At 62.6% G+C, this 57,269-nt stretch carries 57 protein-coding genes (2 of these 57 running past the window's edge); 35 read left to right on the forward strand and 22 right to left on the reverse strand.

Annotation, left to right across the window (positions count from 1 at the left end):
* The 5 genes from M1E05_RS11820 to M1E05_RS11840 form a co-directional block, all read right to left on the reverse strand.
* A protein-coding gene (locus tag M1E05_RS11820; protein ID WP_461163037.1) for an ABC transporter ATP-binding protein crosses the window boundary here: on the reverse strand, positions 1-664 show its 5' portion. The gene continues 815 nt to the left of window position 1, outside the view; only the first 664 of its 1,479 coding nucleotides appear in the window; it begins with the start codon at positions 662-664; its stop codon lies beyond the left edge, outside the window.
* Entirely contained in the window at positions 661-1,518 is an 858-nt protein-coding gene (locus M1E05_RS11825; RefSeq protein WP_461163038.1) for an ABC transporter permease, read from the reverse strand. The genes M1E05_RS11820 and M1E05_RS11825 overlap by 4 nt, the downstream gene beginning before the upstream one ends.
* Positions 1,515-2,540 carry an ABC transporter permease gene (locus M1E05_RS11830; protein ID WP_458114150.1) on the reverse strand — a complete coding sequence of 342 codons (1,026 nt, stop codon included), beginning with the start codon at positions 2,538-2,540 and terminating at the stop codon, positions 1,515-1,517. The genes M1E05_RS11825 and M1E05_RS11830 overlap by 4 nt, the downstream gene beginning before the upstream one ends.
* Positions 2,541-2,551: 11 nt before the next feature.
* Complete coding sequence (locus tag M1E05_RS11835) at positions 2,552-4,102, reverse strand: ABC transporter substrate-binding protein (protein ID WP_461163039.1); 1,551 nt, start codon at positions 4,100-4,102, stop codon at positions 2,552-2,554.
* 245 nt (positions 4,103-4,347) lie between these two features.
* Positions 4,348-5,856, reverse strand: a complete 1,509-nt coding sequence (locus M1E05_RS11840) for a CoA-acylating methylmalonate-semialdehyde dehydrogenase (protein ID WP_461163040.1) — start codon at positions 5,854-5,856, stop codon at positions 4,348-4,350.
* Between the two features lie 311 nt (positions 5,857-6,167).
* Here M1E05_RS11840 and M1E05_RS11845 point away from each other — a divergent pair, with 311 nt between their 5' ends.
* The gene (locus tag M1E05_RS11845; RefSeq protein WP_247045473.1) at positions 6,168-6,740 is read left to right on the forward strand and encodes a helix-turn-helix domain-containing protein; all 573 of its coding nucleotides are present in this window, start codon (positions 6,168-6,170) and stop codon (positions 6,738-6,740) included.
* A 102-nt stretch (positions 6,741-6,842) separates the two neighbouring features.
* Here the strand turns inward: M1E05_RS11845 and M1E05_RS11850 are convergent, their stop codons facing one another.
* Positions 6,843-7,007 carry a zinc transporter permease gene (locus M1E05_RS11850; RefSeq protein ID WP_247045475.1) on the reverse strand — a complete coding sequence of 55 codons (165 nt, stop codon included), beginning with the start codon at positions 7,005-7,007 and terminating at the stop codon, positions 6,843-6,845.
* Positions 7,008-7,208: 201 nt separating this feature from the next.
* On the opposite strand from M1E05_RS11850, the gene ligD reads away from it, so the two are divergent.
* Positions 7,209-8,453, forward strand: coding sequence for a non-homologous end-joining DNA ligase (ligD, locus tag M1E05_RS11855; RefSeq protein ID WP_461163041.1), 1,245 nt, complete (start codon positions 7,209-7,211; stop codon positions 8,451-8,453).
* A 43-nt stretch (positions 8,454-8,496) separates the two neighbouring features.
* A complete protein-coding gene (locus tag M1E05_RS11860) occupies positions 8,497-8,736 on the forward strand; it encodes an aldo/keto reductase (protein WP_461163042.1) in 240 nt (79 codons plus the stop codon).
* Positions 8,737-8,774: 38 nt separating this feature from the next.
* Here M1E05_RS11860 and M1E05_RS11865 read toward each other — a convergent pair whose 3' ends face one another.
* The 8 genes from M1E05_RS11865 to M1E05_RS11900 all read right to left on the reverse strand — a co-directional run bounded on the left by M1E05_RS11865 (position 8,775) and on the right by M1E05_RS11900 (position 17,797).
* Positions 8,775-8,999: a hypothetical protein gene (locus M1E05_RS11865; protein ID WP_461163043.1), complete on the reverse strand. Its 225-nt coding sequence runs from the start codon at positions 8,997-8,999 to the stop codon at positions 8,775-8,777.
* A gap of 39 nt (positions 9,000-9,038) precedes the next feature.
* Entirely contained in the window at positions 9,039-10,412 is a 1,374-nt protein-coding gene (locus tag M1E05_RS11870) for an L-serine ammonia-lyase (protein ID WP_461163044.1), read from the reverse strand.
* Positions 10,412-11,050 (reverse strand): sarcosine oxidase subunit gamma, encoded by a 639-nt coding sequence (locus M1E05_RS11875; protein ID WP_458114156.1) that lies wholly within the window; start codon positions 11,048-11,050, stop codon positions 10,412-10,414. Before M1E05_RS11875 ends, M1E05_RS11870 begins: the two co-directional genes overlap by 1 nt.
* On the reverse strand, positions 11,043-14,000 hold the full coding sequence (locus M1E05_RS11880) for a sarcosine oxidase subunit alpha family protein (protein ID WP_461163045.1): 2,958 nt from the start codon (positions 13,998-14,000) through the stop codon (positions 11,043-11,045). The genes M1E05_RS11875 and M1E05_RS11880 overlap by 8 nt, the downstream gene beginning before the upstream one ends.
* A complete protein-coding gene (locus M1E05_RS11885) occupies positions 13,997-14,416 on the reverse strand; it encodes a sarcosine oxidase subunit delta (protein ID WP_461163046.1) in 420 nt (139 codons plus the stop codon). The genes M1E05_RS11880 and M1E05_RS11885 overlap by 4 nt, the downstream gene beginning before the upstream one ends.
* A 15-nt stretch (positions 14,417-14,431) precedes the next feature.
* A complete protein-coding gene (locus M1E05_RS11890) occupies positions 14,432-15,652 on the reverse strand; it encodes a sarcosine oxidase subunit beta family protein (protein WP_375164768.1) in 1,221 nt (406 codons plus the stop codon).
* The gene (glyA, locus tag M1E05_RS11895; RefSeq protein ID WP_461165237.1) at positions 15,649-16,947 is read right to left on the reverse strand and encodes a serine hydroxymethyltransferase; all 1,299 of its coding nucleotides are present in this window, start codon (positions 16,945-16,947) and stop codon (positions 15,649-15,651) included. Before glyA ends, M1E05_RS11890 begins: the two co-directional genes overlap by 4 nt.
* A 172-nt stretch (positions 16,948-17,119) precedes the next feature.
* A complete protein-coding gene (locus tag M1E05_RS11900) occupies positions 17,120-17,797 on the reverse strand; it encodes a GntR family transcriptional regulator (protein ID WP_461163047.1) in 678 nt (225 codons plus the stop codon).
* Positions 17,798-17,916: 119 nt separating this feature from the next.
* Between M1E05_RS11900 and purU the strand changes: the two genes are divergently transcribed.
* The 11 genes from purU to M1E05_RS11955 all read left to right on the forward strand — a co-directional run bounded on the left by purU (position 17,917) and on the right by M1E05_RS11955 (position 31,538).
* Positions 17,917-18,831 carry a formyltetrahydrofolate deformylase gene (gene purU / locus M1E05_RS11905; RefSeq protein WP_461163048.1) on the forward strand — a complete coding sequence of 305 codons (915 nt, stop codon included), beginning with the start codon at positions 17,917-17,919 and terminating at the stop codon, positions 18,829-18,831.
* 53 nt (positions 18,832-18,884) lie between these two features.
* Positions 18,885-21,377 carry a GcvT family protein gene (locus tag M1E05_RS11910; RefSeq protein WP_461163049.1) on the forward strand — a complete coding sequence of 831 codons (2,493 nt, stop codon included), beginning with the start codon at positions 18,885-18,887 and terminating at the stop codon, positions 21,375-21,377.
* A gap of 16 nt (positions 21,378-21,393) precedes the next feature.
* Positions 21,394-22,020, forward strand: a complete 627-nt coding sequence (locus M1E05_RS11915) for a cyclodeaminase/cyclohydrolase family protein (RefSeq protein WP_461163050.1) — start codon at positions 21,394-21,396, stop codon at positions 22,018-22,020.
* Positions 22,017-22,892, forward strand: a complete 876-nt coding sequence (locus M1E05_RS11920; RefSeq protein ID WP_461163051.1) for a bifunctional 5,10-methylenetetrahydrofolate dehydrogenase/5,10-methenyltetrahydrofolate cyclohydrolase — start codon at positions 22,017-22,019, stop codon at positions 22,890-22,892. The genes M1E05_RS11915 and M1E05_RS11920 overlap by 4 nt, the downstream gene beginning before the upstream one ends.
* A 60-nt stretch (positions 22,893-22,952) precedes the next feature.
* Positions 22,953-23,828: a methylenetetrahydrofolate reductase gene (locus M1E05_RS11925; protein ID WP_461163052.1), complete on the forward strand. Its 876-nt coding sequence runs from the start codon at positions 22,953-22,955 to the stop codon at positions 23,826-23,828.
* A gap of 12 nt (positions 23,829-23,840) precedes the next feature.
* Positions 23,841-26,168 (forward strand): FdhF/YdeP family oxidoreductase, encoded by a 2,328-nt coding sequence (locus tag M1E05_RS11930; protein WP_461163053.1) that lies wholly within the window; start codon positions 23,841-23,843, stop codon positions 26,166-26,168.
* The gene (folE, locus tag M1E05_RS11935; RefSeq protein ID WP_461163054.1) at positions 26,165-26,767 is read left to right on the forward strand and encodes a GTP cyclohydrolase I FolE; all 603 of its coding nucleotides are present in this window, start codon (positions 26,165-26,167) and stop codon (positions 26,765-26,767) included. The genes M1E05_RS11930 and folE overlap by 4 nt, the downstream gene beginning before the upstream one ends.
* Before the next feature lie 311 nt (positions 26,768-27,078).
* Complete coding sequence (fdhA, locus tag M1E05_RS11940; protein ID WP_309107560.1) at positions 27,079-28,296, forward strand: formaldehyde dehydrogenase, glutathione-independent; 1,218 nt, start codon at positions 27,079-27,081, stop codon at positions 28,294-28,296.
* Positions 28,297-28,423: 127 nt separating this feature from the next.
* Positions 28,424-29,719, forward strand: coding sequence for a molybdopterin molybdotransferase MoeA (locus M1E05_RS11945; protein ID WP_461163055.1), 1,296 nt, complete (start codon positions 28,424-28,426; stop codon positions 29,717-29,719).
* Entirely contained in the window at positions 29,707-30,588 is an 882-nt protein-coding gene (gene fdhD / locus M1E05_RS11950; protein ID WP_461163056.1) for a formate dehydrogenase accessory sulfurtransferase FdhD, read from the forward strand. The genes M1E05_RS11945 and fdhD overlap by 13 nt, the downstream gene beginning before the upstream one ends.
* A 146-nt stretch (positions 30,589-30,734) precedes the next feature.
* Positions 30,735-31,538, forward strand: coding sequence for an IclR family transcriptional regulator (locus M1E05_RS11955; protein WP_461163057.1), 804 nt, complete (start codon positions 30,735-30,737; stop codon positions 31,536-31,538).
* Here the strand turns inward: M1E05_RS11955 and M1E05_RS11960 are convergent.
* On the reverse strand, positions 31,523-31,666 hold the full coding sequence (locus tag M1E05_RS11960) for a hypothetical protein (protein ID WP_461163058.1): 144 nt from the start codon (positions 31,664-31,666) through the stop codon (positions 31,523-31,525). The genes M1E05_RS11955 and M1E05_RS11960 overlap by 16 nt on opposite strands.
* Before the next feature lie 517 nt (positions 31,667-32,183).
* Between M1E05_RS11960 and M1E05_RS11965 the strand changes: the two genes are divergently transcribed.
* Together M1E05_RS11965 and M1E05_RS11970 are read left to right on the forward strand one after the other, a co-directional pair.
* Positions 32,184-34,124 (forward strand): BCCT family transporter, encoded by a 1,941-nt coding sequence (locus tag M1E05_RS11965; RefSeq protein WP_458114171.1) that lies wholly within the window; start codon positions 32,184-32,186, stop codon positions 34,122-34,124.
* 84 nt (positions 34,125-34,208) lie between these two features.
* Positions 34,209-34,409 (forward strand): hypothetical protein, encoded by a 201-nt coding sequence (locus M1E05_RS11970; RefSeq protein WP_461163059.1) that lies wholly within the window; start codon positions 34,209-34,211, stop codon positions 34,407-34,409.
* Positions 34,410-34,475: 66 nt separating this feature from the next.
* On the opposite strand, the gene aztA is transcribed toward M1E05_RS11970, so the two are convergent.
* Positions 34,476-35,132, reverse strand: coding sequence for a zinc ABC transporter ATP-binding protein AztA (aztA, locus tag M1E05_RS11975; protein ID WP_461163060.1), 657 nt, complete (start codon positions 35,130-35,132; stop codon positions 34,476-34,478).
* 56 nt (positions 35,133-35,188) lie between these two features.
* Between aztA and aztB the strand changes: the two genes are divergently transcribed.
* From aztB to M1E05_RS12000, 5 genes are all read left to right on the forward strand, one after another.
* A complete protein-coding gene (gene aztB, locus M1E05_RS11980) occupies positions 35,189-36,127 on the forward strand; it encodes a zinc ABC transporter permease AztB (protein ID WP_458114174.1) in 939 nt (312 codons plus the stop codon).
* Positions 36,108-37,328 (forward strand): hypothetical protein, encoded by a 1,221-nt coding sequence (locus M1E05_RS11985; protein WP_461163061.1) that lies wholly within the window; start codon positions 36,108-36,110, stop codon positions 37,326-37,328. Before aztB ends, M1E05_RS11985 begins: the two co-directional genes overlap by 20 nt.
* A complete protein-coding gene (gene aztC / locus M1E05_RS11990; protein WP_458114176.1) occupies positions 37,325-38,242 on the forward strand; it encodes a zinc ABC transporter substrate-binding protein AztC in 918 nt (305 codons plus the stop codon). The genes M1E05_RS11985 and aztC overlap by 4 nt, the downstream gene beginning before the upstream one ends.
* A gap of 40 nt (positions 38,243-38,282) precedes the next feature.
* Positions 38,283-39,503 (forward strand): zinc metallochaperone AztD, encoded by a 1,221-nt coding sequence (aztD, locus tag M1E05_RS11995; protein WP_461163062.1) that lies wholly within the window; start codon positions 38,283-38,285, stop codon positions 39,501-39,503.
* A gap of 146 nt (positions 39,504-39,649) precedes the next feature.
* Complete coding sequence (locus tag M1E05_RS12000; RefSeq protein ID WP_461163063.1) at positions 39,650-40,720, forward strand: DNA polymerase IV; 1,071 nt, start codon at positions 39,650-39,652, stop codon at positions 40,718-40,720.
* A gap of 201 nt (positions 40,721-40,921) precedes the next feature.
* On the opposite strand, the gene M1E05_RS12005 is transcribed toward M1E05_RS12000, so the two are convergent.
* The 3 genes from M1E05_RS12005 to M1E05_RS12015 form a co-directional block, all read right to left on the reverse strand.
* Complete coding sequence (locus M1E05_RS12005; RefSeq protein ID WP_458114179.1) at positions 40,922-41,269, reverse strand: cupin domain-containing protein; 348 nt, start codon at positions 41,267-41,269, stop codon at positions 40,922-40,924.
* Positions 41,270-41,487: 218 nt separating this feature from the next.
* Positions 41,488-41,754, reverse strand: a complete 267-nt coding sequence (locus M1E05_RS12010) for a hypothetical protein (RefSeq protein ID WP_461163064.1) — start codon at positions 41,752-41,754, stop codon at positions 41,488-41,490.
* Between the two features lie 208 nt (positions 41,755-41,962).
* A complete protein-coding gene (locus M1E05_RS12015) occupies positions 41,963-42,121 on the reverse strand; it encodes a type 2 periplasmic-binding domain-containing protein (protein ID WP_458114180.1) in 159 nt (52 codons plus the stop codon).
* 163 nt (positions 42,122-42,284) lie between these two features.
* On the opposite strand from M1E05_RS12015, the gene M1E05_RS12020 reads away from it, so the two are divergent.
* The 10 genes from M1E05_RS12020 to M1E05_RS12065 all read left to right on the forward strand — a co-directional run bounded on the left by M1E05_RS12020 (position 42,285) and on the right by M1E05_RS12065 (position 51,998).
* Positions 42,285-42,980, forward strand: a complete 696-nt coding sequence (locus M1E05_RS12020) for a haloacid dehalogenase type II (protein WP_461163065.1) — start codon at positions 42,285-42,287, stop codon at positions 42,978-42,980.
* Positions 42,981-42,995: 15 nt separating this feature from the next.
* A complete protein-coding gene (locus M1E05_RS12025; protein ID WP_461163066.1) occupies positions 42,996-43,481 on the forward strand; it encodes a RidA family protein in 486 nt (161 codons plus the stop codon).
* A gap of 136 nt (positions 43,482-43,617) precedes the next feature.
* A complete protein-coding gene (locus M1E05_RS12030) occupies positions 43,618-44,724 on the forward strand; it encodes an alanine racemase (protein WP_461163067.1) in 1,107 nt (368 codons plus the stop codon).
* A 36-nt stretch (positions 44,725-44,760) separates the two neighbouring features.
* Positions 44,761-45,495, forward strand: a complete 735-nt coding sequence (locus M1E05_RS12035) for an SDR family NAD(P)-dependent oxidoreductase (RefSeq protein ID WP_461163068.1) — start codon at positions 44,761-44,763, stop codon at positions 45,493-45,495.
* A 36-nt stretch (positions 45,496-45,531) separates the two neighbouring features.
* Entirely contained in the window at positions 45,532-46,938 is a 1,407-nt protein-coding gene (locus M1E05_RS12040; protein ID WP_461163069.1) for an NAD(P)/FAD-dependent oxidoreductase, read from the forward strand.
* Between the two features lie 40 nt (positions 46,939-46,978).
* The gene (locus M1E05_RS12045) at positions 46,979-47,689 is read left to right on the forward strand and encodes a transporter substrate-binding domain-containing protein (protein WP_461163070.1); all 711 of its coding nucleotides are present in this window, start codon (positions 46,979-46,981) and stop codon (positions 47,687-47,689) included.
* Positions 47,690-47,754: 65 nt separating this feature from the next.
* Entirely contained in the window at positions 47,755-48,888 is a 1,134-nt protein-coding gene (locus tag M1E05_RS12050) for an FAD-dependent oxidoreductase (RefSeq protein ID WP_461163071.1), read from the forward strand.
* A gap of 45 nt (positions 48,889-48,933) precedes the next feature.
* Complete coding sequence (locus M1E05_RS12055) at positions 48,934-49,647, forward strand: GntR family transcriptional regulator (protein ID WP_461163072.1); 714 nt, start codon at positions 48,934-48,936, stop codon at positions 49,645-49,647.
* Between the two features lie 36 nt (positions 49,648-49,683).
* Complete coding sequence (locus M1E05_RS12060) at positions 49,684-50,349, forward strand: GntR family transcriptional regulator (RefSeq protein ID WP_461163073.1); 666 nt, start codon at positions 49,684-49,686, stop codon at positions 50,347-50,349.
* A gap of 197 nt (positions 50,350-50,546) precedes the next feature.
* Positions 50,547-51,998 carry an MFS transporter gene (locus M1E05_RS12065; protein WP_461163074.1) on the forward strand — a complete coding sequence of 484 codons (1,452 nt, stop codon included), beginning with the start codon at positions 50,547-50,549 and terminating at the stop codon, positions 51,996-51,998.
* Here M1E05_RS12065 and M1E05_RS12070 read toward each other — a convergent pair.
* The gene (locus M1E05_RS12070; RefSeq protein WP_458114481.1) at positions 51,896-52,249 is read right to left on the reverse strand and encodes a TraR/DksA family transcriptional regulator; all 354 of its coding nucleotides are present in this window, start codon (positions 52,247-52,249) and stop codon (positions 51,896-51,898) included. The two genes, M1E05_RS12065 and M1E05_RS12070, sit on opposite strands and share 103 nt — an antisense overlap.
* A gap of 131 nt (positions 52,250-52,380) precedes the next feature.
* On the opposite strand from M1E05_RS12070, the gene M1E05_RS12075 reads away from it, so the two are divergent.
* From M1E05_RS12075 to M1E05_RS12085, 3 genes are read left to right on the forward strand one after another with little or no spacing between them, the layout of a single operon-like run.
* Positions 52,381-52,983: a helix-turn-helix domain-containing protein gene (locus tag M1E05_RS12075; protein WP_458114191.1), complete on the forward strand. Its 603-nt coding sequence runs from the start codon at positions 52,381-52,383 to the stop codon at positions 52,981-52,983.
* On the forward strand, positions 52,976-53,698 hold the full coding sequence (locus tag M1E05_RS12080) for a B3/B4 domain-containing protein (protein ID WP_458114192.1): 723 nt from the start codon (positions 52,976-52,978) through the stop codon (positions 53,696-53,698). Before M1E05_RS12075 ends, M1E05_RS12080 begins: the two co-directional genes overlap by 8 nt.
* Before the next feature lie 31 nt (positions 53,699-53,729).
* On the forward strand, positions 53,730-54,947 hold the full coding sequence (locus tag M1E05_RS12085) for a trans-sulfuration enzyme family protein (protein ID WP_461163075.1): 1,218 nt from the start codon (positions 53,730-53,732) through the stop codon (positions 54,945-54,947).
* A gap of 10 nt (positions 54,948-54,957) precedes the next feature.
* Here M1E05_RS12085 and M1E05_RS12090 read toward each other — a convergent pair whose 3' ends face one another.
* A complete protein-coding gene (locus M1E05_RS12090; protein ID WP_461163076.1) occupies positions 54,958-56,184 on the reverse strand; it encodes an MFS transporter in 1,227 nt (408 codons plus the stop codon).
* A gap of 29 nt (positions 56,185-56,213) precedes the next feature.
* A complete protein-coding gene (locus tag M1E05_RS12095; RefSeq protein ID WP_461163077.1) occupies positions 56,214-57,101 on the reverse strand; it encodes a dihydrodipicolinate synthase family protein in 888 nt (295 codons plus the stop codon).
* Between the two features lie 126 nt (positions 57,102-57,227).
* Between M1E05_RS12095 and pdxR the strand changes: the two genes are divergently transcribed.
* Positions 57,228-57,269 carry the beginning of a MocR-like pyridoxine biosynthesis transcription factor PdxR gene (pdxR, locus tag M1E05_RS12100; RefSeq protein WP_461163078.1) on the forward strand. It continues 1,368 nt past the right edge of the window, so 42 of the gene's 1,410 nt are visible here — the first part of the coding sequence; its start codon is at positions 57,228-57,230; the stop codon falls past the right edge of the window.

Below are 57,269 nucleotides of genomic sequence, written 5' to 3' on the forward strand. Positions count from 1 at the left end.
CAATATGGGCATCCTTCATGACCAGGACCTCCCCGCCGAGCTCGCGGGCCAGATCAAGGTCATGGGTGATGGTGAGCAGGATGCCGCCACTGTTGATATGGCTTCTTAACAGCTCCGCCAGTTCAGCTCGGGCGCGCTGATCCAGGCCCTTGGATGGCTCGTCGGCGATGAGAACGGGAGCTCCGCCGATGGTTGCGGCGGCGAAGGCGACTCTCTGAGCCATTCCGCCGGAGAGGGTATGCGGGAACGCTGTCGAAGCGTGTTTCAGTCCCAGGGAGGTCAGCAGGGCGTCGGCTGCGCGCCGGGAACCTTGTTTGTTCGTCCTGAAGGTGGGAGCGCCCTCAGCCACCTGGTCCCTGGCCCGCATTGTGGGGTCGAGGGCAAGCACAGGCTCCTGGGGAAGAAGGGACATGGTGCGTCCCCAGAGCCTGCGCCTGTTCGCCTGGTCGCTTACGGCGTACACCTTGCCGTCCACAGCCAGGCTTCCCTCTGCTTTGAGGTTGTGCGGGAGGGTGCCCATTATTGCGTGGGCAAGCAGGGATTTCCCGGACCCGCTCTCCCCGACAATCGTTACGGGCTTGCCTGGCTGGAAGTCCAGTTGGGTGGTCTCGACGAGTACTTTGCCGGCGTGGCTGACTATAAGGTCGTTGAGGCACAGGCTCATGCTGGGGACTCCTTGCTTCGCAGGCCCAAGAGCCCGATCAGGATGGTCGTGAGAACCAGGACGGGCGCCAACGCCATCCAGGGTGCTTCGTGGTAGAACGGGAACGCCTCGGTGATCATCAATCCCAGCTCGGGCGTCGGCGGGCGGACACCGATCCCCACGAAGCCCAGAGTGGAGAGTGCGAGGATGGCGGATCCTACGCCGAAGGTTGCCATGGTGGTCAGCAGTGGCCGCAACTCCGGTAGAAGGTGCCGGCGGATGACATGGACCGGGCCGAGCTGGAGCAGGCCGGCGGCTTCCACAGCCGGACCCGCAAGCACCAGGCCACTCCGGGCGCGGACCATGCGGAAATACTCCACCCATTGGGCCAGCGCAAGCCCCAGGCACAGAGTCCAGAGGTCACCATTGGCGATGGCCGAGACGACGAGAACCACCAGCAGGGCCGGGAGTGCGATGAAGACTTCGGACAGGCCGTGCAGCAGCGAATCGACCCAGCCGCCGCGCCAGGCACCAGCTATGCCCGCGAGGGATCCGAAGAGCAGGGCAGCAATGACGCACAACACCGCCATCACGAGAGATAGCTGCGTGGCGTGGGCCAGCCGCGCAATAACACTGCGGCCCAGGTGGTCACGCCCAAGCGGTTCGCTGGCGCCCGGTGCCTCAAGGAACCGGGAAAGGTCCTGAACAGCGTGATCCGGCCAGATCAGCGGCCCGGCCACGGCGAAAATGACCAGGACGGCCAGCAGTCCGGCCGAAACGAGCTGCGTTACCGTACGGCCAGCCAGCCACTTCGGCAGTTTGGAATCCCGGGCCGGGGCGGGAAGAAGTTCTTGCATGGCGACGGCGTTCGTCACAGTACTGCCTCCTTGTGGCGGGGCCGCGGATCCACAGCCGCTGTTGCGAGGTCAACGAGAGTGTTCATGGCGACCACAAGGAGCGCGAGTGCCAATGCTGCGGCCTGGATCATGGGGATATCCCGCCAGAAGATGGCGTGGACGAGTGCATGCCCTAGTCCGGGCCACGCGAAGAGGCTTTCCACCACCACAACCCCTTCGATGAGAACCAGGATCTGGACGCCCACGTAGGCAATCAAAGTGACGCCGGTGTTCCGGACGATATGCCGCAGGAACACAAGCCAGCTGCCGAGACCCTTGGTAGCGGCGAAACGGACGTAGTCCGATTGCCGGATGTTTGCCATCGTGTCGCGGGTCACCCTTGCGAAGAGCCCGGAGAGGCCGACGGCGAGTGTTACCGCAGGAAGCACGATGTTGTTCGCTTCTCCATGGCCCGCTGCGGGCAGCACGCCAAGATGGACCGCAAACAGCAGTATCAGGACCAGTCCAAGCAGGAAGGGTGGGAGCGCGCGCGTGGCAGACACCCAAACTGTGGTGAGTCGGTCAAGGATGCCGCCCGGCCGGGCAGCTGCCAGGGCTCCCGCCGTCGTCCCAACAATCAAGGCAAGGATCAGTGCAACTGCAGCGAGCTGCAGGCTGCTGCCGAGATTGAGTCCAAGCTCTCCCGCCACACTTGCTCCGGTGACCAGGGAATTGCCAAGGTTCAGGGACACTAAGCCGCCCAGCCAGTCCAGGAACTGAAGCCACGCAGGCTGGTCAAGGCCCAGCTCAGCGCGGACACTGTCCGCTGACGCGGCAGTCACCTGGTCATAACCGTACCTGCCGGCGGCAATCCGGAATGCGATGTCCCCGGGGAGGCTTTGCACCATAGCGAAGCACGCCGTGGAGACGAGTACAACTACTCCCGCCGCCTGGAGTGCCCGGCGCCCTAGAACCCGTGCTGTAGTGCCCAGTGCCGGACGGAGAGAGGGACCGGCGGAGCTGCCGGGTTTGGTAGGCGCTTTGGTAGCCAAGGAAGTCATGCTTGCCCTTCCTACTTCGCCCAGGTCAGGTCGCTCAGGCGCCAAGAGCGCTCGAGCGGATCCAGGACAAGGCCTGCAACCCGGGGGCTGACCACGGCGCTCTGGCGATACCATGCCACGGGGATGACGGGCAGCTGGGTCTGCAGGATCTCGGTTACTTTTTGGCGGTTCTCCACCGATTTGTCCGTATCCTTGCCGCTGGCCAGGGCGTCCAAGGCTGAGGTGAGGGCTGGATCGTTCCAGCCCATGGCGCCGAAGTCCGAACCTGCAGGCGCAAAATCTTCGGCCAGGGTTACCAAAGCATCCGGAACGAGTGCGTAGTTTCGCGAGAAAAGTGCCAGTTCCAGCGAGCCATCCTTGTGTCCGGCCGGAATCTCGCTGGAGTTGCCCACTTTCACGTCGAGGGCAATCCCCACTTCCTTCAGCTTGGCTTGGATGGCTGTGGCCAGTATGGGCAGTTCGGGGCGGTCCGGGAACGTGCGCAGGGCGACGGAGAACTTCTTGCCGTTGCGTTCCAGAATGCCGTCGTTCCCCGGGGTCCATCCGGCTTCAACCAGCAGTTTCCGGGCTTCGGAGGGATCATGGGTGAATGGTGCGGCCGACTCCTGGTGCCACTCCGGCAGCGAGGGCGGGAAGAGCTGGGTGGCTGCCATCTCGCGGTCCCGCAGCAGTGCTGTGGCCATCGCTTCCCGGTCCAGCGCCAGGCTCAGGGCCTGCCGAACTTTGACGTCGCCCAGCATCTCGTGTCCGGCGTTGACCTTGAGCAGGATCGAGCGGGGCAGGGTCACAGCGGCAATGTCCAGCTTGCCTGCCTGTTTGATCCGTTGGAGGCTGGTGGGGTCCATTCCGAAGGTGACGTCGGACTGGGCACTTTCGGCCATCAGCGCCCGGCTCTCAGATCTCCCGACGGCCTGGTAGGTAACCTCGGAGATCGCAGGCTTCTTGCCTTGCCACTGCTCGAAGGCAGTCACGTCAATGTGGGCCGGCTGCTCAATGTGTTTCACCTTGTAGGGGCCGGAGCCCACCACCTTCGTTACCGACCGGTCCGCGCCGTAGGAGCTTGGCGCGAGGATCTGGGTGCTTGTGTGTGCCATGACCGCGGGCAGCGGCGCATAAGGTTTGGTGAGATCAACGCGGACAGAATCACCTGCGGCAGAGATCCCCTTGACGGGAACTGTCGCCAGCGGAGTGCCGGCCTTGCCCTGTGCGATGTTGAGCGAGGCGGCTGCCGCTTCGGCCGTGACCGCCGTACCGTCGTGGAAGAGGGCGCCCGGCCGCAGCGTGAATCCCCATGACAGCCCGTCAGCGGAAACATCCCACTTTTCCGCGAGACCCGGCTGGAGGACGCCCTTAACGTCTGCGTCCACCAGGGTTTCGACCACCTGCAGTCGGGTGAAGAAGCCACCCGCGGTAGACGGATCCAGGCTGTGCAGCTCGAACTGGCCCACCACCCTCAGTGGCTGGTCGGCTGCAGGACTCTCATTCCCTGCAGGCGCGCACCCCGCCATCATCAATAACGCAACGGCGGATGCGCCCGCCACCCTCAACTTCTGCCAACCCATTTTTCCAGTTCCTTCTGTGTTGCAAATCCGTACGGTTCGACCCATCACACTAGATGCAAACCATTATCATTAGCAATTCAGAGGAAGTTGTGTTGCGGACTAGGTGTAGGAGTCCGCCACTTGAGCCGGTTGCTGAGTTGATGCCCTTTTGGAGGCTCAAAAGGGCATCTGCTCAGCAACCGTTGGGTGGGCCCACGCCGCCAGGGTTCCCTGCCGAGCTTGCGAGGCGAGGGTGGCGGTGGGGATTAGTTGGAGGGGAAGTTGTAGGAGGCGCCGGAGGCGTGGGTGGGTTCGGGCCAGCGGGAGGTGACGACTTTGCCGCGGGTGTAGAAGGAGACGCCTTCGGGACCGTAGATGTGTTTGTCCCCGAACAGTGAGGCTTTCCACCCGCCGAAGGAGTGGTGCGCGACCGGGACCGGCAGCGGCACGTTGATCCCGATCATGCCCACATCCACCGAGCGCTGGAACTTCCGGGCGTTCGCACCGGAGGAGGTGAAGATCGCTGTGCCGTTCCCGTACGGGTTGGCGTTGATCAGGGCGATCCCCTCATCCAGGCTGTTGACGCGGACGACGACGAGGACCGGCCCGAAGATCTCCTCCGTGTACGCGGTCATCCCGGCCTTGACGTGGTCGATCACTGTCGGGCCCACCCAGAACCCGTCCTCATGCCCGGGAACCACCAGGTCCCGGCCATCCACCACCATCGCAGCCCCCGCCTGTTCGGCTTCGGTGACGATCCGCACGATCCGGTCCCGGGACTCCGGCGTGATCACAGGGCCCATCTCCGCCCCGGGCACCGTCCCGTTGTCCACCTTCACGGCCAGGGCCCGCTCCTGAACCTTTTTGACCAGCAGTTCAGCGGCGTCCCCCACGGCGACGGCGACGGAGATGGCCATGCAGCGTTCCCCGGCGGAACCGAACGCGGCCGCGGCGAGATGGTCGGCGGCGTTATCCAGGTCAGCGTCGGGCAGGATGATCGCGTGGTTCTTCGCCCCGCCCAGGGCCTGGACCCGCTTGCCGTGTTTGGTGGCGGTCTCGTGGACGTACTGGGCGATCGGGGTGGAGCCGACGAAGGAGATCCCGTCCACATCAGGGTGCGTCAACAACCCGTCGACCGTTTCCTTGCCCCCGTGCAGGACCTGGAACACCCCGTCCGGCAGGCCGGCGTCCTTCCACAGCTTCGCGATCAGCATCGACGCCGACGGGTCCCGCTCCGAGGGCTTCAAAATGAACGCGTTCCCGGTCGCGATCGCCATCGGCGCCATCCACAACGGCACCATCACCGGGAAGTTAAACGGCGTGATCCCCGCCACCACCCCCAACGGCTCCCGGAACGAAAACACATCAATGCCAGTAGAGACCTGGTCCGAATAATCACCCTTGAGCAACTCCGGGATCCCGCACGCGAACTCCACCACCTCCAGGCCCCGCCCGATCTCGCCCTTCGCATCCGAAAGGACCTTCCCGTGCTCGGCAGTGATCAACGCAGCCAGCTCATCAACATGGGCCGCCACCAGCTCACGGAACCTGAACAACACCCCCGTGCGCTTCGCCAACGAAATATCACCCCACGAATCCGCAGCGGCCCGCGCCGCAGCAACCGCCGCGTCCAAGTCAGCACGGTTCGCCAACCGCAACTCCCCCGAAACAGCACCAGTCGCAGGATTGAAGACGGGACGCGTGAGGTTACCTTCGCCGGCTGTTTCAGAGCCATTGATGAAGTGATTGATGAGAGTGATTGTTGACGTTGTCATAACCAGTTCCTTTAGAAGATGAGAGTTGAAGCAGGTTGAGCGGTTCAATGGCGCGTCAGAGCGGTTTTGCGGTTCTCGGCAGCTCCACCCGTTCGGACACGCGGCGCCGGAGAGCGGAGATCCTGTAAAACTCGAGTCCATTCCACTAAACAAAAGTTTAGTGCCACTAATTGCTAACAGTGTGGGCTCTACCTCGGGGCAGTGTCAACAGGAGTGCCTGTCACCTTGACAGCTTCGTGGCCCCGGAGCCAGACTGTTCCTGGCTATTCAGCTAAATATTTGTTTAGTACAGGCAAACCGGAAGTTTCCCCATGACCAGCGAAACTGATCTTTCTCAAGCCCAACTCGGTCAACGGGTTCTCCAGTTTCGTTCTTTACGGCGTATGTCGCTGAAGGAACTAGGCGAAGCAACCGGGACCACCGCGGGGTTTCTTAGCCAGCTTGAGCGCGGTCTAACCAATGCCAGCATCGGCGTGCTTCGGCGGATCGCAACCGCTTTAGGAATGACGCTTGCAGATCTTTTTGAGGAAGTACCCGCAGGCTCACCACGATTGTTGCGCAGGGAAGCGCGCCCGGAACTGTCAACCAATGCGGGAATACACAAGTTTCTGATCTCGCAGCGACCCCTTCGCCACCTCGAGGTCTATGCCGGAGAATTTGAGCCCGGAGCGTCGACCGGAGACGATCCCTATACGCACGGAGACTCGCAGGAGATTCTCTACGTAGTATCGGGCGAGATTGTCATAGAGCTGGATGGGGAGCCTCATTCAATGCAGCAGGGCGACAGTATCGACTACATGTCCTCGTTGCCCCACAGATTAACGAACACCAGCACTCTCCCGGCTGAGGTTCTGTGGATAGTCAGCCCGCCAACCAGTATCTAGCCGTGTGTGATGGCTCCTGGTGAAGATAAACACCCAATGCAAGGGACCGGCGGCCGTGACGGCCGCCGGTCCCTTCGTATCTAACGAGTACGTTTTCCGCGATCAATGCTCGTCGTAATGGCCTTCATGTTCGGCATGCCGGTGACCGTCATGAATGTAGTCCACATGGTCTCCGTGCTCCACGGTCTCATGGGCGCAGTCCGGGCCGCCGTGTTGGTGCTCCGCAAGGCTGTGCTCGGCGTGGACTTCCTCTGTCATTTCACTCATATTCCGTCTCCTTCGAATTGGTCAGGAAAAACCTTGCCGCGGCTTCTTCCTCTGTTGGGTTGACCACTACAGCAATACCTAAGCACCTTTACCTGGGCCCCCGCTAGCCTTCAAGGCTCCAGCGGGTCCTTCCGGCGAGTGAATTTTGGTTGTGGCGCAAAAGCTCTGGCTGGGACATGCGATCGTTGCTAGCGTGGCGCCATGAACCCCTCGAAGACCCCGGCCGAAATCCTCAGTATCGCGGGCAACGAAGTTCGTATCTCGAGTCCGGACAAGGTGGTGTTCCCCGAACCCGGGCTAACCAAGCTCGACCTGGTGAACTACTACCTCGCCGTCGCTGATGGCGCGCTGCGCGGTGCCGGCGGCCGCCCCATGGTACTCAAGCGCTTCCCGAAGGGAATCGATTCTGAGCCGTTCTTTCAGAAGCGCGTGCCCGAAAACCACCCTGACTTCATCGACACCACCACCCTGCGCTACGCATCGGGAACGTCAGCGGAGGAGGCTGTCATCCGGGATGCCGCGGGCCTGGCGTGGGTGGTGAATCTCGGGTGCCTGGACCTCAACCCACACCCCGTTCGCGCCGAGGACCTCGAGCACCCGGACGAGCTCCGCGTCGACCTCGATCCGATGCCGGGGGTCGACTGGTCCCAGATCGTCGACGTCGCCTATGTCGCACGTGAGGTGCTCGACGACGTCGGGCTGGTGGGATGGCCGAAAACGAGCGGATCGCGGGGGCTCCACATCCTGGTGCGCATCGCGCCGCAGTGGTCCTACCGCGACGTGCGGCTGGCCGCCGAGACCCTGGCCCGTGAGGTGGAGAACCGTGCTCCCGGCCTTGCCACTGCACGGTGGTGGAAAGAGGAACGCGGCGAGAGTGTGTTCGTCGACTTCAACCAGAACGCGAAGGACCGCACCGTGGCATCCGCATACTCTGTCCGGCCTCTTCCCGACGCCCGTGTATCGACGCCCCTCTCGTGGGACGAGGTCCGTTCCACCCGGCCGGAACAGTTCACCGTGCGTACCGTGCCGGAGCGTTTCGCCGCCTTGGGCGACCCTCACACCGGAATCGACGACGCCGTCGGCACACTCGATGGACTCCTCGCCCTGGCAGCCGAGCTGGGTCCCGCCGAAAAACCACCACGCAGTGGTGACAGCGTCGGCCGCCGGCAGTCCGTGATGCCTCTCATCGAGGTGGCCCGCACCAAAACGAAGCCAGAAGCGCTGGCGGCACTAGAGGAATGGAAGGCCAGTCATGCCGACATGGTCCCTCTCTTGCATCCCGCGGACGTGCTCGTCGACGGCATGCGCGGATCGAGTTCGCTCTGGTACCGGGTGCGGGTGAACCTGCAGCACGTCCCCGAGAGGGAGCGTCCATCCCAGGAGGAACTCATCGCCGACTACGACCCCTGGGCCGGCAAGGAGTGGCCCGGGCGCCCGGCCTCCTGACCCGAACCTGCTACCCCTCGAACCGAATTTCCGAGGGCAAGGTTTGACGGCTATCGGCGCCGAGGTCGGAGCAACCCCGGCGCAGACCGCCCTCGCCTGGCTGCTGACGCGAGGCAACGACATCGCCCCGATCCCGGGCACACGTAGAGTCTCCCGGGTTGAGGAGAACACTGCCGCCGACGCTATCGAACTCAGCGGGGACCAGCTGGACCGGCTGAACGCGCTCAAACCGGCGGCTGGGGAACGGCACAACGAGGCCAACATGGCCTCGATCGACCTTTGACCCTTGGGTCAGTGGACGCCGGGGCCCCGGGCGCCTGGCTAAACCCAGATCTGGTATCCCGTCCGCCTATCGAAAAGCCTCCGCGTCTCGGCTCCGGCGGCCGCGATCCACAGGACTGAGTCGTCTGGCGAAGCCTGGTCCACAACACCGGTCATGATGTGTTCCCCCAGGAGCCATACCTCCACCGTGCGGCCGGTCAACCGGGCCCAGTCTTTACGCAATCCACGCCTGGCACCAATACTGGTTGATCCCATATCCAACATGACTCCGCCCTTACCGGTCACCCGAGTTACTTCACCCGATCAGCATTCGATGACGTTCACCGCAAGGCCGCCCCTGGAAGTCTCCTTGTATTTGTCCTTCATGTCCGCTCCGGTTTCCCTCATGGTCTTGATGGCCTTGTCGAGGGATACTTTGTGGATGCCGTCGCCGTGAAGGGCCAGGCGGGCGGCATTGATGGCTTTGACACTTGCGATCGCGTTCCGCTCGATGCACGGGATCTGCACCAGGCCGCCCACGGGGTCGCAGGTAAGGCCGAGGTTATGTTCGATGCCCACTTCGGCAGCGTTTTCCACCTGTTCGGGTGAGCCGCCAAGCACCTCGCAGAGCCCGGCTGCGGCCATGGAGCAGGCTGAACCAACCTCACCTTGACAGCCAACTTCGGCGCCGGAGATGGAGGCATTGATCTTGAACAGAATTCCGACGGCGCCCGCCGCCAGCAGAAAGCGGACCACGCCGTCGTCGCTGGCTCCCGGGACAAACTTCACGTAGTAGTGCAGCACTGCGGGGACGATTCCGGCCGCCCCGTTGGTCGGTGCGGTAACAATCCTGCCCCCGGCCGCGTTCTCCTCGTTGACCGCCAGCGCGAACAGGTTCACCCATTCCATCGCCCGGAGCGGGTCGGTGACGCCGGTATCCGCCGTCAGGGTCTGGAATAACGACGGCGCGCGGCGCCTGACGTTCAAGCCGCCGGGAAGGATTCCTTCCGCCGCGCAGCCGTTGTCCACGCATTTACGCATGACTGCCCAGAGCCGCAGCAACTTCTCACGGAGCTCTGCCTCGCTGCGCCACGTTACCTCGTTGGCGAGCATGACGTCCGAGATGGACATGCCTTCGCGGCCGCAGATCGCCAGGAGTTCGTCGGCTGTTGTGAACGGGTAGGGCAGGACTGTGGAGTCGGCAACCACGCGGTCACCGGCATCAGCGTCCCCGTCAACGACGAAGCCGCCCCCAATAGAATAGAAGCTTCGCTCGCTGAGTAGCTCTCCGGCATGGTCCAGGGCACGGAACGTCATGCCGTTGGGGTGGGCCGGGAGGGACTTGCGCCGGTGCAGCACCACGTCCTCGTCCCAGTTGAAGTCCACCCGGTGGTCCCCGCCTACCCACAGCTCAGCATCGAGCGCAGCGGCAGCAACCTGATCATCAGCTGTGAAGGTGTCCACGGTTTCCGGGTCCAGCCCCTGGAAGCCCAGGACCACGGCCTTGTCCGAGCCGTGGCCGCGCCCCGTTGCCCCCAGGGAGCCGAACAGTTCGGCCTGGACCCGTGTGGTGGAGCTCAGGTGTCCGTCGTCTTTTAGCCCGTCGGCGAACAACTTGGCAGCCCGCATCGGGCCGACAGTGTGTGAGGACGACGGCCCGATGCCAACGGAAAAGAGATCCAGGACGCTGAGGGCCATTAGGGAACCTCAGGAGAGGCATACTCCCGCATGGCATCCAGGATCCAGCGGCCCAGGAACTCTGCAAACGAGGCACGTGGGTGGATCCGGTAACTCTCATCGCCGGTCTTCCAGAGGACCACGGGGATGTTGCCGATCTCCGTGGACAACGCCGTTCCGGCCTTGAACCCGCGGGGGTGAAGGTCCAGGGAGCAGCCCTTTTCCAGGACTGCACGGGACCGCGGCCCGATGAGTTCGAACGTGGTGCGGTTGGCGGAGAGGTCCACCACCTGGCCTGCGCCGTCGCCGAGGGCTTCCCTCAACGCCTGGATGAGGTCGCCGCCGAGGGATTCGTGGGCTTCCACGGGGGCCACCACCAGGAATTCCTCGGGCCCGAGCCAGAGCACGGAGGTGTCGCCGGTGCCGCTCACGGCCCCGCACGTCGCGGGCAGACCGCCGGTAACCGATGCGATCCGCTCCGCCGCGTCGGTGTCGCGGGGAACCCGGAGGCCCACCATGGTGAGGAAGGTGATTTCGCGGAGCTCAACAACGCCGGGCACGGAGCCGGTTTGAAATGCTTGCCTGAGCAGCTCAGCCGGACTGGTCCGGAGCGACAGGTCAGTCTCAGGGGAGGTTTTGGGTGCTGCTGTTTCAGCCATCTTTGCGGGTCCCTTCAGGGTCAAAAAGTACGGTTTCCGCCACAACAACATCCACCAGCTGGTTTCCGGCGGCGGCCACCAGGGTTTCGCCGATCCGGTTGCGGCCATTCTTGATCAGTGCCAGGGCGAAGGACCTGCCCAGGGCCGCACTGTGGTAGCTGGAAGTGACAAATCCCTGCATGGGAACGGGGCCATAGGCCGGGGTCACGGGGATGCCCTTTTCCACCAGCTGGGTGCCTTCCGGCAACCGGATGCTGCCGTCAATGGGCAGTACGCTGACCAGGTGCTTACGGTCCTCGCGCTGGGCATCGACGCGGGCGTAGGAGCGCTTGCCGATGAAGTCCTTGGCTTTGGAGACGATCCAGTCCATCCCGGCGTCCTGCGGGGTGACCGTACCATCGGTGTCCTGGCCAACGATCGGGTAGCCCTTTTCGGCACGGAGCACGTGCATGGTCTCTGTGCCGTAAGGGGTGATGTTGAATTCGGCGCCGGCGGCCGCGACGGCTTCCCAGGTGTTCAGCCCATACCAGGCCGGGACGTTGATCTCGTACGCCAGCTCACCGGAGAATGAGATCCGGCAGATCCGGGCGCGTACGCCCGAGGCGAGGGTGGTCTCGCGGAACGTCATGAACGGGAAGGCTTCTGCTTCCAGTCCCCCGTTGGCGGCGAGTTCCGGTGCCACCTTGGCGAGGACAGCGCGGGATTTTGGCCCGACGACGGCGATGGTGCTCCACTGTTCCGTCACCGAGGTGCAGTGCACGTCCAGGTCCGGCCACTCGGTCTGCAGCCATTCCTCGAGCCAGTCCAGCACCTTCGCGGCTCCGCCGGTGGTGGTGGTCATGAAGAAGCGGTCCTCGTCCAGGCGCAAGGTCACGCCGTCGTCGAAAATCATGCCGTCTGCCATGCACATCACGCCGTAGCGTGCAGAACCCGGCGCGAGCTTCTTAAAGGCGTTGGTGTAGATCCGGTTGAGGAACTCGCCGGCGTCCTTGCCCCGGATTTCGATCTTGCCGAGCGTGGTGGCGTCCATGAAGCCGACGGACTCGCGGACCGCTGCGCATTCACGCAAGACGGCCTGGTCCATGTCCTCGCCGTTCTGCGGGTAGTACCAGGGACGCTTCCACTGTCCGACGTCCTCGAAGAGGGCGCCCTTGGCCACATGCCAGGGGTGAATGGACGTGACGCGGGCGGGATCGAAGAGTTCGCCACGCTGGCGTCCGGCCAGGGCCGCAAACGCTACGGGCGTGAAGGGAGCCCGGTACGTGGTGGTGCCGATGTCGCCGATGCCGCGGGATGCTTCCCCTGCATGCTTGAGAGCGGCGGCAATGACCCCGATCGCGTTGACGCCGGAGGTTTTGCCCTGGTCATTTGCGGTGCTGATGGAGGTGTAGCGCTTGATGTGCTCCACGGACCGCATTCCGGCTCCGGTGGAGCGCAGGACGTCGGCGACGCTCTGGTCCCGCTGGAAGTCAACGAAGTGGTGGTGCCAGTCATCCGGAGTGCCGCTCTGCCCTGGAACCAGCCACAGCTGCCGGGTGGGGGCGGACGCCTTCGGCTCGCCGATCGGTAAAGGCTCGTCGGCTGCGGCTGAATTTCCCGGGCTGAAGCCGGCGGCAACGGCTGCCGCGACACCTGCGGAGATGCCTTCGGCGACGCAGTCCTGGAGTTCGAAGCTGCCGCGGCCGGAGCCGATTATCTGCTGGTTCGGGACAGCGGTGCTGGGCACAAAGGCCGCCAGGTCGTCGTCCCAGCGCAGCTTGCCCTGCCGCTGGGAGTGGAGGTGTACCAGCGGGCTCCAGCCGCCGGAGACTGCCAGCAGGTCGCAGGCGATCTCTTCGATGCCAGAGGTGAGTTCGCCGTTGTCGTTGATACTGCGGACGGTGACGCCGTCCAGCCGGCCATCCGTTCCGGCGGCGGTGGCGGCCACCGCGCTGCCGATCAATACGCGCGTCCCGGCTTCGACGGCGGCAGCAGCTACCTCCGTGAGCTTGGGACGGGCGTCAACGATGGCGGCGATCCTGATGCCGGCGGCCCGCAGGTCGGCGGCCAGGGCGTAGGCGCTGTCGTTGGTGGTGCTGATGAGCACGCGCTGTCCGGGGGCCACCGCGTAGCGGTTGAGGTAGCTGCGAACTGCCGAGGCGAGCATGATGCCGGGGCGGTCGTTGTTCTCAAAGACCAGCGGGCGTTCATGGGCGCCCGGGGCCAGCACCACCTGGTTGGCACGGATGTGCCAGATCCGCTGCCTGGACACGCCGGGCGCGGCCGGGGTGGACAGGTGATCAGTGCGGTTCTGGACGGCGATGACGTAGTTGGCATCGTAGGCACCGAAGGCGGTGGTGCGGTTCAGGACGGTTGATTCGGCGCCGGAAACGAGTTCGGCTTCGATGTCCGCCACCCATTCAAGGGCCGGCTTGCCTTCGATGATCTGAGCCAGTTCGGGGGCCGTGGAACCGGAAAGCAGAGAACCGCCCAGTTCGGGCTGGTCGTCCAACAGCATGACCCGCGCGCCGGTGCGGACGGCTTCGCGGGCTGCGGCCAGGCCGGCGGGGCCGCCGCCAATCACCAGGACGTCGGTGTGGACGTACTTTTTGTCATATTCCGCGCGGTCCTCCTCGGGATCCAGGCGGCCCAGGCCGTTCAACAGGCCGGCGTTCAATCCGTCCACCAAAGTGACGGTGGTAGCGGGAAGCATGGATTCTGCAACGTGGCCGGGGAATCGCGGTTCCACCTTGACCAGGGCGTTGGATTCCTCAACCCCGGCGGACATGATGCCGCGGGGCCGGTCCTCGTAGAGGGAGTTGCCGACGGCAATGCGGCCGTTGGCGAGCAGGGCGGAGGCGAGGGTGTCCCCCGGGTGGCCCGTGAACTCCTCCCCGTCCACAGTGAAACGCCAGGAAATGGTGCGGTCGATCCGGCCGCCGGCGGTGAGGCGTGCTTTCTGGGAAGTCACTTTGTTGCTCCTTCCGGGGCGGTGGTGCTGGGTGATGCAGTACTTGTGCCGGTGCTGGTTGCAGCAATGCTGGGCCCGGCAGTACCTGTTGTGGTGCTGTCCGGGGCGGTGCTGGCGGTTCCGGATTCGGCGGCCGGCGGGGCGGCTGCGGGCCGGGCCGAGCCCATCGGGTAGACAGCCTGGATCTCGTAAGTGACTGTGTCGCGGACCATGTTGAACCACTGGCGGCAGCCGGTGCTGTGGAGCCAGCGTTCGGCGAAGGCGCCCTTGGTGTTGTCCCGATAGAACAGGAACTCGGCCCATTCGCGGTCGTTCAGTTCGTTCGGGTTTTCCGGATAGGCCACATGGGCCTGGCCGCCGTAGTGGAACTCGGTTTCGTCGCGGGAGCCGCAGTTGGGGCATGAAATGAGAAGCATGACCGGACTCTCTTCTTAGTGGGCCACGGCGGCTGCGCCGTGTTCATCGATCAGGGCGCCGGTTTCGAACCGCTCCAGCGCAAACGGCTTGTTCAGGTGGTGCGGCGTTCCGGTGGCGATGGTGTGCGCAAAGGTGAGGCCGGCGGCAGGGGTACCTTTGAAGCCGCCGGTGCCCCAGCCGCAGTTGACGAACATGTTTTCCACAGGCGTGATGCCCACAATCGGGGAGGCATCCAGGGTGGTGTCAACGATTCCGCCCCAGGTCCTGAGTACGTGGGCCCTGGCGAAGATCGGGAAAAGTTCGACGGCGGCCGCCATCTGGTGCTCGATCACGTGGAAGGACCCGCGCTGTCCGTAACCGTTGTACGAGTCCACGCCAGCGCCCATGACCAGTTCGCCCTTGTGTGCTTGGGAAACGTAGACGTGCACGTGATTGGACATGACCACTGTCGGGTGGACCGGCTCATGCAGCTCGGAGACCAGCGCCTGCAGCGGGTGGGACTGGATGGGAAGCCGGAAGCCTGCCATCTCGGCCAGGACCGAACTGTGCCCGGCGGCGCAGAGGCCCACCTTTTCGGTGTTGATGGTGCCGCGGTTGGTCTTGACGCCCACCACCTTGTTGCCGTCCTTGAGGAAACCGGTGACTTCGCAGTTCTGGATGATATCCACGCCCAGCTCGTCGCACTTGCGGGCGAAGGCCCAGGCCACGTGGTCGTGCTTGGCGATGCCTGCCCGGGGCTGGTAGGTGGCGCCCATGACGGGGTAACGGATGTTGTCGTTGATGTTCAGGATGGGGCAGAGTTCCTTGACCTGCTGCGGATCCAGCCACTCCGCGTCCACACCGTTGAGTTTGTTCGCTCCGACGCGCCGCATGCTTTCGCGGACATCACCCAGGGTGTGGGCGAGGTTCATCACGCCGCGCTGGCTGAAGAGGAAATCGTATTCGAGTTCTTCCGGCAGTATTTCCCAGAGTTTGAGGGCGTGCTCGTAAATGGCCGCGCTCTCGTCCCACAGGTAGTTGGACCGGATGATGGTGGTGTTCCGGGCCATGTTCCCGCCGGCCAACCACCCCTTTTCGAGGACGGCAATATTGGTCATGCCGTGGTTTTTGGCGAGGAAGTAGGCGGTAGCCAGGCCATGCCCGCCGCCGCCAACGATCACGGCGTCGTAGGAGGACTTGGGCTCAGGGTTCCGCCAGAGGAAATCCGGATGCTCCGGAAGCAGATCGGCCATCATGCCACCTCGATCGCGTCAGAGGAAAGGTTGGCGTAGAGCGGGAACTTCCCGGCCAGGATTTCAACCCGCTGCCGGAGTTCTGCCACGGTCTCTTCATTGAAATCGTGCTTGAGGGCTGCGGCGATAATGTCTGCGACCTCGGTGAATTCTGCCTTCCCGAACCCACGCGTGGCCAGTGCCGGCGTGCCGATTCGAAGCCCGGAAGAGACCATCGGCGGACGCGGATCAAAGGGGACGGCGTTGCGGTTGACCGTGATCCCGATACGGTGCAGGCGGTCTTCGCCCTGCTGGCCGTCCAGTTCCGAATTCCGCAGGTCCACCAGGACCAGGTGCACGTCGGTCCCGCCGCTGACCACAGTGACGTTGGACTCGGCAACATCAGCAGCCAGCAGGCGCTCGGCGATGATGCGGGCGCCTTCCAGGGTGCGTTCCTGACGGTCACGGAACGCCGGCTCCGCAGCAAGCTTGAACGCAACTGCCTTCGCGGCAATGACGTGCTCCAGCGGGCCGCCCTGTTGTCCCGGGAACACCGCGGAGTTTACCTTCTTGGCGATGTCGGCGTCGTTGGTCAGGATGACTCCGCCGCGCGGACCGCCAAGGGTCTTGTGTGTGGTGCTCGTAACGATGTGGGCGTGAGGGACGGGGTTGGCGTGGAGTCCTGCGGCCACCAGGCCGGCGAAATGTGCCATGTCCACCATCAGGTAGGCACCCACCAGGTCGGCGATACGGCGGAATTCGGCGAAGTCCAGCTGACGGGAGTAGGCGGACCAGCCAGCAACGATCAGCCGGGGCTTGTTCTCTACGGCCAGGCGCTCCACTTCAGCCATGTCAATGAGCATGGTGTCTTCGCGGACTCCGTACGGGACCACCTTGTAGAGCTTGCCGGAGAAGTTGATCTTCATGCCGTGCGTCAGATGGCCACCGTGTGCAAGGTTCAGCCCGAGGATGGTGTCGCCGGGCTGGATCAGGGCGAACATGGCCGCTGCGTTGGCCTGGGCTCCGGAGTGGGGCTGCACGTTGGCGAATTCCGAGCCGAACAATGACTTGAGCCGATCGATGGCGAGCTGTTCGACCACATCAACGTGTTCGCAGCCGCCGTAATACCGCTTGCCCGGGTAGCCCTCGGCGTACTTGTTGGTCAGTACCGATCCCTGGGCTTCCATCACGGCAGTGGGCGCAAAGTTTTCGGAGGCGATCATCTCCAGCGTACCCTGCTGACGCAGGAGTTCCTGCTCCACAGCGGCGTGGATCGCAGGATCGGTTTCTGCGAGCGTGCGGGTCAGAACGTCGACCATCATTTCTCCCTAGCTGTTGCCTAATATCCTGTTGATATATTAGTTGCGTAGCTCCCAGTATGCTACGGGCAGCTATGGGTGTCAACAGATTTTTAGGGTCGGTGCAGAGACGCCGGAAGCGCGGCTTTGAGGGCCGCGCTTCCGGGTGACAACTGGAGAGGTGAGATTGGGACTAGGTAAAAAGAGCCCTGCGGACGGCATCCTCGAAGCCGCTGACGTGTGTTCTGGCGAGATCCGCGGCCCGGGCCTCGTCCCCCTCAATCACTGCTCCGAGCAGTTCCACATGTTCATGAACGTGGTGGGCGAGATCAGGAAGGCGATCGAGCACCATGCACCAGATGCGCGTTGCCAGATTGTCGTACCGGATCAGGACATCTTCCAGGTGGGGATTGCCTGCAGCGGCATAAATCCCCTGGTGCACACTTGCATCCAACCTCAGGGTTTCGACGACGGAGGCGGCCTGCGTATCGAAGGACTCAACCGCCTGCATCACAGCGTGCAGCTTCTCCCGCTGCCCTGTTGTGGCCACCCGCGCAGCGCGAGCGGCCGCAAGTGGTTCAAGCTGAGTCCGGATTTCGGAAATGAAAGCAAGGTCGGTTACCTCCACGCGTGTGGCAAAAGTTCCCCGGCGCGGGTACGAAACAACCAGTCGGTCAAGCTCAAGCCGCTTCAGGGCTTCCCGCACGGGAGTCCGTCCCATGCCAAGATCCTTGGCGAGGTGGTCGTCATTGAGAAGATCACCCGGCTTAATGTCAAGCATCAGCAGCCGGTCGCGGATGCGCTCATACGCCTCTTCCGCCAGCGACTTCTTGACGGTATCCTCCGCGATAGCCAAGACTCCCACTGCCATAACCAGACCCCTTTCTGTTGGAGCAAATAGGCTATTGACCTCGCCCACCGACCAGTATACGCTGATGCCAACCCTAATATATCAGTTCACGATTTCAGAATATATCTAAAGGAGATGACATGGCTCTAGTGGCTACAGACTTATCAACCAGCACCCTGGCTCAGACCGAGCCCCGCTTGGAAGGCAAGGCCCAGAAGTTCGTGCTCACATTGTCGTGCGTCGAACGCGCCGGGATTGTCCAGGCGGTCACTACCTTTCTCTTCGAACGCGGCTTCAACATCGACGAGCACCAGCAGTTCGACGACGGACTCCGGCAGACACTGCATTTGCGCACCGCATTCTCGGGTTCCCCTGACTACACGCCTGAGAGGCTTCAAGCGGAGTTCAACGCGATCGCGGACCGCTTCGAGATGAAGTTCAGCTTCCATGACCAGACGAAGCAGCGCGTCCTGGTGATGGTTTCAAAGTTCGGGCACTGCCTGAATGACCTGATCTTCCGCTGGCGCGGTGGCAGCCTCGGCGGCGACATTGTCCTGATAGTTTCGAATCATGAAACCCACCGGGCAATGGCTGAGGCAGCGGGCCTCCCCTTCCTCTATGTCCCGGTGACACCAGAGACAAAGGCAGACGCCGAACAGCGCCTGTTGGATCTCATTGACGAATATGACATCGACCTCGTGGTGCTGGCCCGCTATATGCAGGTGCTGTCCGACGACCTATGCCGCTCCCTTGAGGGCCGTGCCATCAACATCCACCACTCCTTCCTGCCTGGATTCAAGGGCGCCCGCCCGTATCACCAGGCGTACGATCGTGGGGTCAAGCTGGTCGGTGCTACAGCCCACTATGTGACTGCCGAGCTGGACGAAGGGCCCATCATCGAACAGGAAGTCATCCGCGTGGATCACAGCTACGGTCCCACCGCACTTTCAACAGTCGGGCAGGATGCGGAAGCCCTGGCATTGTCGCGCGCCGTACGGTGGCACTGCGAGCACCGTGTTTTGCTGGATCAGACCAGCACTGTCGTGTTCCGGTAAGCCCCGCCACCCCATCAGCACAGACACACACGAAAACCAGCAGGAGAAACCACATGGCTTCGACGCCAAGCATTGTCATTATTGGAGCGGGAATCGTCGGCACGAACCTTGCCGATGAACTGGTCACACGGGGTTGGAACAACATCACTGTCCTGGACCAGGGCCCCCTGAATATGCCCGGCGGCTCCACGTCCCACGCCCCCGGCCTCGTTTTCCAGACGAACCCTTCGAAGACCATGGCACTTTTCGCCAAGTACACGGTGGAAAAGCTCCTGTCCCTCACGGAGGACGGCCAAAGCTGTTTCAACCAGGTGGGCGGCCTTGAAGTTGCTACCACGGAAACCCGTCTGGCAGACCTCAAGCGGAAGCTCGGCTATGCGGCTGCATGGGGCATCGAAGGCAAGATCCTCTCCCGCGAAGAGTGCAAGGAGCTCTACCCGCTGATCAACGAGGAAGACATCTTGGGCGGCCTCCATGTACCTACCGACGGCCTGGCCCTGGCTGCCCGCGCAGTCCAGTTGCTCATCAAGCGCACCGAAGCAGCCGGCGTGAAGTACATCGGCAACACCGCGGTGACCGGGATCGAACAGTCCAACCGCCGCGTCACCGGCGTCGAGACCGCCGATGGCGTGATCCCGGCGGACATCGTGGTTTCCTGCGCGGGCTTCTGGGGCGCCAAGGTTGGCGAGCTGATCGGGATGTCCGTCCCGCTCCTCCCGCTGGCCCACCAGTACGTCAAGACCACGCCGGTTCCCGCCCAGAAGGGCAAGAACGAATTGCCCAACGGCGCCCAGCTCCCCATCCTGCGCCACCAGGACCAGGACCTCTACTACCGCGAGCACGGCGAGCGCTACGGCATCGGCTCCTACGCACACCGACCCATGCCCGTGGACCTGGACGAACTGGGCAGCTACGAGCCCAGCAGCATCAGCGAACACAACATGCCTTCCCGCCTGGACTTCACCCTGGATGACTTCCTTCCCGCGTGGGAAGCAACCAAGCAGATCCTGCCGGCACTGCGTGAAAGCGAAATCGAGGATGGCTTCAACGGCATCTTCTCCTTCACCCCGGACGGCGGCTCCCTGGTGGGCGAGTCCAAGGAAGTGGACGGCTTCTTCGTTGCCGAGGCCGTGTGGGTCACACACTCCGCCGGCATCGCCCGTGCCGTGGCAGAGCTCCTCGTGGACGGAAAGTCGCAGATTGACCTCGGCGACTGCGATATCCACCGCTTCGAAGAGGTCCAGCTGACCCCCGAGTACGTCAGCGAGACCTCCCAGCAGAATTTCGTGGAAATCTACGATGTCCTGCACCCGCTGCAGCCCAAGCTCTCTCCGCGCAACCTTCGCGTCAGCCCCTTCCACGCCCGCCACAAGCAGCTGGGCGGCTTCTTCCTGGAGGGCGGCGGCTGGGAGCGCCCCTACTGGTTCGAAGCCAACGCCGAACTGCTCAAGGAGATGCCTGACGAATGGCAGCCGCCGGCACGTGACGCCTGGTCCGGGATGTTCAGCTCGCCCATCGCCGCGGCCGAAGCCTGGAAGACCCGCACCGCGGTGGCCATGTACGACATGACTCCGCTCAAGCGCCTTGAGGTCTCCGGCCCCGGAGCAATGAAGCTGCTGCAGGAGCTGACCACCGCCGACATGACCAAGAAGCCGGGGGCCGTCACCTACACCCTCGTGCTGGACCACGCAGGCGGGATCCGAAGCGACATCACCGTGGCCCGCCTGAGCGAAGACACCTTCCAGCTCGGAGCCAACGGAAACATCGACACCGCCTACTTTGAGCGGGCCGCACGCCACCAGACGGAAAGCGGTAGCGCCAGTGACTGGGTCCAGGTCCGCGACACCACTGGCGGAACGTGCTGCATCGGCTTGTGGGGACCCCTCGCCCGGGACCTGATTGGCACGGTCAGCAGCGACGACTTCTCCAACGACGGCCTGAAATACTTCCGGTCCAAGAAGGTGGTCATCGGCGGCGTCACCGTCACGGCAATGCGCCTGTCCTATGTCGGCGAGCTGGGTTGGGAACTGTACACCAGTGCAGACAACGGGCAGCGCCTGTGGGATGCACTCTGGAAGGCCGGGCAGCCGTTCGGTGTAATCGCTGCCGGCCGCGCCGCATTCAGCTCCCTGCGCCTGGAAAAGGGCTACCGCTCGTGGGGCACGGATATGACCACCGAGCATGACCCCCTGGAAGCAGGACTTGGTTTCGCCGTGAAGATGGCCAAGGAAAACTTCGTCGGAAAGGCAGCGCTGGAAGGCCGGACCGAGGAAAACTCCGCCCGCCGCCTTCGCTGCCTGACCGTCGACGACGGCCGCAGCATCGTGCTGGGCAAGGAACCTGTCTTCTACAAGGACCAGGCAGTCGGCTACGTCACCAGCGCCGCTTACGGCTATACCGTAGCCAAGCCGATCGCGTACGCGTACCTCCCCGCCGCTGTGTCCATTGGTGACTCTGTCGAGATCGAATACTTTGGCCGGCGCATCCAGGCCACAGTCACGGCCGATCCGCTGTACGACCCCACGATGACCAGGCTCCGCGGCTGACAGCCCAGGAAGACACATGATCAGTTCAGAAACAATAAACGACTACCTCACCAGTCTTGCATCGCGTCAACCCACCCCCGGCGGCGGCGCAGCCGCGGCGCTCCACGCAGCCCAGGGAGCGGCACTCGTCGGAATGGTTGCCAGATACACCACCGGGACGAAATACGAGCAGCATGCCGAACTCGTGACAAGGGTCATCGCCTCTGCCGACAGGCTGGTGGTCGAGGCGCTGCGCCTCGCGGACGCCGACCAGCATGCGTTCCAGGGTGTCATCGATGCGTACAAGCTCCCGACCAGTACTGATGATCTCAAGGCCGCACGAACGGCATCCGTCCAGGACGCACTCATCCTGGCCGCGAAAACGCCCGCGCAACTGATCCTCCTTGCCGGCGATGTGGTGGATCTTGCCACGGAACTTTTCGAGGTGGCCAATAGCAACGTGATCAGTGACGTCGCCGCCTCCGTCGATGCAGCCCGGGCAGCCGCCACGACTGCCCGAGTCAATATCGACATAAATGTGGTTGCCATCAAGGACACCGAAGCCCGGTCCCGGCTGGCTGACCAGACCGACGGCCTTGAGGAAAAAGTCATCCTGGCCGCCGACTCGCTCGCCAAGCGCGTTCGCGAAAGGATCCTCGGTTGAACACCACCCTCCTCTCCGGGCGGACCCTCGCCAGGCTCATGCAACAGAGGGCCCACGACGACGCAAGGGACCTCGAAACCGAAGGCCTGCGCCCGACGCTTGCAGTTGTTGTGGCCACAGACGACGGCTCCGCTCACTGGTATGTTCGGTCCATCGAACGGGCTGCAGGAAACGCCGGCATCACGTGCCGGATCGTGGACCTGGGCCACGACGCGACAGAACAGGCGTTGGCCAGTGTCCTGAAAGCCCTCAGCGCCGAGCCGTCGGTGCACGGGATCATCCTGCAGACTCCGTTACCGCCCGGCGTTGATGCAGATGCCCTGGTTGGACATATCGCCCCTGAAAAGGACATCGACGGCGCGAATCCACTGAGCCTCGGCCGCCTGGCAGTCGGCCAGCCCTCGTTCGCGCCCGCCACGGCCCGCGCCGTCATCGAGATCCTTGACCACTTTGATATCCCGGTGGCGGGCCGGAACGTCGTCGTCATTGGACGCTCGGCCGTTGTTGGAAAACCGCTGTCCCTGCTGCTGCTGGAACGCGACGCCGCCGTAACCGTCTGCCACTCCAGGTCAGGGCCGCTCGAGAAATACACCAGGACGGCCGACGTCGTGATCGTTGCCGCCGGGCGCATCGGCCTGCTAAACAGTAGCCATATTTCTCCCGAGGCCGTGGTGATCGACGTTGGCACCAACGTCCTTCCGGACGGGTCCCTCGTAGGGGACGTGGATCAAGCCAGCGTCCGTGGCGTTGCTGCCGCACTGACTCCAGTTCCGGGCGGGGTCGGGTCAGTCACCACGTCCCTGCTTCTCCTTCACACGATCGAAGCCGCCCGGGAACAGTCGCGTGCCTTCGTCAGGAGAGGAGTCGCGTAATGTCGGATAAATGCGATCCGCCCGAGCGGTTGTTGCTGTGACGTGGAAGAACGGAGAGCAATGAGCAACGAAGCTGTTGCGCGGGTACGGCTGGAAGTTGTTCCGTCTGCCGATCTCCTCAAGCAACTCTCCACGGCTTTTGACAGGAAGAGTTCCGTCAGCGTGACGTGTCTCCCCCACCACGGGCCTGGCAGAACGGTGGAAGCCTCAGTAAACCTGGCACGCAAGGGTTATCACACAGTTCCCCATCTCGCTGCCCGCAGCATCACCAGCCAGGCAGAACTGCATTCCCTGCTTCTGCCGCTCCAGGAAGCGGGCGTCTCCGAGCTTTTTCTTGTTGCCGGGGACCGGCGAACGCCTGCAGGTCCCTACTCGTGGAGTGGAGAACTTCTTGAGGCGGTTAAGGCGTATTCTTCTGACTTCTCCATAGGCATTGCCGGCTACCCTGAAGGCCACCCGCAACTCAGCCAGGAGCAACTCAGCGGCAGCCTGCACACGAAAGCACCTTTTGCGTCGTCCATAGTCACGCAAATGTGCTTCTCAGCCGAGGCGATCAGCCGGTACGTCACGACAATCCGCACTAGTGGCCTGGAGTTACCCGTCTGGGTTGGAGTCCCCGGCCCAGTCTCCATCAGGAAGCTGGTGTCCATGGGAGCACGCCTCGGGGTGGGCCGCTCTCTCAAGCTTGCCCGGGGTACGGGGATGGCGGGAGCACTCATGCGCGGAGACGACTTCCTAAGCTACGACAGCGGACGCCTGATTCGGGAGGTCCACCAGGAATTGGCGGGCGATCCCCTCTTTGCCGGATTCCATGTCTACACCTTCAATGACCTCAGCCGCTTGCCTGGCCTCCTGCAAAGTCTGCCGGCCTTGCAGCCCACCGCCACGCTGGCTCGGCGCAATGCCACCACTCCACTGTTTCCTGCGAAGATCTGAAGGGAAGACCCCATGGCTTCCAAAGCCCCTAAGCACAATATCGACGAGTCAGAACTGAGCGTGACGAAGCCGAAGTCCAAGGCCGTCGGCATCCCCGCGGTCGTTAACTCGCTGAAGATCTCCCTCGAGCAGATGGGCCCGCTGCGCAGCGTCCAAACGCTGCTGGCAGTCAACCAAGTGGATGGGTTCGACTGCATGGGTTGCGCCTGGCCTGAGCACGAAAAGCGCAATGCCGCTGAATTCTGCGAGAACGGTGCCAAGGCAGTTGCAGAAGAAGCCACACGCCGACGTGTCACCCCTGAATTCTTCGCGCAGCACTCGATTGCCGACCTGAAGATGCGCGACGACTACTGGCTGGGTCAACAAGGCCGTTTGACGCATCCGATGCTGCTCGACGAAGGTGCCACCCACTACAGGCCAATCGACTGGGACGACGCTTATGAGCTGATCGCCCAGGAAATCAGAGACATGGATCACCCCGACCAATCGGTCTTCTACACTTCCGGCCGGACGTCGAATGAGGCAGCCTTCGCCTACCAGCTGCTCGTCCGGGGCATCGGGACGAACAATTTGCCGGACTGCTCCAACATGTGTCACGAATCATCCGGCTCAGCACTGGTCGAAACCATCGGCATCGGCAAAGGTTCCGTCAGCCTCACCGACGTGGAGACTGCGTCCCTGATTTTCGTGGCGGGTCAGAATCCAGGCACCAACCACCCCCGCATGCTCAGCGCCCTGGAGAAGGCAAAGAAGAACGGCGCCGTCATTATCTCCGTCAATCCGCTTCCCGAGGCCGGGCTGCTTCGGTTCGAGAACCCGCAGACCATTTCCGGAATGGTGATGGGCACCGAATTGACCGACGACTTCCTGCAGATCCGCGCAGGTGGCGATCAGGCCCTCTTCCAGGGGCTTGGCAAGTACCTGCTCGAAGCCGAAGCGCAGGGGCGCAAGACCCCTGGCCTGGGCACAGTGCTGGACCATGAATTCATCAAGCACCACACCGTGGGCATTGACGAATATCTGCGGCACCTTGAAAAGGCCGAATGGGACGACATCGTGGAAGCCACCGGACTCACACTGGAACAGATCCAGTCCACGGGTGAACGCCTGCTGGCCTCCAGCGCCACCATCGTCTGCTGGGCCATGGGCCTGACCCAGCACAAGCACTCGGTACCCACCCTTCGTGATGTGGTCAACGTCCTGCTTCTGCAGGGCAACATCGGGAAGCCCGGAGCCGGCGTCTGCCCTGTCCGCGGCCACTCCAACGTCCAGGGTGACAGGACCATGGGTATCTTCGAAAAGATGCCGGAGACTTTCCACGACCGGCTTGACGAAGAATTCCGTTTCCTCTCCCCCAGGGCCCATGGGTTCGACACCGTGGCTGCCATTCGCGCCATGCGGGACGGAAAGGTGCGGGTCTTTATCGGCATGGGCGGCAACTTCGTACGGGCGGCCCCGGATTCCGAGGTTACGGAACAGGCGCTGGCAAACACACGGCTGACCGTGCAGATCTCCACAAAACTGAACCATTCCCACGTCTCGACGGGCCGTCGCGCCCTGATTCTTCCGACGCTGGGACGCACCGAGAAGGACACCCAACGCACAGGCGACCAGAGAGTGACCGTGGAAGATTCCATGAGTGCGGTCCACGCCTCCCGCGGACGCCTTAAGCCCGCCAGCGAGCACCTGCAGTCCGAAGTGGCCATTGTGTGCAACCTCGCCCATAAGCTGTTCACGGACAATGCAAACCACCCGCTGCCCAACACCCCGAAAGCCGACTGGCTCGCCATGCGGGACGACTACTCGATTATCAGAAAACACATCGAGGGCGTCCTCAGCGGCTTTGAGAATTTCGAGGAACGAATCAAGAACCCCGGCGGGTTCATCCTCCCCCACCCGCCCCGGGACGCCAGGGAGTTCGACACCGCTTCAGGCAAGGCCCACTTCACAGGCAATGACCTCGAATTCATCAGGGTCCCTGCGGGACGGCTGGTCCTTCAGACACTGCGATCCCACGACCAGTACAACACCACTATCTACGGCAAGGATGATCGGTATCGCGGAATCCATGGCGGGCGCCGCGTCGTCATGATCAACGCCGAGGACATAGTGGAACTGGGGTTCACGGACGGGACCATGGTGCATCTCATCTCCGAATTCCAAGGGACGGAACGCCGGGCCGAAAACTTCCGCATCGTGGCTTACTCGACGCCGAAGGGATGCGCGGCAGCCTACTATCCGGAAACCAATGTCCTCGTTCCGCTTGATTCAGTAGCAGACACCAGCGGTACGCCCACCTCCAAGTCCGTCATCATCCGACTCGAACGCGCTGAACCGTGAGCGCCCGCCTGAGCACACAAACGACAGAGGCCAAGGGGGTGGACGGGCCCAGGGTGGAACGGGCGGTTCGAGAATACCTTCTGGCCATCGGAGAGGATCCTGAAAGGCCCGGACTGGCGGACACTCCCGCCCGCGTGGCCCGCGCCGCCGCGGAAACGTTTGGCGGGCTCCATGAGGATCCCCTGGCAGTCCTGGACAGGACGTTTGACCTGGGTCACGGTGAGATGGTCATCGTCAAGGACATCGCTTTCTATTCCACATGTGAACACCATCTGGTGCCGTTCCATGGCGTGGCGCATGTGGGCTACATCCCTTCGGCAGAAGGACTCGTAACCGGCCTCAGCAAACTGGCCAGGCTGGTGGACGTGTTTGCGCGACGCCCGCAGGTACAGGAGCGACTTACCACCGAGGTGGTGGACGCGCTGGTCTCATCACTGCGTCCGCTGGGCGCGATTGTGGTGGTCGAATGCGAACACCTGTGTATGTCCATGAGGGGCGTCCGTAAGCCAGGGGCAAAGACCATCACCTCCGCAGTCCGCGGCGAACTACGCCTGCCCGCCGCCCGTGCTGAGGCACTGAGCCTCATTCGCAGCCGGTAAGAAATGTCTGGACACTGCCTTAGGGCTACTCTACGATATAACTGATATATCTTTAGTTGTCATGCAAAAATATCAGTCTCTTTGCATGACCGGTACGGCATCCCGCTGACAGTCTTCGTCTTCGCGAAGTATGAGCTGTCCCGTTCCCGTGAAGGGTGCTTCGGTGGTTTTTGACGCCTGGGGAGGTACATCGAAGCACCGTTTTCGGGTGACGGGGCACTCCGGCGATTTACCGGACCAGTGCAGGGCCAACCGTGAGGCAGGCCTGGCATCAAAATCCCAGCACCACCCCCGTATCCAAAGGAGTGTCCATGTCAGGAAACAGAGCCGTTGCCTATAAGGAACCCGGCGTCGTCGAGATCATCAATACCGACTACCCGACGTTCGAACTTAAGGATGGACCCGGCGTCAATCCCGCCAATGTCGGCCGGAAGGTTCGCCACGGTGTGGTCCTCCGCACGGTTACCACCAACATCTGCGGGTCGGACCAGCACATGGTGCGCGGCCGGACCACGGCGCCGCGGGACTTGGTCCTGGGGCACGAAATCACCGGTGAGGTGGTGGAAGTCGGCCCGGATGTCGAATTCATTAAGGTCGGCGATATCGTCTCCGTGCCCTTCAACATCTCCTGCGGCCGCTGCCGCAACTGCAAGGAACGCAAGACAGGTATCTGCCTGAACGTTAACCCCGACAGGCCCGGCAGCGCCTACGGCTACGTGGACATGGGCGGCTGGGTTGGCGGCCAGGCGGAGTACGTATTGGTTCCCTACGCAGACTGGAACCTGTTGAAGTTCCCCGACCGGGACCAGGCCTTGGAGAAGATCATGGACTTGACCATGCTCTCGGACATCTTCCCCACTGGCTTCCACGGAGCAGTCACGGCAGGAGTGGGCGTCGGTTCCACTGTCTACATCGCAGGCGCGGGTCCGGTGGGCCTGGCGGCCGCCGTCGGTGCGCAGCTGCTTGGTGCGGCAGTCGTCATTGTCGGAGACATCAACGAAGACCGCCTCGTTCAGGCCAGGTCCTTCGGATGCGAAACGGTGAACGTCTCCAAGGGTGACCCGAAGGACCAAATTGAGCAGATCCTCGGCGTGCCCGAAGTGGACTGTGGCGTGGATGCAGTCGGATTCGAAGCCCGCGGGCACGGCAAGGACGCCTCGCACGAAGCGCCGGCCACTGTGCTGAACTCCCTCATGGACATCACTGCAGCAGGTGGCGCCCTGGGCATCCCGGGACTCTACGTGACCGGTGACCCCGGCGGAATCGACGAGGCGGCCCAGCACGGGTCCCTCTCGCTGTCGCTGGGAACCGGATGGGCGAAATCTCTGTCCTTCACCACTGGCCAGTGCCCGGTGATGAAGTACAACCGCCAACTGATGATGGCCATCCTGCATGACAAGGTGCAGATTGCCAAGGCAGTGAACGCCAAGGCAATCCCGCTCGATGAAGCGCCGCGCGGATACGCGGAATTCGACGCCGGCTCGGCAACTAAGTTCGTGCTCAACCCGAATGGATACGTCAAGGCGTAGCAGGCCGCTAACGGGGCCGGAGATCGGGGCAAGCACCGTATGGTGCGATCCCACATTCTCCGGCCCCACCTTTCAGTGCATCATTACCTTCAGAAAAGGGGCACCTTTGCTCGTCCAGGAAACCACCATGAGCAGTCGCACATCGAAGTTGCTCCCTGCTTGGGGCCCATCCGAGCATGCCTCCCCCACCTGGTCCGAAGCGCGCCAGCTGGCTTTCGATTGCGCTGCCCCGCTCGCACCGGTGGAGGTCCCGCTCTCATCGGCAGCAGGCCGCACCCTGACCCGCGACGTCGCCGCCCTGCAGGAGCTCCCCCACTACGACTCCTCTGCCATGGACGGCTGGGCCATTAGCGGATGCGGTCCATGGGTCGTTACCGACAAAAGGAAATTTCTCCTACCCGGGAGTGCCGGCGTCATAGCGACAGGCGGGCTGGTACCTGCCGGTGCCACGTCGATACTCCGCAAAGAAAGCGGGGAGATTCACCAAGACGCTGCAGGCAACACTCTCCTGCGGCTTAATGACGCTGCAAAGCACGGTGAGCCGGGTCAGGGCCGCCATATCCGTCCTGCCGGCGAAGAAGCTGCGGCCGGTGAAGTGCTGATCCCCGCCGGTACGGAATTGAACCCCGGCCACGTTGCGCTCGCAGCCGTGGCCGGCCATGACCATCTCCAGGTGCAGGGCAAACCGCTGGTTGGAATCGTACTGACCGGTGCCGAAGTAGTGACGGCGGGTGTTCCGGAACCAGGACATGTCAGAGACGCTTTTGGTCCCCAGCTGGGCTCAGTCATTTCCCTTCTGGGCGGCACACCCGCCGGCTCCCTGCGCGTCGGGGATTCCTACGGTGAATGGCTCACGGCATTGGGCGGCTCAGAAACATTACCCGGACCAAGGCCGGACGTAACCATCACCACTGGTGGAACCGGATGTTCCGGGACAGATCATTTTCGCAATGCCATCGCCGCTCTCGGCGGACACCTGCTGCTGGATGGCATCGCCATGCGCCCCGGCCACCCGGCTGTCCTGGCCGGGCTGCCGGGCGGCCGCTTCGTCGTCGGACTGCCCGGCAACCCCTTGGCAGCAATGATGGCCCTCATCAGTATTGGTGCACCACTGCTGGATGCACTGGGAGGAAGGTCCCTCTCCGCCATCGGGCAGGTGACGTCTGCAGCAGACGTTGATCCCTGCCCCGGCCGTACTCGCCTGATTCCCTTCAGGCTCATCGAGGGGTTGGCCTTTCCCGTCCCGCACACCGGCCCCGGAATGCTCCGTGGACTGGCCGCAGCTGATGGTGTCATGGCTGTTCCCCCTGGCGGAGTCCTGTCCGGCGAGACGGTTTCTGTGCTCCCGCTCCCTTGGACAAAGTCCAACAACACGATCCTGTCCACCGCCAACCGAGTGCGGAGCACCACATGGCACGCATGACTCAACGCCGGAGGATCCATCGCTTCCACCTCGACGGATCCGGCACTGAATACCCGGTACGGTTCAAAGAAGATTTACTTGCCGCTGAGGAGCCCCTGGAAATCCGTATCAGCGGCCGCTCTTTCGCGGTCACCATGAGGACCCCTGGGGACGATTTTGACCTGGTGGCGGGGTTTCTGGTTTCGGAAGGCATCATCAGCTCCCACTCCGAGCTGGTATCACTGCGCTTTTGCAGCGGAGATGCGGGGGCAGAACAGACGTATAACGTCATCGATGCCCAGCTGAGACCGGATGTTCCCATGCCCGACACCATGCGGCATGTCTACACTTCAAGCTCCTGCGGCATCTGCGGGACGGACTCGATCGATTCCGTCCGCAAGACCCTTCGCTTTGACCCGTCCCGTGACGCGCTGCGGATTCCCGTGGATGTCCTCGCCGAACTCCCGGAGCGGCTTCGCGAAGCCCAGGCGGTGTTCGATAAGACGGGCGGCGTGCATGCGGCCGGCCTGTTCAAAGTGGACGGCACCACCCCGGAGTTACTCTGTCTCCGTGAGGATGTTGGACGCCATAACGCAGTGGACAAAGTTGTAGGTTGGGCGTTACGCCAGAACCTGTTGCCGTTGAGCGGCACCGTCCTTCAGGTTTCAGGACGGGCCTCCTTCGAGCTTGTCCAGAAGGCAGCTATGGCGGGCATTCCTGTCTTATCTGCCGTGAGTGCGCCGTCAAGCCTGGCCGCCGAGCTCGCCGTCGAAACCGGGGTGACATTGGTTGGCTTCAACCGGGGGCACAGCCTGAATATCTATGCCGGCAGGGACAGGCTGGGCCGCCCGCAGAACGTGAGCCGAGAGGAGAACCATGTCCTGCTTTGACGTCATCTAGGCCGCAAGAGTGAACGGACACATGCTTCCGCTGTAACAGGGGAATTGCGGGGGTCTAACCATTCCGGTCTAGGATCAAACACAAGGCGGGTGTTTTCAGCCTCTTGTTTGGCCACAGAAAGACGTAGGTGTGGATCATGGCCAGAAATGACCTTGACGCCCAAAAGAATGCAAACGGGCAGGCTGGCGGCGTGCAGTCCGTTGACCGTGCCCTGCAGATCCTCGAGATCCTCTCACGCGACGGACATGCAGGCGTGAGTGACATCGCGGAGGAAATGGGCGTTCACAAGTCCACCGTCTTTCGGCTGCTCGAATCCCTTGCGGGCTCTGAAATGGTCCAGCAGAACAGCGGCCGTGGAAAGTATCAGCTTGGCTTCGGCATCCTTCGCCTCGCAGCCTCCATCCCCGCCCGCCTCAGCCTGGTGCGGGAGGCCCGGCCGATCCTGGAGGATCTGGCGCATCAGAGCAAGGAAACGGTCAACCTTGCAGTCCTGCGTTCAGGTTACGCCGTCAACGTTGACCAGGCGCTTGGACCCTCCAGCCTGGCCACGCACGACTGGGTCGGAGGCCTGACCCCTCTCCATGCCACTTCCAGTGGCAAGGTTTTTCTGGCAGCGCTGCCCGCCGATGAACGCCGGAAGATCCTTGATGAGGTTGGCCTGTCTGCCCGCACACCCCGCACCATCACCAGCCGGGAAGCACTGGAAAAGCAGTTGCTGGATGTCGCCCATAACGGGTATGCGGAGTCGAGAGAGGAACTCGAGATCGGCTTGAACGCTCTTGCTGTTCCGGTCTATAACCACGTGGCCGCAGTAGTTGGCTCGGTGAGCATTTCAGGACCGGCCTTCCGCTTCGACGCCGAAAAGGTCCCCGAGCTCATCACATCCCTCCGCGAAGCGGGACTGCGGATCAGCGAGAAAATGGGCTACACGCAACGGTGACCCCGCACCCTGGCGGCGTCGAAGTCCTGCTGGTTGATGCGCTGGAGGAGCTCCGCTGAGGCGGCCGCAAAGCTCAAGACCCCGCGGGCGGCCCTTGCTACCGACAGGTCGGCCAAGGAAGCTCCCACGACTGCTGGTGTCTCTACAGAGTGACCCTTCCAAAGTCATCTCGATTGCTCATTACGCAACAGCTGTCAGCATCTGCAACATGGGACGTAGGGCCACGCTTACTGTCCAGGGTGGTTTGGAGGCTCAGAAATATCTTGACATTGAGTGTGACGAGGCGCACGCTGTTGCTTAGCGCGAATTCTGTTGTCTCATGCGGAACGTTATAGAGGTTCCCCCTGCAGCATTCGCTATCTGTTCCCCGACCCTGGAAAGGTGCAACGTGCACAAGCCCTGCCCGCTCAGTGAACTCGCTCCAGGGTTGGCACTTCGGCTTGGCACGGCTCCGCCGATTGCCCGCAAACCGGAAAATCAATGCCCCACCAGCCAAACTGCCCGTCCGGTCCCATGAGGTCAAAGTCACAAACGGCGACATCATGATCACCGAATCCACGGAACCCCCAACCTTCCTGCCGGACTGACGGTCAACGGTCACCTCTAAAACACGCAGTCCATGACTCCCAAGCAAAGGACCAAATCATGGCTATAAACAGCGACACAAAACCCCCCAAGAAACCTCCCGTCAGCGAAGCTGACGCGGATAGGCTAAGAATCGAGGAACTGGCTTCAGAGGACGGTATCGACGCAGTCGTGCTCATCCCTGAGGATGGAACTGCCAGCACTTTGCCGGATTCAGAAGAATACGACCAGATCCTGGAAGAGCTTCGCAATGCCAAAACCGAGCAGGCCGTTTCGGCACGCCGGAAGACGAAACTCACCCTGGACAAAGTCACCTTTGGGATCACAGGCGCCATTGCCGTCGCCTTCGTGATCTGGGGATTCGTTGGCCGGGACAGCCTCTCAGCCTCCTCGACGAGCGCCCTGGGTTGGGTTATGGAGTACACCGGATGGCTCTTTATGGTCCTGGCCTCCCTCTTCGTCATCTTTGTGCTGTGGCTGGCCTTGGGCAAGTTCGGCAACATCCCGCTGGGCAAGGACGGCGAGAAGCCCGAATTCCGCACCGTCTCCTGGGTGGCCATGATGTTCGCCGCCGGCATGGGCATCGGCCTGATGTTCTACGGCGTGGCCGAGCCTCTCTACCACTACGTTTCCCCGCCGCCGGGAACCGTTGACGGCAGCACCCCGGCTGCCATCCAGACTGCAATGGCCACGTCAATCTTCCACTGGACCCTGCACCCGTGGGCCATGTACGCAGTGGTGGGTATAGCCATGGCCTACGGAACCTACCGCCTGGGCCGCAAACAGCTGATCTCCGCCGCCTTCACGTCCCTGTTCGGCATCCGCGTAGTTGAAGGTCCGGTCGGCAAGTTCATCAATATCCTTGCCATTTTCGCCACGCTCTTCGGCACAGCGGCATCGCTGGGCCTCGGCGCCCTGCAAATCGGCAGCGGCATGACGTCCAACGGCTGGGTGGGAGAAATCGGCACCCCGGTGCTCGTGGCCATCGTGGCCGTCCTGACAACCTGTTTTGTCGCTTCCGCGGTTTCCGGCATCAGCCGCGGAATCCAGTGGCTCTCCAATATCAACATGGTCCTGGCCGTGATCCTGGCCCTGATCGTCTTCGTGGCAGGACCCACCCTTTTCATTCTCAACCTGATCCCCGCAGCAGTCGGCGACTACGCGAGGGACCTGGCAGAGATGTCTTCCCGAACCGAAGCGGTGGGCGACGAGGCGCTGCGCAGCTGGATGTCTGGCTGGACCATCTTCTACTGGGCCTGGTGGGTGTCCTGGACACCCTTCGTGGGCATGTTCATCGCCCGGATCAGCCGCGGGCGCACCATCCGGCAGTTTGTCACCGGCGTGCTGCTGGTGCCCAGCGTCGTCAGTGTGATCTGGTTCGGCATCTTCGGCGGCACCGCCTTCCATGTGCAGCAGGAAGCCGATAAGGCCGGCACGCCCGGCCTGGTCACCATGGTCGACGGCGTCCCGTCCGTTAGCTTCGACGGCGCCCTTTTCGATCTGGTCAAGAACCTGGGCATGCCGGCCTGGGCTGTCGCGGCAGTCATCGTCCTGGCAATGGTCCTGGTAGGGATCTTCTTTATCACCGGCGCAGACGCGGCCTCCATCGTGATGGGATCGCTCAGCTCCAACGGCGCCGAGGAACCCCGCCGCGGAGTGGTCATTTTCTGGGGCACCCTCACCGGGGCCGTCGCCGCCGTCATGCTCCTGGCGGGCGGAGACGTGCCCTCGGAGGCCCTGTCCGGCCTCCAACGCATCACCATCGTCGCCGCCCTTCCCTTCGTGGTGGTGATGCTGCTGCTGTGCTTCGCCCTCGTCAAGGACCTCCGCCGCGACCCGCTGGCGCTGCGGCAACGTCTGGCCACCAATGTGATGGAACGTGCGATCCGTACGGGCGTGGAGCAACACGGCCATGTCCAGTTCGACCTCGTTACCAGGCATGAACACCACGACGGTTGTTCGGACGGGACACCCTGCCCGGGGAACGACAGAACCAACTAGATACGGCGGCCGAAGATCCTGGCCCTCCGGTGTCAGGATCTTCGGCCTCCCCTTGTCCTCTTGCCTTTAGAAGAACGGAAGCAAATGCGCGACTCCCAGCAAAAAGAAAAGGTCCTTCGCATATCAGGTGAAGGCAACACCTCGTTCACCGTCAGCCTCGAAGATGCCGAACCCGTTACAGTCCGGCTGGAAATCGACGCCAAGTGCGGCTGCCAGGGGGACGTCCGCGCAGTTAGCCGCCCCGGGTCATATATCGATACCGAGGTGCCCGGACAAAAGAATTAGCCACCCATCCCCCTGTCTTATCCAGGCGCCCCGCAGGCAATCCTGCGGGGCGCCCTGCGCGTCCAATCACGGCGTCGGCGGCTTCTGCCGGGTATCGGAGCTGACTCGTCCCCGATCGAGGGTGATGACTCTGCCCGCGCGTTCGATATCCCTCAAGTCATGGGATGACTCAATGACGGTCACACCGCGCCGTAATTCTTCATCAATCGCTGTTCTGATCAGTTGGTATGCTGCCCGGTCCAGGCCAGCCGTGGGCTCGTCCAGGATGAGGACGTCCGATTCCTGCGCCAGCCCTTGTGCGACGAGCGTCCGCTGGTGCTGACCGCCCGAGAGTTCGCTGAGCTGACGGTTGGCAAGGTCCGCGATCCCCATTCTCTTCATCGCCGTTGCGACCACCTGCCGGTCCAGGGCCCGCAGTGGCAGTAATCCGCGCCGGTGCGGCCATCTGCCCATTTCCACTGCCTGGCGGACAGTGCAGGGCATGGATTCAGGTGTCCGCGCCTGCTGGATGACGAAAGCGGCCCGTTGTGTGGTGGTGACGGATACTGTTCCCTGTGTCGGCCGCAGCACCCCCGCCGTGAGCGCGAGCAGTGTTGACTTCCCGGATCCGTTCTGCCCCGTCAGCACGGTGTGGGTTGACGGTTCGAAGCCAAGCGACACGTCGGCTAAAGCCTGCCTGTCCGGGTAGGCAAATCCAGCGTTCCTGAAGATCACCGAAGACATTTCGTCTCTTTTCTTATTGCGAATAAGTCTCATTAGCTAGTGTACGATGAGCGACGATGGAATGGTTATTTGATCCCCTGAGCGCTTCATTTGTACAACGCGCCGTGCTCGGCGGCGCCCTGGTCGCGGTCGTCTGCGCCGTCGTCGGAACCTGGGTGGTAGTACGGGGAATGGCCTTCCTTGGCGACGCGATGTCGCACGGGCTGCTGCCCGGCATCGCCATCGCGTCACTGCTGGGCGGCAACCTCATCCTTGGTGCAGCCTTGAGCGCGGCGGCAACGGCGGCCGGGGTCTCCGCCATCACCCGGAACCGCAAGGTCTCCCAGGACACCGCCATCGGATTGTTGTTCGTGGTGATGTTGTCGCTCGGCGTAATCATCGTGTCGGCCTCGGGCTCATTCGCTGTGGATCTCACCGGCACCCTCTTTGGCGACGTCCTCGCCGTTGGAACCACGGACATTATGGTGCTGTCGGTCGTTGGGATCTTCGTCCTGGCAGCGGCTGCTGTCTTCCACCGCGCGTTCATGGCGGCAGCGTTCAACCAGCAGAAGGCGGCAACCCTTGGGCTGCGGCCCCGGCTCGCCCACTTCGTGTTGTTGTGCCTGATCACCCTCGCCGTGGCCGCGTCATTCCAGGTCGTAGGAACACTCCTGGTCTTTGGCCTGCTCATCGCTCCGCCCGCGGCTGCCCTGGTGTGGGCAAAGACGATCCGGACGGTCATGATCCTTGGCTCCGTGATCGGCGTCGCCAGCGTGGTCGCCGGTCTCTGGATCTCCTGGTACGCATCAACCGCCGCCGGCGCAACCATTGCCCTCGTTGCGGCCCTGTCCTACTTCGTTTCCGCCCTCGCCCGATCCGCGGTCCGCAAGGATGCCACGATCCCCCGCGCCACCGTCCGTAAAGACGTCCTGCCGGCACCCGCAGACGCTTCCCCCCTCACCCCCGTATCAGAGCCAGAATTGGAGCCCCTTTCCAGTGCACCGCACCACCCGTAAACTCTCTTCCCTTCTGCTTGGCCTCCCGCTGCTGCTTTCTGCCTGCGCGGGTAACAGCCCAGGCAACCAAACCGCTCCTACAACCGACGCTACGCCCCACGGCTATATCGCAGGGGCACAGGAGAACAGCGAGCCGCAGACCGGCCTGCTTACCTTCGACCGGGAAACCGGGCAATCGCAACTGCTCTCCCTCCTTACTGAAAAGACGGTCGACGCCGGGACGTTCGGCGCCATCGACGCCGTCCAGCAGGATGGCCGTTACGCGCTGGTCACTACGTCAGACGCCGTCAAGGTGTTCGATACCGGTGCGTGGACGGTGGACCACGGTGACCACATGCACTACTACAGCTCCGAGCCCCGTCAGGTGGGCAACATCACCGTTCCGGATCCTGGTGTTGTGGCCGGAGACGGCATTTCCCTGGCGGTGTTCTCCGAATCCGGTGGCTACGCTTCCATCTACGAGCACAAGGACCTGGACTCTGGCGTTGTCGTCGAAGCTGCGCGTATCACCACCACGGCTCACAAGGGCTTTGTGATCCCCTACGAAGGGCACTTTGTCGCCAGCATTGCAGGCGAGGGCACCGCTGCCGGCGCAGTGGAGGTCCGCGACGCCAAGAACAACGTGGTGCTCGGCGAACAGCAGTGCGCCGGTTCATTAGCGCATGCCACTACCCGGGTTGGCGTGGTGCTGGCATGCAAGGATGGTGCCCTGCTCATCACCGAGGACGACGGCAAGTTCGAGGCGGAGAAGATCGTGTACCCTGCCGACGCAGCCGGCATTCCCCCCGCAACACGTCTTGCTCACCGACCGGGCTCCAACGAACTCGCCGCGTTTGCAGGCGACGGCGGCGTATGGCACCTGAACGTGTCAAAACGTACCTGGAAATACCTGAAGACTCCCCTTCCGGTGGTCGCTGCCTCAGCCGTGGGCGACACCAAACGCGTGCTGGCCCTCGGCGTCGACGGTTCTCTGATGACCATCAATCCGTCCTCCGGAGAAGTGACCGCCCAAGCGGCAATGCTCAAACCCCTTTCGGCACAAGAAGGCACCATCCCGCAGCTCTATATTGACGCCGCACGGGCCTACCTCAGCGACCCTGCCGGTTCAACAGTCCGCGAAATCGACTACGCGGACGGGCTCCGGGTCGCCCGGACCTTCAACGTTCCCGCCGCCGACGTCGTACTGGAGACGGGACTGTGAAGCGCGGCACAGCAGCCAGGGCGGCCGCGGCCCTTCTGGCGCTTGGCCTCGCGCTGAGCGGGTGTTCGGCAGCAACGGCAGAGCGGCCCGCCGTCGTCGTCACTACCAATATCCTGGGCGACATCACCCGCAACCTGGTAGGAGACCAGGCGGAGGTCGTGGTGTTGATGGAATCTAATGCCGATCCGCACTCCTTTGGCATCTCAGCTCAGCAGGCCGCCGTCATCGAGAACGCCGATCTTGTCATCCACAACGGCGCAGGCCTGGAGGAGGGGGTCCTCAACCACGTGGAGGCCGCCGCGGCAGAAGGCGTCCCCACGCTGGCCACCATGGACGCCGTCGAACCTCTGAATTTCACCCACGATGACGGTGACAGCGCTGCAGACCCACATTTTTGGACGGACCCGTCCCGGGTAGCGCTGGCCACTGAGGCAATCGCGGACAGCATCGTGGAGCACGTGGACGGAGTTGACGGCGCGGCCGTGCGCTCCCAGACGGCCAGCTATGCCGCAGAGCTGGACAAGCTTGAGGCTTCAATGGAAGAAAGTTTCGCCAGCATAGATCCCGGCAAGCGCAAGCTCATCACCAACCACCACGTCTTCGGCTATCTGGCACAGCGATTCGGTTTCGATGTCATCGGAGCGGTCATCCCTAGCGGAACCACCTTGGCCTCCCCCAGTTCGGCTGATCTCAACGACCTCACCGGCAAGATCCGCGAAGCAGGCGTGGTTGCAATCTTCGCAGATTCCTCCCAACCGGAACGCCTGGCGAAAGTGCTCGCCGCGGAAGCTGGGCAGGACATCACCGTGGTCCCACTCTTCACTGAATCTCTGGGAATAGAAGGATCCGGTGCACACACCTATCTCGAAATGATGCGGTCCAACACTGAGCGCATCACCAAAGCATTGTCTTGAGTGATCACTCGTCAACCCATAGGAAAAGGAAAAAACACGCATGCATTACCGCACTACACCCGCCCGCCTAGTAACAGCCCTGGCCGTCACAGGCTTGCTGCTCACAGGCTGCGGAGCTAACGCCACCCCGGCCGGGAGCAGCACCACGATCCCGTCAGCCAGCGCGTCCACTGTTGCCGATGCGGTCGCCCGCCTCGTAACCACCTACGAAGGCGGTGTCAAAGTCCTCGACGGGAAGACGTTCGAGGTCCTCGGCGACTTTCCGATGGACGGCTTCAACCGTGTAAACGCCGCAGGCGACGGCCGCCACGTCATCATCGCCACCACCGAGGGATTCAAGGTGCTGGATACCGGTGCGTGGAGCGAGGGCGACAAGCACTATGCCCAAGCCCCGGCCATGACGGACATCAACTTCCCCGCTAGCAAGCCGGGGCACGTGGTCCGCCACGATGGCAAGACCATCCTCTTCAGCGATGGAACTGGAGAGGTGACCATTTTCGAATCGAGCAGCCTAGCCAACGGGCAGCCGAAGACGGAGATCCACAAGGCCGCGGAAGCCCACCACGGTGTCGCCGTCGAACTCTCCAACGGCGAACTGGTCCTCACCCTGGGCAACGAGAAAGAACGCCCCGGCATCGTTGTCTTCGACAAGGACGGCAAGGAAATCGCCAGGAACGAGAACTGCCCGGGCGTGCACGGCGAAGCCGCGGCCTCCGGAGAAGCGGTGGTCATCGGTTGCCAGACGGGGGTCCTGATTTACTCGAAGGGCGAGATCACCAAACTGGAAAGCCCTACCAAGTACGGCCGCATCGGTAACCAGGCTGGCTCCGAGGAATCCGAGGTGACTCTGGGCGACTACAAGCAGGAGAAGGATGCCGAACTTGAGCGCCCGGAACAGATTTCACTGATCAACACCAAGACCAAGGAACTCACTCTGGTGGACCTGGGAACCAGCTACAGCTTCCGCTCACTGGCCCGCGGACCGCACGGTGAAGGTCTGGTGCTCGGCACAGACGGCGCCCTCCACGTCATCGATCCGAAGACTGCAGCGGTAACCAAGACCATCCCGGTGGTTGCGCCTTGGGAAGAGCCTCTGAAGTGGCAGGATCCCCGGCCGACGGTTTTCGTGAATGAGCACACAGCCTTCATCACGGAACCGTCCAAAAATACTATCCATGCTGTGGATATCGAGTCAGGGAAGATCACCGGTTCGGGCACCCTGAAAGAGACGCCTAACGAACTCACGGGCGTCACCGGATAGCTCACTTTCCTTCAGCGTCGATTGCTGAGTAGGTGCCCTTTTGGAGGTTCAAAAGGGCGTCTGCTCAGCAATCAATGGCTTCCGAATCGAAGAGGGACTGCAGATAAACGGTGGTGCGGAGCGCCCTCCCGGGGCAGACTGGGGCTGTGAGCGAACCATGGGTGCTGCATGTGGACCTTGACCAGTTCATAGCAGCTGTCGAAGTGCTGCGTCGGCCCGAGCTTGCCGGGAAGGCAGTGATCGTTGGCGGCCGCGGTGATCCGACGGAACGGGCGGTAGTCTCGACGGCGTCCTACGAAGCAAGGAAGTACGGCGTCGGCTCGGGAATGCCGCTGCGCATCGCAGCACGGAAAGTGCCCGACGCCGTCATCCTGCCCGTGGACGCTGATGCTTACCTCGCTGCGTCCGAAAAAGTCATGTCGGTGCTCCACTCGCAACCGGGCGCCACGGTCCAGGTGCTCGGCTGGGATGAAGCTTTCGTTGGGGTGCTGACGGAGAATCCCGAGGCGTACGCCCGGCGATTGCAGCAGGCGGTCCTTGAGGAGACCCGGTTGCACTGCAGCGTGGGCATCGGTGACACTCTGGTCCGTGCCAAGGTTGCGACGACGTTCGGCAAGCCAGCCGGCGTCTTCCGGCTCACGCATGCTAACTGGCTCGAGGTCATGGGGAGCCGGCCGACGATCGAGCTGTGGGGCGTGGGTACGAGGGTGTCGCGTCGCCTTGCCACGCTCGGCATAGAGACGGTTGCACAGCTCGCAGCGTCCAATCCTGATGACCTTGTCCCCGAGTTCGGTCCGAAGATGGGCCCCTGGTATGCCCAGCTCGGGCGGGGTGACGGCGCACGGACAGTCGATGACACGCCTTGGGTGGCCCGCGGGCACAGCCGCGAAACCACCTTCCAGCGGGATCTGACTGAGTCCGGGCAGATTCACGACGCCGTCAGGGAGTTGGCGGCGCAGGTCCTGGAAGATGTCGCGGCCGAGGGGCGGCCGGTGATCGGGCTGACGCTTAAGGTCCGCTACGCCCCGTTCCTCACCAAGACGTACGGCCGGAGGATCCCCCAGACGTCGGACCCGGCAGAAGTGCTCGCACGCACCCTCGACCTCGCGGCGAAGATCGAGCCGGATCGCCCCATCCGGCTCCTGGGGCTGCGGGCCGAAATGCCGATGCCCGAAGACTCACGGCAAGGGCATACCCCTACCCGCAGCGGATGGTGACAGAGCGGCCGCAGATCCCTCAAGGATGCGACGCAATGGCAAATCCGAAAGTGGCCGAGTGATTTGAGAGGTCACCGGCCCGTCCGGGCTGCTGGAGCGCTCAACGACGCGACTCGATCCTGCTGCAGTGCCGGAGACGCAGGCGGACCGCACCCTCAATGAGGGTACGGCCCGTTAGCACGGCGTGAGGTTAGACGACGATCAGTCGAAGCCGTGGCAGTAAACCTTGCGGATGGTCTCGGTGACCTCCCAGCGGCCCGTCCAGCCCTTGGGCTGAACCACCACGTCGCCGGCAGACACTTCATAAACGTTGCCGGTGGCGTTGTCGGTGACGGTCACGCGGCCGCTCACGATGTAGCAGAGCTCGGTGTCCTCGCGGGGGGTTATGTCCCAGCCGCCAGGCTGGCACTCCCAGACGCCGGTCTTGACCTCGGTGTCGAACTTCAGGATTGCCGTCTTGGGGTCACCTGAGTCGTAGCCGGCGCGGTAGCCGTTAGGCTCGAGTTCGCCCTGAACCTCAGCGGCAGGGACGTATACGTATGGACGCATGATTTTTCCTTCCAGTGGATCGTGAATTGTTGACAATCCTACTCTATTGGATCAGTACGCGTCTATCGCACTCGCGTTTCGACGCTGGCCCCCGGACATCCCTGCAGTCGACTGCGCGCTTGACCTGGTGCTTGCAGCTGGGATGTACCCGCGTTCAGAGGTCAGTTCGGCGTCCGCGGCATCGAGCATCTGTTCTACCGGCGCGCGTAGCTCGTCGGTCATCCGATCTTCGGCGTGAATGCGAGTTCGTCTGCAATTATCCGGGCAGTTTCGAGTGCAGATAAGTTCGTGTTATCTATTTTGAGGTAGTTATTTTTGATGAAAGAACCGCCGTCAGAATTCAGCTTGTATTTCTTGTCGTCTTCCAACAAACGCTTCCTGGAACTTTTTATATCCCGCTTGGATGCCTTGTGTGACAACCTGAATTCCGTTTCGTTCCGGCTCAGCCGCTCCTCCAGATCAGCCTGGAACTCAACGAAGTACACGTGTGCATCTTTGTTGGAAAAGTCTGAAGCCGGTGATTTTCGAAAGCTCGTGGCCCACAGTCATTTTGCCAACTGCAGGGGGTCCGAAATATGACGACAAATTTCACAAATTTTCCTATCGAAGCGGCTTCGTGCACCGGCAGACAGCTTCTTCCAGGTCGGCATGTCCCGCATGTCCGGGGGACGCCGGCCTTGCGCGACTAAAGGTCTAGCGTAATGGTCCGGGGCTGGGCGTCTGGACCTCCGGGAGGACCTGCTGAAGTACTCCCTGCAGGATCAGCGGGTTGACGTGCCACGTGTAGCGCATAATCAAGCCGAGGCCCTGGATGCACCAGTCGGTCACCACGTCCCCGTCGTCGCTGATCATGCTGCCCCTGACGTATTACGTACTACGTACTCCTGCTCCTTCTTCCCCAAAGCGTCACAATGAATCGTTGACACCCCCCAACCAAGCGCGTATCGTCGACAATCGACGCAGTAACCAATGTGTCGTCGACAATCGACGAAACGTCAATAATTTGGAGGATGAAATGGCATTCGAATTCGCAACCAAGCCGAAGTTCGCTACGTTCGACATGAACGGAACGCTGATCAAATTCGCTATCAACGATGCGATCCGTAAGGTCCTGGGTAACCGGTTGCCGGCTGAGATCGCCGATGATTACCTGCGGGCCTGCAAGGCGTATCGCATCGATGAGTGCACTGGCGAGTACAAGCCGTTCCACCAGATTGTCGCCGACTCGATGGAACGCGCCTCGCGTCGGCTCGGTCTGGAGTTCCATGCGGCTGACGCACGGGCGGTTTATGAGATTGTCCCCTCTTTTCAGCCGTACCCGGGTGTCACAGAGGCATTGAACCGCCTGGCTGAGGCGGTTCCGCTGGTCATCATCACGAACAGCGACACCGCGCATGCTGTGCAACTTGCAGAGAACCTCAAGGCCCCGTTCGAGGTCATCATCAGCGCCGAGCAGATGGGGATGTACAAGCCGCGGCTCGGTGCATTTGAGTACATGTTCGACAAGCTTGGCGTGACACCGGATGAGATCGTGCACGTGTCCGCGAGCCCGGTGTACGACCACCGCCCCGCGGCCATCATGGACATCAAGAACAAGGTGTATGTCGACCGCGGCTTCGAGCACGACGAGCACTGGCTCGGCTACGAGCGGATCACCGACATCGCCGACCTCCCCGTCCTCTTCGGCCTGCCGCGCCCCGCAGCCTCCTAAGGGAGACCTGTACAGATGAGTTTGCCACTGCCACAAACCGTAAAGGGCCACTGGGCTTCAGATCGTCTCGGGGCCCTGGGCCTGGAGCTGCCCGTCCTCGCTGATAATGCGTACTACGTGGACCACAGGGCTGTGGACTCCAGCATCCATATCTCCGGCCAGCTGCCGTTCAAGGACGGTGTGCTGCTGGGACAGGGCGTTGTGGGCCGGGACGTGGACCTGGAGACGGCGCGAGAGCTCGCGCGCCATTGCGCGCTGAACTGCCTGGCTGCCGCTGTGCAGGCGGTAGGCGATCTGGACCGCGTCCGGATCGTGCAGATGCTGGTCTTCGTGGCCAGTGGGCCGGGCTTCGGTCTGCAGTCAAAGGTCGCCAACGCGGCCAGTGAGTTGCTCATCGAGGTCTTGGGCGAGAACGGTCGGCACGCCCGCACTGCGATCGGGGTCGCCGGGCTGCCCCTGAACACGCCGGTAGAGATCCAGATGATCTGCACGGCAGTTTAGTAACAGGCACGACGGCGGCAACGCGCGACGGCGATGTTGTTCGGGACCCGCTGCAGCGGGTCCCGAACAATCAGCATCCGAGGAGGTCAGATCCCTACCCTCGATCAACCATTCACAGAATCGTGAGGAGTACAGCGTGAACCGCATTCAATCAGCACTCGAGGCTCTCCTCGAGCGAATCGATAGCCCCTCACCGATCGTGCTGGCGCACGTGATGCAGGAGAACATCGACCGCATGCAGGCCTTCGCCAACGCTCAGAACCTCGACGTCAGGCCGCACGTCAAGACCCACAAGTGCGTCGAAATCGGGCGGCGCCAGGTCAAAGCCGGGGCGGTCGGAATCACCGCAGGCAACGTCGGTGAGGCAGAGGTCTTCGCAGCCGCCGGGTTCGACGACATCTTCATCGCCTACCCGGTCTGGGCCGCCGGAACGAAAGGTCCCCGGATCCGCAAACTCGCCGAAACCACCCGGCTGCGAGTCGGCGCCGATAACGTCGCGGCAATCAACGCCCTCGCCGATGCGATGGGGGACGAGCCAGGGCTGCTGCAGGTCGTGATCGAGGTCGACTGTGGTGCCCGCCGTTCCGGGGCTGCTCCCGAGGCCGCAGGCGATCTCGCCCTGGCCGCGCGAAAGCGCGGCCTGGTGCCGGCCGGGGTCTTTACCTATCCGGGCCATGGGAGCGCCGGTCCGGATGCCCGCAAGCGTGCCGCAAGTGACCAGGATGCCGCGCTCGTGACGGCGGTGCGCAGCCTCACCGCAGCCGGAATCACCCCTGAGGTGGTCAGCGCCGGTTCCACACCCACCGTGGAATTCGCCACCAACAGCGTCATCACCGAGATCCGGCCCGGCGAGTACGTCTTCAACGACTTGAACAACACCAGGCTCGGTGCCTGCACCGCGGATCAGATCGCGCTGTTCGTCGCCGGCACCGTGGTCAGCGACTGGGTCCCCGATCAGGTCATCCTGGACATCGGCACCAAAGCCCTCGGCCGCGAAGGCAACCCCGAGATCGGCTACGGCGCCATTGCCGGCACTAACGCCGTCCTGTCCAGGCTCAACGAATACCACGGCTTCCTCCCCCTGCCCGGCGGAGACTTCCGCCCAAGCGTCGGCACGGTGCTTCCCGTGGTCCCCAACCACGTCTGCCCGGTGGTGGTCAATTTCGAGGAGTACATCGTCACCGACAGCACCGGCACAACCCTGGAACGGTGGCCCGTCGACGCCCGCGGGTTCCTCAACTGACCACCCCGAACTAAAGCCCACGAAGGAATGTCTGACATGAGACTTGATAAGACCACCGCCCTGGTCACCGGCGCCAACAGCGGAATCGGGGAAGCAGTTTGTTCCCACTTCCGCAATGAAGGTGCCCGGCTGCTGCTCACCGGCCGCAGAGAGCACCTCGACAACGCGAAGCCAGAGGACCTGTATGTCCCCGGAGACCTCAATGACGAGGCATTTGTCGAAAGCCTTGCACGCCAGGCCGCCGAGTCCTTCGGCACCGTGGACGTCGTCGTCCTCAACCACGGCCTGCAGGTAAGCGGCCCGCTGACAGAGATGGCCTACGAGGATGCGAAAAACGTCCTCCACAGCAACCTGCTCAGCTCGTTCCTGGTGATGAAGCACTTCGCGCCGCTGATGCCCGCCACGGGGGGCTCGTTCGTCCTCGTCAGTTCCCGGTTGGGCATGGTCGGCAAGCCCGATGAAGTCCTGTACTCCGCGGCCAAGGGAGGCCTGATCATGCTGGCGAAGGGCGCCGCGATCGAATGGGCCTCACGGAACATCCGTGTGAATGTCGTCGCTCCGGGTCTGACTGCGACCCCGATCATCGAAGCGTCGTTCCAGCGCAGGGAGGACCCCGATGCCTACCGCGCCCAGCGCGAGGGGCAGATTCCGCTCCAGCGCCTGGCCACCCCCGCAGAGATCGCCGACGCCATCCTTTTCATGGCGTCGAAGGAATCGTCCTACATCACCGGAGCGGTCCTGCCCGTCGACGGCGGATACACCGCAGCCTGAACACCACAACCGTTCCCAGATAAATAAGGACAACTCATGACAGCGCTTGCGGCAACACCCCGAAACGGAGATCTTGGCTTCTGGATGGCCGGACTGGCGGACACCAGGCCAACCTACCCCCGCTTCACCAGTCAGGACTCTGTAGACCTGGCAATTGTCGGCGGCGGCTACACCGGCCTCTGGGCTGCGTACTTCGCCAAGAAACTCGAACCATCACTCAAAGTCGCGGTATTTGAGGCAGAACAGATCGGCTACGGCGCCTCCGGACGAAACGGCGGCTGGCTCTCGGCAATGCCCCCAGGAAACCGGGCCACCTTCGCACGCGCCTCCGGCGGAGGGCTGGAAGCCAGCATCGCACTGCAGCAGGAGTTTGTCGCCGGCGTCGATTCCGTCCTGGATATTCTCCGGGCCGAGGGCATTGATGCGGATCAGAACAAGGGCGGCGCGCTCGTCGCAGCCCACACCAAGGCGGGGCTGGGCCGGCTCGTGACCAGGCGTGACACCGACTGGAAGTACGGGCTGACCGAAGACGATGTCCACCTGCTGGACCGGGACGAGTTCCAGAGCGAGATCAACATCTCCACCGTCCACGGCGGGCTCTTCTATAAGCATTGCGCGCGGATAAATCCGGCGAAACTTGTCTACGGTCTCGCTGAGACCCTGACCTCGATGGGGGTGAGCATTTACGAAGGCAGCCGGGTCGGCAGCGTCGAGAACACGACCCTCACTGTGAACAACGGGCGGGTGACCGCGGCCAAGACGTTCATCTGCACGGAAGGGTATTCCGGAGAGCTGCTGGGCAGCAGGACCCTGATACCGATCAATTCCTCGATGATCGTGACCAAGCCGCTGTCGGAAGAGGCATGGCAGCAGATCGGCTGGAACGGGCCGCAGTGCCTTAACGACTCCGCGCACACTTTCATCTATTCGCAGCGAACTGCGGACGGCCGCATCGCCATCGGCGGCCGCGGAGCGCCTTACCGCTACGGCTCAGGCACAGGAGGCGCCGGTTCAACACCCCAGTCCACCATTGACCTGATCTCTACAAAGCTTCGCTCCTTCTTCCCGGGTATCCAACTCGAAGTGGATCACGCCTGGTCCGGAGTCCTCGGGGTTACTCGTGACTGGAACGGGGGCGTGCACTGGGACAAGGCAGCGGGGATCGGATCGTCCACCGGCTACGCCGGGCACGGCGTCACGGCAGCCTACGTCGGCGGCAGGACACTCGCGGAGCTCGCCTTCGAACACCAAACGGAACGGACAACACTCCCCTGGGTCGGCTACCGCTCACGGAAGTGGGAACCGGAACCCCTCCGCTGGCTCGGTGTCCACGGCATGTACCGGCTCTTCGGACTTGCTGACCAGTGGGAAGAGCGCAGGGACTCCACCAAGACCTCGCTCCTGGCAAAATTCGGCAGCAGACTCGCCGGACTCCACGAATAACCCACTCAACCTTTCACCCGAACCCCTTAGAAGGAACACCATGAAAACCATCAACAAAGCCCAGACGGCCGCCGCGGGGCTTGCTGTCCTGCTGGCACTGACTGCCTGTGGCGGCGCGGCCACCGGCAAAAAACTCGGCCTGAAGCTGAAGTTCGAAAACACCGCCTTCGACACCATCATTCCCGGCATCGACGGCGGACGCTACGACTTCACCGCCACCACCATGTCCGCCACCGAAGAACGCCTCAAGGTCCTGGACATGATCAACTACCTCAAGGGCGGCTCGGCCGTGGCAGTACCCCATGGCAACCCGCTCAAACTGACCAACGAGACGCTCTGCGGCAAGAACATCGGCGTCACCAAGGGCTCCACCCAGCAACTCAAGCACCTGCCCAACGTCTCCAAATGGACCTGCGAGGAAAAGGGCCAGCCCGCCATCAACGGCATCACCCTGCCCAACGTCCAGGAAGCCCTCACCCAGCTCGACTCCAAGCGCATCGACGGCGTCTTCTACGACGCCAGCGCCCTGGCCTGGGCCAACGAGCAGCAGCCCAACCACTTCCACATCCTCGAACCCCGCATGGACACCCGCACCAACACCAACGTCGCCATGGGCCTGAAGAAGGGCTCCCCGTTGACACCGGCCCTGCAAAAAGCCATCCAGTCCGTACTGGAGACCCCGGAGTACAAGGAATCCCTGGAGTACTGGGGCCTCGGCGAATCAGCCATCACCGAAGCCGCAATCCGCTAATAGCCGTCCATTCAGCAAATAACTACCGAAAGAAGCAAACCCGACATGGAACAGGTGCTCTAAACATGGACGGAAAACTGGCAGTCATCGGACTGGGCAGCATCGGAAGCATGGCACTCTGGCAGGCCTCCCGCCTGTCCGATTCCGTCGTCGGGTTCGAAGCCCAGGTACCTGCTCACGGCCGTAGCGCCGTGGGCGGGGACACCCGGCTCTTCCGCATGATCTACCGTGGATTGCCTGACCTCTACCCCATCCTGGAGCGTTCACGGGATCTGTGGGCTGAACTGGAAGCAGAAACAGGACAGGACATCCTGATCCGCTGCGGCGGCCTGTCCATCGGGGCCAAAGACGGGCCCTACCTCTCGGCCCTGCTGGAAACCACAACGGCCAACGGCGCCGAACACGAAGTCCTCAGCCGCGAGGGGATGGCCGAACGCTACCCGCAGCACAACCTCGGTCCGGACGACATCGCCGTCTACGACCCGAACGCAGGGGTCCTTCGCACTGACCGCGCTGTCGTCGCCGCGGTCGCTGCTGCCGAGGCCAACGGCGCAACGATCCACACCGACACCCCGATCGAAAGCATCAGCGAATCGGCCGACGGCGTCGTTATCACCTCGGGTGATAAGTCCTGGACCTTCGAGAAGGTCATCGTCTCCTCCGGTGGCTGGTCCCAGCGCCTCATGCCTGATTATCTAAAGGCGCACACGGAAACGCGCAGGGTTATCCTGACCTGGTTCGTTGCCCGAGACGGAGCAGAGTTCGGCCCGGAAAGGTTCCCTACTTTCAGCCGGATCTCCGGGGACCGCGCCATGTACGGTGCACCGGCCGTCGACGGCGTCACAGTCAAAGCCACCCTGGACGGCCGCGGAAGGCCAACTCCTCTCGCTGACGCAGTACCGAGGGAACTGACCCCCGCAGAAATCACCGAGACCACCGAAACGATCTTGGAGTTCCTCCCCGGTCTCAATCCGACGATCGTCCGCTCCGATGCCTTCCCCGACCTCTACACGAAGGACCGGAACCCGCTGCTGGGTTGGTTCGGCGGGTCAAGCAGGATTTACGGCGCCACAGGTTTCTCCGGCGGAGGATTCAAAAACGCCACGGGCTATGGCCACATTGCAGCATTCGAAGCGCTCGACAAAGGAACCATCAATGGTCTGGATTTCGTCAGGCCCGAACGCTTCAAGACGAGCTAGGCCAACCTGCAGCCACAAAAAGCTGCACTATGAAGAAAGCGTGAGATGAGTGGGATGTCAATGGTGGCACCAGAAGAACTGTTTGCCTTGGAGGAAAGACCCACAGCACAGCTGATCGCTGATCATCTGCGTGAACAAATCGTCCAGGGATCGATCCGCCCCGGGCAACAGATCAATGAATACTTCCTGGCGAGCCAGCTCAACATGTCCAGAAGTCCTGTCAGGGAGGCACTGCAGCGTTTATGCCAGGAAGGGATCCTCGTCTATCGGCGCAATCACGGATTGTTTGTCTCCCACGTTGAAAGGCATGACCTTAGGGAGATCTACAAGGCCCGCCAGTCCATCGACTCCGCCGCGGCCGGCAGGCTGTTGGATGGCAGCCCGCGGCAGATCAAAGACACCTGTGACGCGCTCAAGGAGATTGTGCGTGAAATGGCCAAGCAGGTGGCCACTTCAGACCGGCACACAATTGCAGGCCTTGAGCTGCAGTTCCACTCAGCCCTCGTTGCCGGCGCGGGAAATTCCCGTTTCATCCGTATCTACAAGACACTCGCGGCTGAATCAAGAATGTGTAACCTCGACATGGATTTCTCCCAGGCACAGAGGGAGGTTCTGGTAGAGGAACATCAAAATATCGTGGACCTCCTGGAGGCCGGCGACAGGGAAGGTCTCCTCACTGCGATCAAGCGGCATATGCAAAAAGCCGTTGAGGACCTCGCCGCAACTCAGCAGGCGCAGTATCCCAGAATACTTGGGTAACGCGCTGTATAATCGACAATCGACAAGAGGGGCGGCATGATGGACGGCAAGTTCAAGTGGCAGGAACAACGGACGACGACGCCGGACGGCGTGTACCGCGTGCTCCGTACAGCCATCCTGGATGGAACTGTGCCCCCGGGGGAACAGCTGCGCGAGACACACATTGCTGCCGATCTCGGAATCAGCCGGTCCCCGCTGCGTGAGGCGCTGACCAAGCTTGAGGAAGAAGGGCTGGTCGTAAAGATCCCCTTCCGGGGATCATTTGTTGTGGAGGTGAGTGCCCGCGACGTCGCCGAGATCGCAGCAATCCGTTTACTGGTGGAGCCTTACGCTGCTGAGCTCTCGGCCCCGGCTTTGCGCGGCCCTGAACAACTTCGGCTGAAGCAAACCATCGAGGAACTTTACCGGGCCACGGACACGCACGATATCCCGGCCAGCGTTGACGCCCACCTTCGCTTCCACAGGCTCTTCTACGAATTCTCGGGGAACTCAGCCCTGCAAGCTCTTTGGAACGGATGGGAGAACAAGCTGCGTCTCTACTTCGCAGTCGATCACCCTACTTACAGCGACCTCCATGAAATCGCCGTTGAGCACGAGAGACTGGCTGGACTTGCTTTAGACGGCGACTTCGACGCCTTTCGTCAGGAGATGGGCGGCCAGTTCCGTAACGCGCTTAGCGCTGAAAGTCCAGAGGAAACGTAGCCCGGGGTCCGGCGTCGAGAACGGGCCGGTTGCTTCGTATTACCGCAGGGGTGTCTTCCAACTGGAATGCACCCCTGTTGTCATATACCGCCATATCCGTATTATTGCGAATCATTCTTGATAAGCTGGGAGGACATCCCACCCCCTCTCCACTAAGGATCCGTCATGTTCCCCGCCCTCCCAGCAGGCAGCAACAGATGAGGCCGACGGCGGCGCGAAAGTTGCGCGCAAAACCCACCCGGCGCCCGGTAAGGGTTGAGCCTGCCCCTCAGCTACTGCTGGCAAGCCCGCTCATCTTCAACATCGGCTTCTTTGCCGTTGTCCCGTTCCTCGCGGTCGCTATGCGGAACGACTTCGGCATGGGCGCGATGGCAATTGGAATCGTCCTTGGTGCGCGCACTTTCGCCCAGCAGGGCATGTTCCTTTTCGGCGGGGTGATCGCGGACCGGTGGGGAGCACGGCAGTCGATGATCGCCGGCTGCCTGGTGCGGATTTCAGGCTTCCTGACGCTGGCCTGGGCCTCGGACTTCCCGCTGTTCCTGATCGGTGCCGTCATCACAGGCATTGGCGGCGCCCTGTTTACACCCGCCCTTCAAAGCCTCGTGGCGGCCGCTTCCCAGGGAGGCGCTACCCGGAAGGCGGATGCCGGGGAAGGTAGAACAAAAGAGGACGCCGCTCGCAGCGGCAGGGGCAACCAGCACAACAGATCATCGCTTTTTGCCTTGGTGGTGGTGTTCGGGGAGATAGGCACGGTTGTTGGTCCTCTGCTGGGAGCCCTGCTGCTCCATACCGGCTTTGATACCGCCCTGTTGGCTGGGGCCGCCGTGTTCACCGTCATGGCGCTGGTCTTTTGGCTGTTCATCCCCAAACCTCAAATTCAAGCCCCCAAAACCTCAAGCGAATTGTCCGGCCATTCACAGTCGTCTGGCCTTTGGTCCTGCCTAAGGGAGAAAAGGTTCATCGGGTTCGCTGCCTTTTACAGTGTCAATCTCCTGGCGGCCAATCAACTCTACTTCGGCCTTCCCGTAGAACTGGAACGCAGCGGTGCGGGCATCCAGGCCCTGGCGATAGTCTTTGCATTCGCGTCCGTCCTGACAATCACTCTTCAATGGCCTGTTGCACGGCTAATGCGCAAGGCCGGACCTAAAACAGCGCTCCCCCTCGGCTTTGCCCTCCAGTCCACGGGCTTCGCTTCCGTCGCTGCGTTGGCGATCATTGCACCGCCAGCCGATCTGCCGATGCTGCCGGCCCTCGTACTGGTGACAGGTCTTGCCCTCGGCAACATGTGCGTGACACCCATAGCGATGGGACTTGTACTCGAGTTTTCCGCCGGACGTCCCACCGGGGCCTATTACGGGCTGCTCGCCAGCGCCGGAGGGCTCGCCGTCGTCATCGGCAACACCGCCCTGGCCCCGCTTTACGAACTCGCCTACACGCCCTCAATCACGGCATTCGCTCCCTGGCTCCTCCTGTCCCTGCTCGGAGCGATAACCGCAACGTTTATCCACAGGTTCGTTCCCAAACCGCCCTCCCCCGCCGCAGTGACTCAGGACCTTCCAGAAGCGTGCTCGATACAGAACGGTGTCCAGGGCCTGGCCTCAAGACGGCCTTCGGGAATGGCAGAGCCACACACTGCACAGAGTCCGTAACTGCCATTGGCAATCCGGGCAAGAGCTGCCTCAATCTGCTCCAGTCCCGCCCGGCTTTGCTCCAAGAGTGCAGTGGCCTGGGAAAGCTCGAAAGCGATGGTGCTGCCTTCGGGATCATGCTCATCATCAACATTGGAGTTCTCCCGGGCTGCACTCACCGAGCCGATGTCCCGGCGGAGTGCCTTCAGGAGGGCATCTTTTTGGTCCCGCTCTCCCTCGAGAAGGACCCGGAAACGTGCCATGTCCACCATGGTCTGCAGGCTACCCCCAACACCGGGCACCGTCGAGGATTCCAGCATTAGAACCGGGCCAACCTTGGCAAATCGGCCTTGGGCGGGTAGCTGTCATTGAAAGTGCACTATGAGTGCATTATGCTGCATGTATGAATGCAAGCATAGCGTCCCTGGCGTCCGCAATCGGCGCCCGGGTCAAACAGGAACGTCAGGCCCGCCGCTGGACCCTGGACCAGTTGGCCGAAGCGGCAGGCGTGAGCCGTCGCATGATCATCAATGTGGAACAGGCAACCATGAACCCCAGCGTGGGCACGCTGCTGCGAATCAGCGATGCCCTCGGAATTGGTCTCCCTGATCTGGTCCAATCCCCCGAACCCAAGGCCGTCAAGGTGATCCGGAAGGGTGAGGGTGCAGTCCTATGGAGCAGCGAATCCGGCGGCCGCGGCGTGCTGGTAGCCGGGACAGAACCTCCCGAAATTGTTGAATTGTGGGATTGGATCCTCGGCCCGGGCGACAAGCACACCAGCGAGGCTCACACGCCCGGCACGAAAGAACTCCTGCAGGTTCAGGAAGGCTCAGTCGCAGTCAGCGTCGCGGACCAAACGGTCGCCCTCAACACCGGGGATTCGATAACCTTCCCCGGGGATGTGGCCCACTCATACGCCAACAACAGCACCGAACCGGCGAGGTTCTCGCTCGCCGTCTTCGAGCGCGGCGTGGGGTCACAGCATAGGGAGGCCGGCAATGCGTAACGCCGAAGCACTCCAGGAAATCCTCAAGGCAGGGCACGTCGAGCCTGCGGTATTCGAGCTCCGGCCCGACTACCGTGCCCTGTTGATCGCCGTCGACGGACTCGTGCCGGGACCGAGCGATGACGCCAGCATCGCCTTGCTGGAGCAGGCGGAAGCAGCAGCCAAAATGGCATTCGCGGAGCAAAAAGTGGAACACCTCCCCCACGTCGCAGCATGGCGGGAGGCGTACCAAGCCTTTGGAGCTAAGCCCAACCGCACCCGTAACAGCCTCGAAGCACTGGTCCGCCGCGCTGATGCCGGGCTCCCCAGGGTCAACAGGCTCACCGACCTCTATAACGCTGTCTCGGTGCTGCACCAGATTCCGCTCGGCGGCGAAGACCTCGCAGGCTACGTCGGGGCACCGCGTCTTATCCGTGCCACGGGTCAGGAACCGTTCGACACGGTGGCAAACGGAGCGCCCCTGACTGAATACCCGGATCCAGGTGAGGTGGTCTGGTGTGATGACGACGGCGTGACCTGCCGCCGCTGGAACTGGCGTCAGGGCCGGCGCACTCAACTCCGCGACGAGACCACCACAGCCTTGTTTATCCTCGACGCACTCGAGCCAATGACCACCGAAGCCCTCCTCGCCGCGGGCGAAGACCTGACAACACACATCGTCCGCCTTGGCCCCGACGTCGTCACCACTCAGCACCTCATTGAGTCCGCTCAGTGAAGCCCAATACTTTCCGAAGGAAGCCACAGCAATGAAGCGAACCCCTGATAAGCACAACCGGGCCTCCGTCCATGACTCCACCTGGGCGGTCCATGGAGGAAACAGCATCGACAAAGGTACCGGCGCGCTCCGCACGCCCTTGGTCATGGCAAATTCCTATGTTCTCCCGGACGACCCCTCCGCAATGGATTGGTCGAGTGTTGACGAAGGGCTGGTTTACACGCGAAACGCCGGCGCCAACCAGGTGGCTCTTGAAACCAAGCTCGCGGCCATGGAGGGCGCTGAAGCTGCCGCCGCCTTCGCGACTGGTGTGGCGGCACTGCACGGCGTCTTCTTCACCCTGCTGAAATCAGGCGATCACGTTGTGGTCTCCAATGTGACGTACGAAGCGGTGTACCGCCTGTTCGGCGAACTTCTTCCGGAAAAATACGGTATTCAGGCGACGTTCGTGGACGCCGATGATCTCGACGCAGTACGGGCTGCTGTGCGTCCCAACACAAAGCTGATCCATGCCGAAACCATTGCGAACCCGACAACCAAGGTGGCCAACGTCGCAGCACTGGCAGCCATCGCCAAAGACGCCGGCGTACTGCTGACCATCGACGCCACGTTCACGCCGGCACCGTTCTACCGCGCGCTTGACGACGGGGCCGACCTGGTCATCCACTCCCTGACCAAATACATTAACGGCCACGGCGATGCCATGGGCGGAGTGGTCATCGGGCGACGCGAGCTGGTCCAGCACATACGGCACGACGCCATCGTGGATGCCGGTGGCGTGATTTCCCCGTTCAACGCATGGATGATCATGCGCGGCTCCGTGACGTTGCCGCTGCGCCTCAAGCAGCAGTTCTCAAGCGCCGAGAAAGTGGCGGCGTTCCTGGAATCCGAACCCCGGATTGCCTACGTGCTCTACCCCGGATTGGCCTCCCATCCACAGCACGAACTGGCCGGCAAACAGTTCGCTGGCCGCGGATACGGCGGCGTGCTCGCGTTCGCCATCGAAGGAGACTCGGACACCCAAAACCTCTTTGTGAAGAACCTGCAGGTCATCACCTCCGCGGTGTCCCTTGGACACGATGAGACGCTCATTGTGCACGTGGGCCCGGACGCCCGTGGAGGATCGGAAAATTACCCGGCCTCTTTCCACAAGTATGGTCACCTGCGTCTTTCGATCGGCCTTGAGGACCCGGAAGACATCATCGACGACATCCTCAGCGCCCTTGACAGGACGCTCGGGGAAAACTAACGCCGGAAGCCTACCGCCCAGCCGTCCGACTCCAGTAGCGGTCAAGGACCGAAACGGCGACCGCCACGGTGATGAGTCCGGATGCCAGGAACAGAGGGAGTTGGGCGGCAGGAGCGATGATCGCCCCGGCCAAGGCAGTGCCGGCCGATCCTGCGGTAATTTTCAAGGCACCCACCCAGACAAACACCTGACCGCGCGCCTCGGCAGGTGCGTACTCGCTTCGCGCTGCCAGGGTTGCGGCGAAGAAGCAGGAGTTGAGTAGCCCAGCGAAAGCGTAGGCCACGATGGCCGCCGGAAATACTCCGACGAGCGCTGCCCCGCAAAGGGCAGCACCCACGGCAGCACCGAGCCCGGTCATCAGCGGGTCCGCATCGGTTCTCATGGGCCGGATCATGACGCCCGCGGATCCGATCAGTCCGCCCAGCCCGTACGCTGCCGTCAGTATCCCGGCTGCAGCCGGTTCAACGCGGAGCATCCCAGTGGACGCGACGGCGGTGATGGGCAGCGCTGCGACAGACAGGGCGACGACGACAGTCAGGTAGAGCGTGCGGCGCAAGGGACCGCTTCCGACCATCATCAGCAGTGTCTGGCCCGGCCGGGGAACGTCCGACGGAACAGCTGCAGGCGGCGAATAGGGCAAGAGCCAGACCACAGCGGCCGCAACAACTGTTGATGCGGCAAGGAGAAGTGCCGCGATGGCGGGATCCGCCCACGCCGAGACAGCCGCCACCAGCGCAGGCCCAATGGTGCCGCCGATACCGTAAGTGGCAACGTCCCACCCCTGAGCCCGACGCTGGCTTGTTCTGTCACTGCCGGCGATAGCTGCCAGGCGGCTACTGATGCCACCGGTCAGGAGCGGGCCAACCAGCCCGGAGACCAGGAGCAGTACGCCCGGCACGATGGGCGGTGTCACCGGGTACAGCAGGACAGCAGCAGCCAGGGTGACACCATGCGCAATGCAGGCCAAGGCGATCACCGTTCGGCCATCACGGGCGGTGTCCAGACGCCTGGCAATGAGGGGACCAAAGAGATGCGGTGCCGTGATGCACGCACCAAGGATCCCGGCCACCCATCCGGGGGCGCCGCTGGTGGTCACGAGCAGGACGATGGCGACGACGGCACCGCCGTCTGCGCTGCGGGCCAACGTGGCCGCAAGGACGTAACGTGCAAGACCTCCGGAAACCGTGGACTTTCCCGTCTCCTTCCGGGTCTGGCTTTTTCCACCGAGAAGACTCACGGTGCCCTCCTCCAAGTCACTCGCACTGGTTATGCCTTCAACCCGCTCTGGCGGATGGCTTGTGCAACCTTTTCCCTGCCCTCGCTGTCCAGCCCGCGCAGGGGTAGCGGCAGCGCTGAAGACCTTACGATTCCGAGGTCTTCTGCAAGGGCCGCAGTTACCCGGAGGCTGCCGTAAGTTCGGAACAACTGCCACATCGGCTCAAGCTCTGCCGACGCTTTCAAAGCAAGCTCGCGGCGACCGGCCAAGGCATGATCCACGATGGCCTTGGCCTGTAGCGGAAGCACCCCTGCAATCACCGAATACCAGACGTCGCAGCCGGCCAGCAGCGCCTCGGCCGCAACCCAGTCCCCGCTGATCCCCACGGATGTTCCCTGCGGCAGCCGGGAGCGGAGCTCTCCGATCCGGGCGGAAACCTTACCGGCAGCGGGTGGTGGAATCTTTATCCCCGCGATTCCCGGGATCCTTGCGATGCGAGCGTGAAGATCGTCCGAGAATGTGAAGCCCGTTGTACCCGGGTTGTCGTAGACGACGATCGGAAGGGCTGTTTCAGCGGCGACTTGCTCATACAGGCCGAATACTTCCGCCTCGGTGAGCCGCTGGTAGGAGACTGGAGCCAGAAGCAAGGCAGATGCACCTGCTGCCTGCGCATCCCCTGCCAGTGCAAACACGTCCCGGGTACGTACTGCCCCTACACCGGCCAAGACAGGAACGCCATGAGCGGCATCCACGGACGCCTCCAGGACGGCCCGCCGTTCATCACGGGACAGGTAGGCGTAGTTCCCCGTCGAACCAAGGACACCCAGGGAGTCCACTCCGGCCTGGGCTGCGCGGGATACCAGCTGGGCAACAGCTTTGAGGTCGACATTTTCACCCTGCATGGGAGTGAGGGGGAATGCACTGAGGCCGTTGAACACGGAGTCCTTCTTTCATCGGGCTGTGCAGGCCGAGGCCAGAGCGCAGCGTGAGGTACTTACCGATTTCATGCTGTCAAAGGCTTTGGTCCTACACTAGGTCCAAGAATCACCAAGTTTGGAGGTCCAATGAGTGAAGCCGAAATTCCCATCGATCTGGACAGGGACAGC

The sequence above is a fragment of the Arthrobacter sp. R4-81 genome (assembly GCF_054792365.1).

Coding starts and splice junctions, on each gene's coding strand:
- M1E05_RS11830 (WP_458114150.1), bottom strand. CDS start 2,540: ATGACTTCCTTGGCTACCAAAGCGCCTACCAAACCCGGCAGCTCCGCC.
- M1E05_RS11835 (WP_461163039.1), bottom strand. CDS start 4,102: ATGGGTTGGCAGAAGTTGAGGGTGGCGGGCGCATCCGCCGTTGCGTTA.
- M1E05_RS11840 (WP_461163040.1), bottom strand. CDS start 5,856: ATGACAACGTCAACAATCACTCTCATCAATCACTTCATCAATGGCTCT.
- M1E05_RS11845 (WP_247045473.1), top strand. CDS start 6,168: ATGACCAGCGAAACTGATCTTTCTCAAGCCCAACTCGGTCAACGGGTT.
- M1E05_RS11850 (WP_247045475.1), bottom strand. CDS start 7,007: ATGAGTGAAATGACAGAGGAAGTCCACGCCGAGCACAGCCTTGCGGAG.
- ligD (WP_461163041.1), top strand. CDS start 7,209: ATGAACCCCTCGAAGACCCCGGCCGAAATCCTCAGTATCGCGGGCAAC.
- M1E05_RS11865 (WP_461163043.1), bottom strand. CDS start 8,999: ATGTTGGATATGGGATCAACCAGTATTGGTGCCAGGCGTGGATTGCGT.
- M1E05_RS11870 (WP_461163044.1), bottom strand. CDS start 10,412: ATGGCCCTCAGCGTCCTGGATCTCTTTTCCGTTGGCATCGGGCCGTCG.
- M1E05_RS11875 (WP_458114156.1), bottom strand. CDS start 11,050: ATGGCTGAAACAGCAGCACCCAAAACCTCCCCTGAGACTGACCTGTCG.
- M1E05_RS11885 (WP_461163046.1), bottom strand. CDS start 14,416: ATGCTTCTCATTTCATGCCCCAACTGCGGCTCCCGCGACGAAACCGAG.
- M1E05_RS11890 (WP_375164768.1), bottom strand. CDS start 15,652: ATGATGGCCGATCTGCTTCCGGAGCATCCGGATTTCCTCTGGCGGAAC.
- glyA (WP_461165237.1), bottom strand. CDS start 16,947: ATGGTCGACGTTCTGACCCGCACGCTCGCAGAAACCGATCCTGCGATC.
- M1E05_RS11900 (WP_461163047.1), bottom strand. CDS start 17,797: ATGGCAGTGGGAGTCTTGGCTATCGCGGAGGATACCGTCAAGAAGTCG.
- purU (WP_461163048.1), top strand. CDS start 17,917: ATGGCTCTAGTGGCTACAGACTTATCAACCAGCACCCTGGCTCAGACC.
- M1E05_RS11910 (WP_461163049.1), top strand. CDS start 18,885: ATGGCTTCGACGCCAAGCATTGTCATTATTGGAGCGGGAATCGTCGGC.
- M1E05_RS11915 (WP_461163050.1), top strand. CDS start 21,394: ATGATCAGTTCAGAAACAATAAACGACTACCTCACCAGTCTTGCATCG.
- M1E05_RS11925 (WP_461163052.1), top strand. CDS start 22,953: ATGAGCAACGAAGCTGTTGCGCGGGTACGGCTGGAAGTTGTTCCGTCT.
- M1E05_RS11930 (WP_461163053.1), top strand. CDS start 23,841: ATGGCTTCCAAAGCCCCTAAGCACAATATCGACGAGTCAGAACTGAGC.
- fdhA (WP_309107560.1), top strand. CDS start 27,079: ATGTCAGGAAACAGAGCCGTTGCCTATAAGGAACCCGGCGTCGTCGAG.
- M1E05_RS11945 (WP_461163055.1), top strand. CDS start 28,424: ATGAGCAGTCGCACATCGAAGTTGCTCCCTGCTTGGGGCCCATCCGAG.
- fdhD (WP_461163056.1), top strand. CDS start 29,707: ATGGCACGCATGACTCAACGCCGGAGGATCCATCGCTTCCACCTCGAC.
- M1E05_RS11955 (WP_461163057.1), top strand. CDS start 30,735: ATGGCCAGAAATGACCTTGACGCCCAAAAGAATGCAAACGGGCAGGCT.
- M1E05_RS11965 (WP_458114171.1), top strand. CDS start 32,184: ATGGCTATAAACAGCGACACAAAACCCCCCAAGAAACCTCCCGTCAGC.
- M1E05_RS11970 (WP_461163059.1), top strand. CDS start 34,209: ATGCGCGACTCCCAGCAAAAAGAAAAGGTCCTTCGCATATCAGGTGAA.
- aztA (WP_461163060.1), bottom strand. CDS start 35,132: ATGTCTTCGGTGATCTTCAGGAACGCTGGATTTGCCTACCCGGACAGG.
- aztB (WP_458114174.1), top strand. CDS start 35,189: ATGGAATGGTTATTTGATCCCCTGAGCGCTTCATTTGTACAACGCGCC.
- aztD (WP_461163062.1), top strand. CDS start 38,283: ATGCATTACCGCACTACACCCGCCCGCCTAGTAACAGCCCTGGCCGTC.
- M1E05_RS12005 (WP_458114179.1), bottom strand. CDS start 41,269: ATGCGTCCATACGTATACGTCCCTGCCGCTGAGGTTCAGGGCGAACTC.
- M1E05_RS12015 (WP_458114180.1), bottom strand. CDS start 42,121: ATGATCAGCGACGACGGGGACGTGGTGACCGACTGGTGCATCCAGGGC.
- M1E05_RS12020 (WP_461163065.1), top strand. CDS start 42,285: ATGGCATTCGAATTCGCAACCAAGCCGAAGTTCGCTACGTTCGACATG.
- M1E05_RS12025 (WP_461163066.1), top strand. CDS start 42,996: ATGAGTTTGCCACTGCCACAAACCGTAAAGGGCCACTGGGCTTCAGAT.
- M1E05_RS12035 (WP_461163068.1), top strand. CDS start 44,761: ATGAGACTTGATAAGACCACCGCCCTGGTCACCGGCGCCAACAGCGGA.
- M1E05_RS12040 (WP_461163069.1), top strand. CDS start 45,532: ATGACAGCGCTTGCGGCAACACCCCGAAACGGAGATCTTGGCTTCTGG.
- M1E05_RS12045 (WP_461163070.1), top strand. CDS start 46,979: ATGAAAACCATCAACAAAGCCCAGACGGCCGCCGCGGGGCTTGCTGTC.
- M1E05_RS12050 (WP_461163071.1), top strand. CDS start 47,755: ATGGACGGAAAACTGGCAGTCATCGGACTGGGCAGCATCGGAAGCATG.
- M1E05_RS12055 (WP_461163072.1), top strand. CDS start 48,934: ATGAGTGGGATGTCAATGGTGGCACCAGAAGAACTGTTTGCCTTGGAG.
- M1E05_RS12060 (WP_461163073.1), top strand. CDS start 49,684: ATGATGGACGGCAAGTTCAAGTGGCAGGAACAACGGACGACGACGCCG.
- M1E05_RS12065 (WP_461163074.1), top strand. CDS start 50,547: ATGAGGCCGACGGCGGCGCGAAAGTTGCGCGCAAAACCCACCCGGCGC.
- M1E05_RS12070 (WP_458114481.1), bottom strand. CDS start 52,249: ATGGTGGACATGGCACGTTTCCGGGTCCTTCTCGAGGGAGAGCGGGAC.
- M1E05_RS12075 (WP_458114191.1), top strand. CDS start 52,381: ATGAATGCAAGCATAGCGTCCCTGGCGTCCGCAATCGGCGCCCGGGTC.
- M1E05_RS12080 (WP_458114192.1), top strand. CDS start 52,976: ATGCGTAACGCCGAAGCACTCCAGGAAATCCTCAAGGCAGGGCACGTC.
- M1E05_RS12085 (WP_461163075.1), top strand. CDS start 53,730: ATGAAGCGAACCCCTGATAAGCACAACCGGGCCTCCGTCCATGACTCC.